Source organism: Duganella zoogloeoides (assembly GCF_034479515.1).
In the GTDB taxonomy this organism is placed as follows: Bacteria; Pseudomonadota; Gammaproteobacteria; order Burkholderiales; family Burkholderiaceae_D; genus Rugamonas; species Rugamonas zoogloeoides.
Window position 1 is genome coordinate 2,119,623 of sequence record NZ_CP140152.1, and the last position, 57,671, is coordinate 2,177,293.

Annotated in this window: 50 protein-coding genes, 1 tRNA gene and 1 pseudogene (2 of these 52 cut by a window edge); 30 read left to right on the plus strand and 22 right to left on the minus strand. The window is 64.5% G+C overall.

All coding sequences use genetic code 11. The annotated features are described in order from the left end of the window. On the plus strand, window positions 1–1,882 hold the 3' portion of the coding sequence (locus SR858_RS09405; protein ID WP_019922504.1) for an NAD(P)-binding protein. The gene continues 1,232 nt to the left of window position 1, outside the view; the window shows 1,882 of its 3,114 coding nt (coding positions 1,233–3,114); its start codon lies off the left edge, out of view; its stop codon occupies window positions 1,880–1,882. A 142-nt stretch (window positions 1,883–2,024) separates the two neighbouring features. Here the strand turns inward: SR858_RS09405 and SR858_RS09410 are convergent, their stop codons facing one another. Next, on the minus strand, window positions 2,025–2,330 hold the full coding sequence (locus SR858_RS09410) for a hypothetical protein (protein WP_019922505.1): 306 nt from the start codon (window positions 2,328–2,330) through the stop codon (window positions 2,025–2,027). Window positions 2,331–2,556: 226 nt separating this feature from the next. Between SR858_RS09410 and SR858_RS09415 the strand changes: the two genes are divergently transcribed. Further along, window positions 2,557–3,639, plus strand: coding sequence for a flavodoxin family protein (locus tag SR858_RS09415; protein WP_019922506.1), 1,083 nt, complete (start codon window positions 2,557–2,559; stop codon window positions 3,637–3,639). Window positions 3,640–3,731: 92 nt separating this feature from the next. Here SR858_RS09415 and asd read toward each other — a convergent pair whose 3' ends face one another. Further along, window positions 3,732–4,577, minus strand: a complete 846-nt coding sequence (gene asd / locus SR858_RS09420) for an archaetidylserine decarboxylase (protein WP_019922507.1) — start codon at window positions 4,575–4,577, stop codon at window positions 3,732–3,734. A gap of 211 nt (window positions 4,578–4,788) precedes the next feature. On the opposite strand from asd, the gene SR858_RS09425 reads away from it, so the two are divergent. From SR858_RS09425 to SR858_RS09435, 3 genes are all read left to right on the plus strand, one after another. Beyond that, window positions 4,789–7,044 carry a TonB-dependent receptor plug domain-containing protein gene (locus SR858_RS09425; protein WP_026637406.1) on the plus strand — a complete coding sequence of 752 codons (2,256 nt, stop codon included), beginning with the start codon at window positions 4,789–4,791 and terminating at the stop codon, window positions 7,042–7,044. 308 nt (window positions 7,045–7,352) lie between these two features. Continuing rightward, entirely contained in the window at window positions 7,353–7,643 is a 291-nt protein-coding gene (locus SR858_RS09430; protein WP_019922509.1) for an H-NS histone family protein, read from the plus strand. A 308-nt stretch (window positions 7,644–7,951) separates the two neighbouring features. After that, complete coding sequence (locus SR858_RS09435) at window positions 7,952–8,569, plus strand: LON peptidase substrate-binding domain-containing protein (protein WP_026637407.1); 618 nt, start codon at window positions 7,952–7,954, stop codon at window positions 8,567–8,569. 12 nt (window positions 8,570–8,581) lie between these two features. Here the strand turns inward: SR858_RS09435 and SR858_RS09440 are convergent, their stop codons facing one another. The 5 genes from SR858_RS09440 to SR858_RS09460 form a co-directional block, all read right to left on the minus strand. Then, window positions 8,582–9,556, minus strand: a complete 975-nt coding sequence (locus SR858_RS09440) for a DMT family transporter (RefSeq protein ID WP_019922511.1) — start codon at window positions 9,554–9,556, stop codon at window positions 8,582–8,584. Between the two features lies 1 nt (window position 9,557). Continuing rightward, complete coding sequence (locus tag SR858_RS09445; RefSeq protein WP_019922512.1) at window positions 9,558–9,839, minus strand: DUF1294 domain-containing protein; 282 nt, start codon at window positions 9,837–9,839, stop codon at window positions 9,558–9,560. A 26-nt stretch (window positions 9,840–9,865) separates the two neighbouring features. Then, window positions 9,866–10,933 (minus strand): tryptophan--tRNA ligase, encoded by a 1,068-nt coding sequence (gene trpS / locus SR858_RS09450; RefSeq protein WP_019922513.1) that lies wholly within the window; start codon window positions 10,931–10,933, stop codon window positions 9,866–9,868. Between the two features lie 198 nt (window positions 10,934–11,131). Further along, window positions 11,132–12,379, minus strand: coding sequence for a tetracycline resistance MFS efflux pump (locus SR858_RS09455; protein ID WP_019922514.1), 1,248 nt, complete (start codon window positions 12,377–12,379; stop codon window positions 11,132–11,134). Then, a complete protein-coding gene (locus tag SR858_RS09460) occupies window positions 12,370–13,011 on the minus strand; it encodes an HD domain-containing protein (protein ID WP_019922515.1) in 642 nt (213 codons plus the stop codon). The genes SR858_RS09455 and SR858_RS09460 overlap by 10 nt, the downstream gene beginning before the upstream one ends. A 141-nt stretch (window positions 13,012–13,152) precedes the next feature. Here SR858_RS09460 and SR858_RS09465 point away from each other — a divergent pair, with 141 nt between their 5' ends. Next, window positions 13,153–13,647 carry a chemotaxis protein CheW gene (locus SR858_RS09465; protein ID WP_019922516.1) on the plus strand — a complete coding sequence of 165 codons (495 nt, stop codon included), beginning with the start codon at window positions 13,153–13,155 and terminating at the stop codon, window positions 13,645–13,647. A gap of 57 nt (window positions 13,648–13,704) precedes the next feature. Then, window positions 13,705–15,312, plus strand: coding sequence for a methyl-accepting chemotaxis protein (locus SR858_RS09470; protein WP_019922517.1), 1,608 nt, complete (start codon window positions 13,705–13,707; stop codon window positions 15,310–15,312). Window positions 15,313–15,467: 155 nt separating this feature from the next. Here the strand turns inward: SR858_RS09470 and SR858_RS09475 are convergent, their stop codons facing one another. Together SR858_RS09475 and SR858_RS09480 are read right to left on the minus strand one after the other, a co-directional pair. After that, complete coding sequence (locus tag SR858_RS09475; RefSeq protein WP_154819889.1) at window positions 15,468–16,163, minus strand: ribonuclease HI family protein; 696 nt, start codon at window positions 16,161–16,163, stop codon at window positions 15,468–15,470. Between the two features lie 8 nt (window positions 16,164–16,171). After that, window positions 16,172–16,735 carry a YXWGXW repeat-containing protein gene (locus SR858_RS09480; protein ID WP_019922519.1) on the minus strand — a complete coding sequence of 188 codons (564 nt, stop codon included), beginning with the start codon at window positions 16,733–16,735 and terminating at the stop codon, window positions 16,172–16,174. 172 nt (window positions 16,736–16,907) lie between these two features. On the opposite strand from SR858_RS09480, the gene SR858_RS09485 reads away from it, so the two are divergent. From SR858_RS09485 to SR858_RS09525, 9 genes are all read left to right on the plus strand, one after another. Beyond that, the gene (locus SR858_RS09485; RefSeq protein ID WP_019922520.1) at window positions 16,908–20,246 is read left to right on the plus strand and encodes a penicillin-binding transpeptidase domain-containing protein; all 3,339 of its coding nucleotides are present in this window, start codon (window positions 16,908–16,910) and stop codon (window positions 20,244–20,246) included. Between the two features lie 104 nt (window positions 20,247–20,350). Continuing rightward, window positions 20,351–21,691 carry a hypothetical protein gene (locus SR858_RS09490; protein WP_026637408.1) on the plus strand — a complete coding sequence of 447 codons (1,341 nt, stop codon included), beginning with the start codon at window positions 20,351–20,353 and terminating at the stop codon, window positions 21,689–21,691. Beyond that, window positions 21,688–22,341, plus strand: coding sequence for a hypothetical protein (locus SR858_RS09495; protein ID WP_019922522.1), 654 nt, complete (start codon window positions 21,688–21,690; stop codon window positions 22,339–22,341). Before SR858_RS09490 ends, SR858_RS09495 begins: the two co-directional genes overlap by 4 nt. Before the next feature lie 3 nt (window positions 22,342–22,344). Then, window positions 22,345–23,598, plus strand: a complete 1,254-nt coding sequence (locus SR858_RS09500) for a hypothetical protein (protein WP_019922523.1) — start codon at window positions 22,345–22,347, stop codon at window positions 23,596–23,598. Next, entirely contained in the window at window positions 23,595–24,599 is a 1,005-nt protein-coding gene (locus SR858_RS09505) for a hypothetical protein (RefSeq protein ID WP_019922524.1), read from the plus strand. The genes SR858_RS09500 and SR858_RS09505 overlap by 4 nt, the downstream gene beginning before the upstream one ends. Window positions 24,600–24,709: 110 nt before the next feature. Further along, complete coding sequence (locus tag SR858_RS09510; RefSeq protein ID WP_019922525.1) at window positions 24,710–26,998, plus strand: SPFH domain-containing protein; 2,289 nt, start codon at window positions 24,710–24,712, stop codon at window positions 26,996–26,998. 16 nt (window positions 26,999–27,014) lie between these two features. Then, the gene (locus SR858_RS09515; RefSeq protein ID WP_019922526.1) at window positions 27,015–29,399 is read left to right on the plus strand and encodes an SUMF1/EgtB/PvdO family nonheme iron enzyme; all 2,385 of its coding nucleotides are present in this window, start codon (window positions 27,015–27,017) and stop codon (window positions 29,397–29,399) included. A gap of 73 nt (window positions 29,400–29,472) precedes the next feature. Next, window positions 29,473–29,820, plus strand: a complete 348-nt coding sequence (locus SR858_RS09520; RefSeq protein ID WP_019922527.1) for a zinc ribbon domain-containing protein YjdM — start codon at window positions 29,473–29,475, stop codon at window positions 29,818–29,820. 103 nt (window positions 29,821–29,923) lie between these two features. Next, entirely contained in the window at window positions 29,924–30,820 is an 897-nt protein-coding gene (locus tag SR858_RS09525; RefSeq protein ID WP_019922528.1) for a pirin family protein, read from the plus strand. 95 nt (window positions 30,821–30,915) lie between these two features. Here the strand turns inward: SR858_RS09525 and SR858_RS09530 are convergent, their stop codons facing one another. The 8 genes from SR858_RS09530 to SR858_RS09565 form a co-directional block, all read right to left on the minus strand. Further along, window positions 30,916–32,427, minus strand: a complete 1,512-nt coding sequence (locus SR858_RS09530; protein WP_019922529.1) for an FHA domain-containing protein — start codon at window positions 32,425–32,427, stop codon at window positions 30,916–30,918. A gap of 196 nt (window positions 32,428–32,623) precedes the next feature. Then, window positions 32,624–33,625 (minus strand): hypothetical protein, encoded by a 1,002-nt coding sequence (locus SR858_RS09535; protein WP_019922530.1) that lies wholly within the window; start codon window positions 33,623–33,625, stop codon window positions 32,624–32,626. Between the two features lie 152 nt (window positions 33,626–33,777). Further along, window positions 33,778–34,395 carry an SH3 domain-containing protein gene (locus tag SR858_RS09540; RefSeq protein WP_026637409.1) on the minus strand — a complete coding sequence of 206 codons (618 nt, stop codon included), beginning with the start codon at window positions 34,393–34,395 and terminating at the stop codon, window positions 33,778–33,780. An 11-nt stretch (window positions 34,396–34,406) separates the two neighbouring features. Further along, the gene (locus SR858_RS09545) at window positions 34,407–36,119 is read right to left on the minus strand and encodes a hypothetical protein (RefSeq protein ID WP_026637410.1); all 1,713 of its coding nucleotides are present in this window, start codon (window positions 36,117–36,119) and stop codon (window positions 34,407–34,409) included. 2 nt (window positions 36,120–36,121) lie between these two features. Beyond that, the gene (locus SR858_RS09550) at window positions 36,122–38,416 is read right to left on the minus strand and encodes an FtsW/RodA/SpoVE family cell cycle protein (protein WP_019922531.1); all 2,295 of its coding nucleotides are present in this window, start codon (window positions 38,414–38,416) and stop codon (window positions 36,122–36,124) included. Between the two features lie 185 nt (window positions 38,417–38,601). Next, window positions 38,602–39,567, minus strand: a complete 966-nt coding sequence (locus SR858_RS09555; RefSeq protein ID WP_040377825.1) for a serine/threonine-protein kinase — start codon at window positions 39,565–39,567, stop codon at window positions 38,602–38,604. Window positions 39,568–39,658: 91 nt separating this feature from the next. Continuing rightward, window positions 39,659–40,117: a glycine zipper domain-containing protein gene (locus SR858_RS09560; RefSeq protein ID WP_019922533.1), complete on the minus strand. Its 459-nt coding sequence runs from the start codon at window positions 40,115–40,117 to the stop codon at window positions 39,659–39,661. A gap of 151 nt (window positions 40,118–40,268) precedes the next feature. Beyond that, a complete protein-coding gene (locus tag SR858_RS09565; protein ID WP_019922534.1) occupies window positions 40,269–40,799 on the minus strand; it encodes a GNAT family N-acetyltransferase in 531 nt (176 codons plus the stop codon). A 134-nt stretch (window positions 40,800–40,933) separates the two neighbouring features. On the opposite strand from SR858_RS09565, the gene SR858_RS09570 reads away from it, so the two are divergent. Further along, window positions 40,934–42,376, plus strand: a complete 1,443-nt coding sequence (locus tag SR858_RS09570; RefSeq protein ID WP_019922535.1) for a M20/M25/M40 family metallo-hydrolase — start codon at window positions 40,934–40,936, stop codon at window positions 42,374–42,376. Here SR858_RS09570 and SR858_RS09575 read toward each other — a convergent pair whose 3' ends face one another. Beyond that, complete coding sequence (locus tag SR858_RS09575) at window positions 42,377–43,228, minus strand: MBL fold metallo-hydrolase (RefSeq protein WP_026637411.1); 852 nt, start codon at window positions 43,226–43,228, stop codon at window positions 42,377–42,379. 129 nt (window positions 43,229–43,357) lie between these two features. On the opposite strand from SR858_RS09575, the gene SR858_RS09580 reads away from it, so the two are divergent. From SR858_RS09580 to SR858_RS09595, 4 genes are all read left to right on the plus strand, one after another. After that, on the plus strand, window positions 43,358–43,609 hold the full coding sequence (locus SR858_RS09580; protein ID WP_019922537.1) for a hypothetical protein: 252 nt from the start codon (window positions 43,358–43,360) through the stop codon (window positions 43,607–43,609). A gap of 52 nt (window positions 43,610–43,661) precedes the next feature. After that, window positions 43,662–44,093 carry a hypothetical protein gene (locus SR858_RS09585; RefSeq protein WP_019922538.1) on the plus strand — a complete coding sequence of 144 codons (432 nt, stop codon included), beginning with the start codon at window positions 43,662–43,664 and terminating at the stop codon, window positions 44,091–44,093. Between the two features lie 122 nt (window positions 44,094–44,215). Continuing rightward, the gene (locus SR858_RS09590; RefSeq protein ID WP_051120331.1) at window positions 44,216–45,622 is read left to right on the plus strand and encodes a TolC family protein; all 1,407 of its coding nucleotides are present in this window, start codon (window positions 44,216–44,218) and stop codon (window positions 45,620–45,622) included. Beyond that, a complete protein-coding gene (locus SR858_RS09595; RefSeq protein ID WP_019922540.1) occupies window positions 45,619–47,001 on the plus strand; it encodes a multicopper oxidase family protein in 1,383 nt (460 codons plus the stop codon). Before SR858_RS09590 ends, SR858_RS09595 begins: the two co-directional genes overlap by 4 nt. Window positions 47,002–47,079: 78 nt before the next feature. On the opposite strand, the gene SR858_RS09600 is transcribed toward SR858_RS09595, so the two are convergent. Then, window positions 47,080–47,364 (minus strand): hypothetical protein, encoded by a 285-nt coding sequence (locus SR858_RS09600; RefSeq protein ID WP_019922541.1) that lies wholly within the window; start codon window positions 47,362–47,364, stop codon window positions 47,080–47,082. Further along, window positions 47,365–48,117 carry a LexA family transcriptional regulator gene (locus SR858_RS09605; protein ID WP_019922542.1) on the minus strand — a complete coding sequence of 251 codons (753 nt, stop codon included), beginning with the start codon at window positions 48,115–48,117 and terminating at the stop codon, window positions 47,365–47,367. Between the two features lie 121 nt (window positions 48,118–48,238). On the opposite strand from SR858_RS09605, the gene SR858_RS09610 reads away from it, so the two are divergent. From SR858_RS09610 to SR858_RS09640, 8 genes and pseudogenes are all read left to right on the plus strand, one after another. After that, window positions 48,239–48,670, plus strand: a complete 432-nt coding sequence (locus SR858_RS09610; RefSeq protein WP_019922543.1) for a hypothetical protein — start codon at window positions 48,239–48,241, stop codon at window positions 48,668–48,670. 57 nt (window positions 48,671–48,727) lie between these two features. Next, window positions 48,728–48,812, plus strand: a tRNA-Leu gene (locus tag SR858_RS09615). A 164-nt stretch (window positions 48,813–48,976) separates the two neighbouring features. Continuing rightward, window positions 48,977–49,990, plus strand: a complete 1,014-nt coding sequence (locus tag SR858_RS09620; RefSeq protein WP_019922544.1) for a tyrosine-type recombinase/integrase — start codon at window positions 48,977–48,979, stop codon at window positions 49,988–49,990. 266 nt (window positions 49,991–50,256) lie between these two features. Continuing rightward, window positions 50,257–50,427, plus strand: coding sequence for a hypothetical protein (locus SR858_RS09625; RefSeq protein WP_322534536.1), 171 nt, complete (start codon window positions 50,257–50,259; stop codon window positions 50,425–50,427). 727 nt (window positions 50,428–51,154) lie between these two features. After that, window positions 51,155–51,394, plus strand: a complete 240-nt coding sequence (tnpB, locus tag SR858_RS27740; protein ID WP_407654694.1) for an IS66 family insertion sequence element accessory protein TnpB — start codon at window positions 51,155–51,157, stop codon at window positions 51,392–51,394. A 391-nt stretch (window positions 51,395–51,785) separates the two neighbouring features. After that, window positions 51,786–52,430, plus strand: coding sequence for a hypothetical protein (locus SR858_RS09630; RefSeq protein WP_154819892.1), 645 nt, complete (start codon window positions 51,786–51,788; stop codon window positions 52,428–52,430). Between the two features lie 50 nt (window positions 52,431–52,480). Continuing rightward, window positions 52,481–52,764: pseudogene (locus SR858_RS09635) on the plus strand (integrase core domain-containing protein); the annotation flags it as partial. Window positions 52,765–53,078: 314 nt separating this feature from the next. Beyond that, window positions 53,079–54,275, plus strand: coding sequence for an IS256 family transposase (locus SR858_RS09640; RefSeq protein WP_154820175.1), 1,197 nt, complete (start codon window positions 53,079–53,081; stop codon window positions 54,273–54,275). A gap of 408 nt (window positions 54,276–54,683) precedes the next feature. Here the strand turns inward: SR858_RS09640 and SR858_RS09645 are convergent, their stop codons facing one another. Continuing rightward, window positions 54,684–55,658 carry a GGDEF domain-containing protein gene (locus tag SR858_RS09645; RefSeq protein ID WP_026637053.1) on the minus strand — a complete coding sequence of 325 codons (975 nt, stop codon included), beginning with the start codon at window positions 55,656–55,658 and terminating at the stop codon, window positions 54,684–54,686. 536 nt (window positions 55,659–56,194) lie between these two features. Then, window positions 56,195–56,380: a hypothetical protein gene (locus tag SR858_RS09650; protein ID WP_019920564.1), complete on the minus strand. Its 186-nt coding sequence runs from the start codon at window positions 56,378–56,380 to the stop codon at window positions 56,195–56,197. Between the two features lie 946 nt (window positions 56,381–57,326). On the opposite strand from SR858_RS09650, the gene SR858_RS09655 reads away from it, so the two are divergent. Continuing rightward, window positions 57,327–57,671: the 5' portion of a VOC family protein gene (locus tag SR858_RS09655; RefSeq protein ID WP_019920565.1), read on the plus strand. Its footprint extends 81 nt past the window's final position; the window shows 345 of its 426 coding nt (coding positions 1–345); its start codon is at window positions 57,327–57,329; the stop codon falls past the right edge of the window.

Sequence of the window (57,671 nt, forward strand, 5' to 3'; positions counted from 1 at the left end):
GCTGTCGGAAGACGTGCGTGGCCACTGGCGCAACTGGTCGATCGTGTTCCCGACCCTGCCGGGCGTGCCGGGCGAGGGCGACCAGGAAATCACCTTATGGCAGCTGGCGGTGGCCATGGTCGGCTGGATCGAAAAATGGATCAAGAGCCTCGACCGCCTGACCGAGGCGCTGGACCTGGAAGACCATCCACACCACACCGGCATCGTGCCCGACTGGCTGTACCACCTGGCCGAGGGCGTGGCCAATACCGTGGGCGAGCTGGCCGACGACTTCAAATTGCTGGGCAGCGCCTTGTCGGGCATGGTGGCCAACCTGTCGCCCGATACCCGCCGCCATAGCGCGCTGGAGCACCACGCGCTGGCCGGTGTGATGGCCGGCGTGCGCTCGCGCCTGCACAGCCGCTACGGCAAGCTGCTGGCGCGCGCGGACAGCGCCAACGCCAGTGACGCCGGCGCCGACATCATGGACGATGTGCGGCGCCTGTTCATCTGCATCGACCTCGGCACTACTGTCATGAAGGGCGTGTTCGACGACGGCGTGCTCAAGCACGGCTTCGATGTCATCAACGACATCGATTTCCGCGCCTGGCTGCGCAAGCACGGCGGCAACGAGGAGCTGTCGGTGAATTCGGCGCCGGTGCGCGGCTTCTACGACCTGGTATTCGCCTACGAGGGCGGCGACTTCGGCAAGCCGAATATCGAGGCTGGCACGCTGCTGCGGGCCATGGCGCGCATTGGCCTCTGCTACAAGGGTGGCATCATGTTCAAGATGCAGGCCGGCATGGGCGACGTGGTGTTTACGCCGCTGTACGAGGCGCTGGTGGCGCGCGGCGTCAAGTTCAAGTTCTTCCACAAGGTCGAAGAACTGGTGCCGGACGGGTCACAGATCGGCAGCATCCGCATGACCGAACAGGTAGCCATGGCCGCCGGCCGGGAGTACTACCCGCTGGTGGACGTCAAGGGCCTGGCGTGCTGGCCAAGCCAGCCTTTGTACGAGCAGCTCGATCCCGACCAGGCCGAGCTGCTGCAAGTCAAGGAAATCAACCTCGAATCGCACTGGACCGACTGGCCGCAGCAGTACCAGGAGCGCTTCGGCAAGCCGCTGCCCACGCACACGCTCAAGCGCGGCATCGATTTCGACCAGGTGGTGTTCGGCATTTCGATCGGCTCGCTGCCGGTGCTGTGCCCGCAGTTGCTGGCGCAAAGCCCGGCGCTGCTGGCTACGTCCGAGCAGGTGAAAACGGTGGCGACGCAAGCGTACCAGGTGTGGCTGGACAAGGATCTGACCCAGATGGGCTGGAGCTATCAGCCCAAGGGCCAGCAACCGGTGCTCAGCGGCTTTACCGAGCCGTACGACACCTGGGCGCCGATGGACCAATTGCTGGTGCGCGAAGACTGGCCGGCCGGACTCGAGCCGCGCAACGTCTCGTACTTCTGCAGCGCGCTGACCGTGAGCGACTACCCGCCGGCCACCGACACCGGTTTCCCGGCGCGCATGGCGCTGCAAGCGAAGGAGGGCGCGATCAACCAGCTCAGTCACGAGATCGCCGCACTGTGGTCCGCTGCCGGCCCTGCTGGCGCGTTCCCGTGGCAATGGCTGGTCGATGGCTCGGACGCCACCGGCGTGCAGCGCTTCGACGCCCAGTATTGGCGCGCCAATGTCGATCCGTCGGAGCGTTACGTGATGTCGGTGGTGGGGAGCACGAAATATCGGCTGCGCACCGATCAGTCGGGATTCAGCAACCTGTTTTTGACGGGGGACTGGATCAAGACCGGCCTTAATGCCGGTTGCGTGGAGGCGGCGGTGATGGCGGGGATGCAGACGTCGCGTGCGATCAGTGGATATCCCATTGATATCGACGGCGAAACCGACTTCATGTGATGGAGCGTCAAACGAAGCCTCCAGCGCTTCGTTGCAGCAATTCGTTGCTGGGCCTCGCTCAGAAGGTTCGTTTGGCGCTCCGAAACTTGTGCTCAGTGCATAAAAAGGGCGCTGGATGCGCCCGTGTTCTGCAGTGGTGTGCTTAGCGGCTCTTGCCGGTATTGCTGTCGCCCCTCGCGCCGGCGGCGTTGTAGCGGTGGGTGGTTTGGGCAGCTGCGGAAGCGGCTTGCTTGCTGTCGTAGTAGCTGCGGCCCAGGTTACCCTGGCGCACGCTCTGCTCGGAACGGGCGGGCTGGCGGCCGTGTTGTGCGTTGGTGGTGGGGTTGTCGTTGCCGGGATGGCCCACGGCGTGATTACCGCTGTCGGACATGCCCTGTTCCATCGGATCGTAATCGTCGTGCGGCATGTTGGCGCCGGGTTTGAAACCGCGTTTGTTCGCTTGGTTCATGATGATTCTCCTGGAAAGGTGCTCAATGAGTGCTGAACTGGCAACGTAAATTTAACATTGTTATTGCCCGAACTCACATTCTATGCCTTCCCCCTTGCCTCGCGCGTAGGCGCACATGCCGTCCAAATGTAGGAAGCGTCTTGATGAGCTGGCTCGAAATCTGGGTACGCAAGCGTACAGAGACAGAGAGCGCCACGTGCCACGCTGGCGTATCAAGGAGACTATCATGACCAAACCCATTCCCGACGTCCGCACCGGCCAGGCGCCCGCCAAGCTGGGCCGCAACGAGTTTCACCTGCAATTCATGCGTTCCTACGCAGATCCGCGCTTTGACGATGTCCATGACGCGCTGGCCCAGGTCGAGGAAGTCGCCTGGCGCAACTATGACGACAGCCGCAAGGCGCCGGTCACGCAAAAGGCCGGCCCCGGCTTCGCAGATCCTGACTACGATATGTCGGTGGAGTGGAAGGCAACGCGCGACCGCCTGATCGAGGCGGAGCGCGTGCAAAAGGATGGCGCCACGCGGTCACGCGTATTGCTGATCAATGCCTCGGCCCGCAACGACGGTACCTGTCCCGGCGAAATCTCCAAGACCCACCGCATGGTGGAATGGGCGCAGCAGACGCTGGCCCAGTCCGATATCGACAGCGATGTGCTCGACCTGAGCCTGCTCACCTCCAGCTACGACTTGCACATCCATCCGTGCAAGGGCTGCGTTTCGACCGCGATGCCGCTGTGCCACTGGCCGTGCACGTGCTACCCGAACCACGCCGAGCGCCAGACCAGCGACTGGATGGCGGAAATCTACGAAAAATGGGTGGCCGCGCACGGCGTGATCATTCTCACGCCCACCTACTGGTACCAGGCGCCGGCCGTGCTCAAGTCGATGATCGACCGGCTGGTCTGCGCCGATGGCGGCAACCCCGATCCCACCACCACGCATGGCAAGAAAGCGGCGGAGGCGAAGGCGATCGAACTGGCGGGGTGGGATTATCCCAAGCACCTGGCGGGCCGGGCGTTCGGGCTGGTGGTCCATGGCGACGTGGCCGGCATCGAAACCCTGCGCCGCAACCTGTCGGACTGGCTGACCTGGATGGGGCTGATCGATGCGGGCAAGCAGTCCACGCTGGACCGCTACATCGGCTACTACGAATCGTATGCCGAGAGCCACGAGGTGCTGGACCGCGACCAGGCGTTCCAACAGGAGGTGCGCAACGTGGCGGCCTCGGTGGCGCAGGCGGTCAAATTGTTGCGTGCCGGGCAGTTGCAGCAGCCGGACGCCGAAGTGCCGCCGGCGCGGCCCAAGTAGCTCCGGATACTGCTTCAGGCCACCGCGTCAAGCCTCAGCATCAGGCCACCGCGTCAGGCCGCCGCGTCAAGCCGCCGCTTCAGGCAAGTACGTCAGGCCAGCGCGGCCATCGCCTCGCCCAGGCGCACCGGGCCGGCCGGTTGCCAGGCGGGGTTGAAGCACAGCGTGTCTTTCGGGAACAGCATCACCACGGTGGAGCCGAGCAGGAAGCGGCCCAGCTCAGCGCCCTTTTTGAGCACGATGTCCTGGTCGTCGTAGGTCCATTCGGTGACCTTGGGCAGGCGCGGCGGGTTGACCAGGCCGTGCCACACGGTGGCCATGCTGCCGACAATGGTGGCGCCCACCAGCGTCATCACGAACGGGCCGTGGGCCGTATCGAACACGCACACCACGCGCTCGTTGCGGGCGAACAGGCCGGGGATGCCGCGCGCGGTAGTGGGATTGACCGAGAACAGCTCGCCTGGCACATAGATCATGCGCGTAAGCTTGCCGTCCACCGGCATGTGGATGCGGTGGTAGTCGCGCGGGCTCAGGTACAGGTTGGCGAAGCTGCCATGTTGAAACTTGGCCGCCAGCGCAGCGTCGCCGCCGACCAGCGCGGTGGTCGAAAACTTGTGGCCCTTGGCCTGGAAAATCTGGTCGTCCTCGATGGCGCCGAACTGGCTGATGCGGCCATCGACCGGGCAGATGAACGCGGCATCGGCCAGCGGCCGGGCGTCCGGGCGCAAGGCGCGCGTAAAGAATTCGTTGAAGCTCGGGTAGCTGGCGATGTCCGGATTGAGTGCCTCGCCCATGTTGACGTCGTAACGGCCCACGAACCAGCGGATCAGGCGCGTGGTCATGGCGCCGCCCTTGGCGCCGGCAACACGGCCGGCGAAGTTGGTCAGCGCTCCCTTGGGAAGCAGGTATTGGGGCAAAACGGCAAGGCGGTCGGACACGATGGCATTCCAATAACGAAGAGACGATCGCGCATTATAAACGGATCGCCTCTGTTGTAGCGAAGTCACGCGCAGGTGAGATTTTTACCAAACTCCGTTATGAAATTTCGCCAAACCGGCGCGTGGACGCAACAGTAGTGCCCTAATTCATCAATGTTTAACATGGGCAATGCATAATGACGCATCCCATCGTCTATCTCCTGGTCATCCCATGTCCAAGTCCGTCCTGCGTCCTACCCGGATCGCTGCTGCCGTTTGCGCCATTTTCCTTGTCAACCATGCCGCCTGCGCCGAGGACGCGCCAGCGCCTGCGCCGGCGTTGGGCAAGGCCAACTCCACCAGCGCGCAAGCACCGGTCATGCAGACCGTGATGGTCAAGGGCAGCGCCGCCACCTACGATGCGCGGCGCGACGATACCGCCAGCAAGGTGATAGTGAACAGCGAGGAAATTCAGAAATACGGCGACACCTCGGTCAACGACGTGCTCAAGCGCCTGCCCGGGATTACCGTCGGCGGCGCGGCCGGGCGGGGCGGCGGCGAGATCCGCATGCGCGGCCTCGGTTCCGGCTACACGCAAATCCTGATCAATGGCGAAAAAGCGCCGGCCGGCTTTTCCACCGACAACCTGGCGCCGGACGTTATCGAACGCATCGAAGTGCTGCGCGCGGCCAGCGCCGAGTTTTCCACCCAGTCGATTGCCGGCACCATCAATATCGTGCTGAAAAAGACCGTCAAGCTCGACCAGCATGTGGTGAAAATCAGCGGCGCCAAGGGCAACACGTTCAGCTCGCCCAGCGCCAGCATCCAGTGGTCGGACCGCGACGGCCCGCTGTCGTACTCGATGGGCGCCAACGCCTGGCGCTACCAGTACGACCGCACCACGCCCAGCTACGAGACCGGCACCGACGCGGCTGGCGTGCCCGATGTCGCGCGCGCATCCACCTGGTCCGACCGTGGCCGGTCCGACGGCTTTAACCTGTCGCCGCGCCTGAACTGGGCGCTCGGTGACGGCGATACGCTGACCTGGCAAACTTTTATCAACTACAACACCTTCACCAGCAACAGCCAGAGTTTGACCAGCGTGGAGCTGGCCGCCGACCCCGGCCCCGACTACGACCGCATCGACGGCAGCTTTGGCAGCCACAACGGCTTTGCCCGTACCGACCTCAACTGGGTTAAACAGTTGGGCGATGGCGCCAAGCTCGATGCCAAGTTCGGCATCAGTGGCAACCGCAATGCGTCCGACGGTTACAACCTGGGCAGCAAGGGCGGTGCAGCGCCCACGCTGGACCGCAAGGTGGTGTCAAAAACTACCGAGCAGGGTTTCAGCAGCCAGGGCAAGTATTCGCGCCCGCTGGTGCTGGGGGCCACCCAGGACGGCGTGGAAGCCCCCGAGCACGCGCTCTCGCTCGGCTGGGACGTGGGCGTGACCGACCGCGACGACACGCGCCGCCAGCGCGAAGCGCCACTGCCCGGCAGCCATCCCGCCAATTTCGACGAGGATTTCTCCGCCCGCATCACCCGCGTGGCAGTGTATGGCCAGGACGAGTGGAACGTCAGCCCAAGCTGGTCGATGTACGCAGGCGTGCGCTGGGAAGGCTACCAGACCGAGATCGACGGCGCCGGCTTTGCATCCGTCAACGAGCGCTCCAGCGTGCTCAGCCCGCTGTTCCAGACCCTGTACAAGTTGCCCAACAAGAAAGATCAACTGCGCCTGGCGCTGACCCGCACCTACAAGGCGCCGGCCACCTCCAACATGGTGCCGCGTAATTTCATTTCTGCCAACAATAGCCGGCTCGACCCCGACCGCCGCGGCAACCCGCGCCTGAAACCCGAGGTGGCGCTGGGCCTCGATGCGTCGTTCGAACATTACTGGGGCGACGGCGCCATGCTCAGCGCCAGCGCCTCGCTGCGCCAGATCGACGATTACACGCACAATGTGCTGATGCAGGATGGCGAACGCTGGCTGGCGATGCAGGTCAACGACGGCCGCGCGGAAACCCGGGGCATCGAACTGGAGGCCAAGTTCCCGCTGCGCGCCGTGTTCAACGACGTGCCAGCGATCGACGTGCGTGCCAGCGTCAGCCGCAACTGGTCGCGCGTGGACAGCGTGCCGGGACCGGACAACCGGCTCGACCAGCAAGTGCCGCTGAGCGCCACCGTGGGCCTCGACTATAAAAGCGCTGGTGGCGATCTCAGTACCGGCACCAGTTTCAGTTTCCGTAACGGCGGAACGGCGCGCCTGACCGATATCCAGAGCGGATACAACTCGGTGCGCCGCGATCTCGATGTTTATGCATTGTGGAAAATCGATACCCGCAATAATGTGCGGGTAGCGGTCTCGAATTTACTGGCACAGGATTACTCCACCGAATCCCTGTATGCCGATGCCCAGGGAACCTCGACCCGTTCCACCACCAATGCCGGAGAAACCCAGTTCCGCCTGACGGTCGAGCGCCGGTTTTAACGTCTTGGACCGGGCAGTGCAATGCTGCCCGGTATATCCGGGCGTCGGATAATCGATCCGGCCCTTTGGTCCCTGCCTGCCGATTCAAATTCCTTTATCGATTCGCCGTTGCCATGATACTGGTCGAACCCGCGTTCGATAGGCAACGAGATTTGTGGAAAAACTCCGGTTTTATAGCTATATTGGTATTTGTAACGTGCGCCTCTGGAGAAAAGCGCCAAAGTTATGGTAAATTGCGCCTATAAAATTCTCACACATTCTCACTTGTGGTTTTTTAGTGAACAACCCGCCGATAAGAAGGATTTAAGATGACGACCTACCAAGAGTACAAAGCAAAAATCGCCGAGCTGGAAAACCTGGCTGAAAATGCCCGTAAAAACGAAGTCACCAAGGCCAAAGAGCAAATCGCCACCATCATGCGCGATTACGGCCTGACCATTGCCGACCTGGGCACTGTTGCCAAAGTTAAACCGGTCAAAACCCGCGCACCGGTGCCAACCAAATACCGCGACGAAGCCACCGGCCAAACCTGGACCGGCCGTGGCCGCGCGCCTAAATGGCTCGAAGGTAAAGACAAGAACCAATTCCTCATTAAATAATCTGAATCTCCAAGAACCTACTGCGCGTCTCGCTATCGCCTCTCCGTTGCTCAGCTTACATCCGTACGCCTCCGCTACTCGAGACGATAGCAAGCCGCTCGCTACGGTTTTTTGGAGATTCATTATTAGATATTAGTTTTTGCAAGTTTGTTTGCAACCTCCGGTTGCAATAACAGGCACGCGCTCTTGCCACGCATGGTAATTGACGCGTGCCTTGTATTCCCTCCCGGCATTTACAGCCGTTGCTTTTCTGATGAAAGGCGAATGCGCTGAAACCGGTCGCGGCTGTTTCGTGCGATGATGGCGGCATGGCTTCGATTCCTCTTTTCCCCCTCAACACCACTCTGTTCCCCGACGGGCATTTGCCGCTGCAAGTGTTTGAAGTTCGTTATCTGGACATGGTCAAGCGCTGTATCGAACAAGACGAACAATTCGGCGTGGTTTCCCTGCTTGAAGGCAGCGAAACGCGCGTGCCAGATCAGCAAGATACTTTATCGAGCGGCGGCACCATGGCCAGGATTACCGAATGGGTTTCTCCGATGCCTGGGCTGTTGCAGATATCGTGCATCGGTACCACGCGTTTCCAGGTGCGTTCCGCGCACCAGTTGAAACACGGTTTATGGATGGCCGACGTTGATAACGTAGCCGAAGATATGGTGGTGCCGGTTCCCGCCGAACAGCAGGACGTGGCAAATGCACTTGGCTCGCTGATACGCTCGTTGCAAAAAAAACAGATTTCGATTTCCAAAATGCCGCTGTCGCCGCCTTATCGATTAGATGAGGCCGGTTGGGTGGCGAATCGCTGGTGCGAATTACTGCGTCTGCCGCAGGAAGAAAAACAGCGATTGCTGTTGCAGGAAAATCCAGTATTGCGCCTGGAGTTAATCCAGGACGTACTCAGCGAAAACGGTTTATTGGACCAGTAAGTCGAGAAACATTTAATCGCCGGGATGCACGGTGCCGGCGCTGTCCAGCGCATGCAACCGCACCGACCACATCACGCCCGTCACCAATAACAGCATGGCCGCCACTTCCAGCACGCGCGGCCACTGCTGGTGATAGATAAAACCATAGCCAAGCGCGAACAGCGTTTCAAACAATATCAGCTGGCCCGACAGCGTCAGCGGCACGGTGCGGCTGGCGATATTCCATAAATGGTTGCCGATCACGGAGGCGCCCAGCGCCAGCGATGCATTGACGATCCAGAATACGGTCCAGTCGCGCCCGCTCGCCACGGCGCCGGCGCCGGTCACGTCGCCATGGAACGCGGCCAGCGCCGCGGCAGCGATCACCAGCGCGATCAGCCCGCTCGAGACGCCGTACAGCGCCGACCATTCACCGCTGCTGAAATGGGGATTGCGCTTGAGGTAGCGGGCATTGTCCACCGAATACCAGGTCCAGCACAGCAGGGCGCCGACGGCGCACGCCACGCCCGCCAGCTTGACTGCCAGCGTGGCGCCGGCGCCGGCACTGGTGACCGCATCGTGCGAGAAAACATCGATGTTGATGCAGGCAATCCCGGCCGCGACCAGCAGCAGCGGCCACGCCAGCTGGCGCAGCGGCACGGCGCCGTGGTCCTTGCGGCCCATCAGGGTGACGGTAATCGGCAGCACGCCGATGATCAGCGACGTGGCCGACACGCCCGCCATCTGCACAGCGAGCGCCAGCAGCATGTAATAAACGATGTTGCCGGCCAGCGCATGCTTGACCATGGCGGACACATCGGTGCGGTCGAGCCGGCGCAGCAGCGGCGGCAGGCGCCGGTGCAGCAGGCCGGCAGCGATCAGGCCGTAGGCGATATAGCGGCCGCAGGCCATCTCCAGCGGCGTGAACGCAGTCAGGTAGGCGGGCACGATGAACACCATGCCCCACATCGCGCCGGCCAGCAGGCCGCAGAAAACGCCATGCCACATGTCAGTAGCCCCAGCACAGCCAGCCAAGCGCGGCGAGGTTGCAGGCTACCGAGATCCAGAACCGGACCTGGAACGAAGTCTTGGCGGTTTTATGGCGCAGCCGGCGCTGGGCCAGCCAGCCACCGGGCCAGCCGCACAGGAACCCGAGCAGCAGCAGAACGCGTTCGGGAATACGGCGCTCGCCGCGCCGGGCGGCAGCCTTGTCGATGGCATACACGATGTAGCAGACCGTGCTGGCCACCGCATACACCGAGGCCAGCCACATGGCCAGCAACGGCCACATGGTCAACACACCGGGCGTGGGCACGCTCAGAAGTACGACAGGCCGAGCGCGGCCTTCACTTCATCGGCGGTTTTGGCCGCCACTTCGCGCGCGCGGAACGTGCCTTCCTTGAGCATTTGCATGATGTAGCCCTTGTCCTGGGCCAGTTCCTCGCGGCGGGCGCGGATCGGCGCCAGCATTTCCTGCAACACCACTTCCAGGCGCTTCTTGACGATCGAGTCGCCCAGGCCGCCACGCACGTAATGCGCTTTCATTTCCGCCAGCTTGTCCTTTTCAGGATCGAAAGCGTCGAGGTAGATGAAGGCGACGTTGCCTTCCAGGTGGCCGGGGTCTTCCACGCGCAGGTGCAGCGGGTCGGTATAGACCTTTTTGACGGCGGCGGTGATCTCGGCGGCGGTGGCGCCCAGGTTGATGGTGTTGCCGAGCGACTTGCTCATCTTGGCCTTGCCGTCGGTGCCCGGCAGGCGGCCGATTTCCGGCACCAGCGCCTTGCATTCGACCAGCACGTCGCGGTTGGCGAGGCGGTTGAAGCGGCGCACGATTTCATTGGTCTGCTCGATCATCGGGATCTGGTCTTCGCCCACCGGTACGATCGACGCCTTGAAGGCCGAAATGTCGGCCGCCTGCGAAGCAGGGTAAGTAAGGAAGCCAGCCGGGATATCGCGTTCGAAGCCGCGCAGCACGATCTCGGCCTTGACGGTCGGGTTGCGCTCGAGGCGCGCTACAGTCACCAGGTTCAGGTAATAGAAGGTCAGCTCAGCCAGTTCCGGAATTTGCGACTGGATCAGGATCGTCGATTTGGCCGGGTCGATGCCCACTGCCAGGTAGTCGAGCGCCACTTCCACGACGTTGCGGTGGACCTTGTTGACGTCTTCCATATTGTCGGTCAACGCTTGCGAGTCGGCCAGCATGATGAATTGCTTGTAATCGTCCTGGTACGTGACGCGGTTGCGCAGGCTGCCCACGTAGTGGCCCAGGTGCAGCGGGCCGGTCGGACGGTCGCCGGTCAGGATCACGGTCGGACCCTTGGCTGCGGTGGCAGCGTTGGCAGCAGGCGCGGAAGAGATAACTTGGGACTGGTCGGGCTGGTTCATCGGGCAGTATTCCTTGGGTTGCCCAAGTTTGGCTCGACGAATAAAAACGCCACCAGACTCGGGCGGCGTTGATAAAAATATCACATCACTATCGGGAAACAGTGAAATAGTGGCCGCGCTCGCTAGGAGCGGCGCCAATTCAGCAGCAATGTGGTGAAAAAATTCATGGCCGTATGGTTGCAGTTCGGCGCCGGTCTGTCAAGGCCGGTCCGTCGCATGCGGGTGGGTTGTAAAGTAGCGCCGCGCCACCACGATGGCCGCCACCTGCATGGCCGCACACAGGAAGAAGGTGGCGCCGATGCGCCAGTCGCCGGCCGGCAGGCGGCTGACCTGGGCCAGGATGGCGGAACCGAGCAGCGGCATCACGATCACGCCCGCGCTGCTGATCGACTGCAGAGAGCCCATCAACTCGCCCTGTTCGTCCGAGGGGGTGGCGCGCGAGACCAGGCTTTGCAGCGCCGGGCCGGCGGCAAAGGCCAGCACATTGCACACGATGATGGCGTACATCATCCAGCCCTCGGTGGCCAGGCCATAGGCCAGGTAGGCCACCGCGCCGGAGATGATCCCCAGCCGCGACAACTTGACCTCGCCCCAGCGGCGGATCAGCACCCCGAGCAGGCCGGCCTGCACCACGGCGGCCGTCAACCCCACGCAAAACAGCGCAAAGCCGTTCTGGCCCGGCGTCCAGTCGAAGCGGAACGTGGTGTACAGCACCCAGGTGGTATTGAGCATCATCTGGGCGCAGGTGACCAGCGTGAAGGTGATCACCAGGCCACGGATGTCGGTGCGCCGTCCCAGCTTGATCAGGGAGGTGAACGGGTTGAGGCGGGCCTTGTCGAACGGCGGACGCACGCCCGGCGCCAGCGATTCGGGCACCACCAGGTAGCCGTAGATGAAATTGGCGGCCGACAGCGCGGCGGCCACGTAGAAGGGCAGGTGGATATCGACGCCGCCCAGCAGTCCGCCCAGCATCGGGCCGCAGATGAAACCGAGGCCGAACGCCGCGCCCACCTTGCCGAAGCTCTTGGCACGGTTGTCAGGCGTGGAGATGTCGGACGCATAGGCCGCCGCCACCGACATGCTGGCCGACGACATGCCGCCGATCACGCGGCCGATGAACAGGCAGGCCAGGTTGGGCGCCCAGGCGGTGGCGAGAAAATTGGCGCACATGCCGCCCATCGAATACAGCATCACCGGGCGCCGTCCCACGCGGTCGCTCAAGGCGCCCAGCATGGGCATGAACAGGAACTGCATCAGGCCGAAGGTGGCGCTCATCACGCCGTACCACAGCGACTGCTCGTCGCGCGAGGACGTGAACTGGCCAACCAGCACCGGCAGCACCGGCACGATCAGGCCCACGCCCAGCATGTCGATGAACACGCAGATCAGGATGAAATTGAGATTGGCCGCCCGTGGCGTGGCTACCGGCGCAGACACTACGCCCACTCTTCGGCAAAACGGTCGCGAAACGCCAGCAGCTCCGCCAGCCGTTCTTCGCCCAGCTGGCGGCCGGTGGCGGTCTGCATCTTGCCGGGCAGGGTGGCCAGCTTGGTCTCGATATGGTCGAGTGCATAGGTGCGGTCGTCGCGTTCGCGGTGGCGTGCCAGCGGATCATGGCTGTGCGCCAGGTGCGATCCCATGCGCCCGGCGATGTAGAACAGCCGCGCCAGGCCGACGGCGCCCAGCGCGTCGAGGCGGTCGGCGTCCTGCACGATCTTCGCCTCGATGGTGCCGGCGGGCAGGGCGGCGGAAAAGCTGTGGCACTCGATGGCGTGCGCTACGGCGGCCAGCCGCTCGGCCGGAAAATCGCGCGCAGCCAGTTCGCGCGTGGCCAGTGCGGCGGCCTGGCGCGAGGCCAGGTGGCGCTCGGGATGGTTCTTGGGCAGGTTGACCAGGTCGTGCAGGTAGCAGGCGGCCAGCACCACCAGTGCATCCGCTTCTTCATGCCGGGCCAGCAGCAGGGTGGCGTTGCGCCACACCCGGTGCAGGTGGTTGATATCGTGCGCGCCGTCGTCGTCCTGCCCGGCGGTGGCCAGGGCGATCAGGCGTGGCTGCCAGTAGTCGAGCAAGCTGTCCATGAGACTCCACAATCAAACCGCCATCATACCTTGCCCAAGCACTATTTTCGTGCGGTGGGGAGGTTTATGAGTGAATAGTTGATGCTTGGAAACTTGACTTGAGGTAACATTAGGGCATATTTTTAGTGAAGGATTACCGCAATGAACAGCAACGTCACCGAAATGCACGCCAATTCCCCAGCCGGCGAGTTTCTTGCATTTACCCTGGGCCAGGAAGAATACGGCATCGATATCCAGAAAGTCAGCGAGATCCGCAGCTACGAAACCCCGACCCGCATCGCCAATGCGCCGGAGTTCGTCAAGGGCGTGGTCAACCTGCGCGGCATCATCGTGCCGATCGTCGACATGCGCATCAAGTTCAACCTGGGCACGCCGAGCTACGACCAGTTCACGGTTGTCATCATCCTCAATATCGGCCACCGCGTGGTGGGCATGGTCGTTGACCGCGTGTCGGACGTGACCACCCTGACCCACGAGCAGATCAAGCCGGCCCCGGAAATCGGCTCGGCCATCAACACCGACCACATCGTGGGCCTGGGCACCATCGAAGACCGCATGCTGATCCTGGTCGATATCGACAAGCTGATGTCCAGCGAAGACATGGGCTTGATTGAGAAAACAGCGATGGCTGCCTAATTATTGAATGCCGATGCTGGCATCCGTTGCAGATTGTTTTTGAACCAAAGGGCAAGAATGAATATGTTGGCGAATATCAGTATCGGCAAGCGCCTGGCGCTGGGGTTTACGGTCATCCTGGCGTTTGCCATGGTGATCACCGGCATCGGCGTGTGGCGTTTGCAGGGCGTGGCGTCGGCCACGGCCGACATGATGCAGGTGCCGCTGGCCAAGGAGCGCATGATCGGCGATTGGTCCAGTAATATTGATAGCGCTATCAAGCGTACCACGGCAATTGCGCGCAGCACCGACGCCAGCCTGGCGACGTATTTTGCCGATGAGGCGAAGTCGTCGTCGGCGCGCTCGTCCGAATACCAGAAAAAGATCGAAGAACTGATCACCGAACCGGACGAGAAGGAACTGTTCGCCCGTATCGGCGCGCAGCGCAAGATCTACCTGTCTTCGCGCGATGAACTGAGCAAGTTCAAGGCGGACGGCGACCTGGAACAGGCGCAGCGTGTGTTCGATACCGTGTTCGTCCCCGGCACCGCCAAGTACCAGGCCCTGATCGCCGATCTGCTCAAGATGCAGCGCGCCCGGATCGACGCCACTGCCGCCCATATCGATGGCGTGGCCGACAGCAGCCGCAACCTGCTGCTGGTGCTGGCGGCGTTGATGCTGGCCTTCGGCGTGCTGTGCGCCTGGCTGCTCACCTCCGGCATCACCGGGCCGCTGCGTGCGGCCGTGGTGGCGGCCCGCCGCGTGGCCAGCGGCGATCTCACCGGCCACATCGATGATCGAGGCACCGACGAAACGTCACAATTGCTGGGCGCACTGAAGGAGATGAACGCCAGCCTGCTGGGCATCGTCGCCGAGGTGCGCAGCGGTACCGACCATATCACCACGTCGTCCACCGAAATTGCCGAGGGTAACCAGGACCTGTCGCGCCGCACCGAGCAGCAGGCTGGCGCGCTGGAGGAAACCGCGTCGTCGATGGAGGAGTTGACGTCCGTCGTCAAACACAATGCCGACAACGCGCGCCAGGCCAACCAGCTGGCGGCATCGGCGTCGCAGGTGGCGGTGAAGGGCGGGCAGGTGGTGTCGCAGGTGGTGGACACCATGGATTCGATCAATGAATCGTCGCGCCGGATAGTCGATATCATTGCCGTCATCGACGGCATCGCCTTCCAGACCAATATCCTGGCCCTGAACGCTGCCGTGGAAGCGGCGCGCGCCGGCGAGCAGGGACGCGGCTTCGCGGTGGTGGCGTCGGAAGTGCGCAACCTGGCGCAGCGCTCGGCGTCGGCCGCGAAAGAAATCAAGCAACTGATCGGCGACTCGGTGGACAAGGTCAACCAGGGCAGCAAGCTGGTGGCCGACGCGGGCGCCACGATGGACGACATCGTCAGCAGCGTGGCGCGCGTGAGCGACATCATCACCGAAATTACCGCCGCCACCACCGAGCAAAGCGCCGGCATCAACGAAGTCAACCAGGCCATCGGTTCGATGGACGCCGTGACCCAGCAGAACGCCGCGCTGGTCGAGCAGGCCGCCGCTGCGGCGGAATCGATGCAGCAGCAGGCGGCCGTGCTGGCGCAGGCGGTGGCGGTGTTCAAGGTGGAAGGAGTGGCGTACCAGTCGCGCCCGGGCGCCAGGCCGCGCAAGGCGGCGTTGCAGATCACTTAGAGTCATCCCGGCAGTGAATGAGGTGCTGCTTGCGCGCCTCGACAGCGGGGCCGGCGTAGCCGGTCATCGCATGGCCTGCCATGCTTCCTGGTCGCGCCTTGCCGCCGTCACCGAGGCATTGCAATCGGCTGCCTCATCCTTGTTGCGACAGACCCTCAGTCTTCTTCCTCGGCCGGCGATTGTTCGATAGCCTGTTGCGACAGGCGGTCGGCGTCGCCGTTGCGATGGCGCGGCACCCAGTGCAGGCGGCTGGTGCTTACTTTTTCCATCAGCGCCAGCACGCGGGCGCGGTGTTCTTCGAGGCCGATTGCGCCGGTCGCTTCGCCTCCCGCATTGACATCGTTGACCACCACCTGGCTGTCGCCGTACAGCAGCAGGTCGTGCGCGCCCGCGTCCACGGCCGCTTCCAGCAGCGCGGTCAGGGCCAGGTATTCGGCCTCGCCGCTGTTGCCGTGGCCGGCGCGGCGGCTGATTTCGATGCGTTCACCACCAGGCCCGCACAGCAGGGCGCCGATGCCGATGCGGCCCGGGTTGGGGTGGGCCGAGCCGTCGAACCAGCCGCGCCAGCGGTCCTGTGGCGGCGTCCGTTGCGCCTTGCGCTGCGCGAGCTGGTCGGCCTGCTGCGCGCGGTGCGCGGCGCGGCGTTCCTCGTCAAGCTGTCTCGCTTGCGTACGCACTGCCAGCAGCGCCGCCAGATCGGCCAGCCCGCCCTGGCTTGCCGCCAGCGTCAGTATTTGGTGCAGCGCCTGTGCTTCGGGGAGGCGCGCGCGCGTGGCCAAACGGCGCGCGGCCACGCGCTCGCCGTGGAAGGCGGCCGTGGCCAGCGTTTCAAACTCGTCAGGTTGCTGCATCGATGTCATTAATTACGGCGAGGATTGTCGGGACGGTTGTCGTGGCGGTTGGGAACGCCGTCACCATCGCGGTCGCGGTCATGGCGGTTCGGCACACCGTCGTGATCGCGGTCGCCCCGGCCCCGGTTGTCTCCGCGATGATCGCCGCGATGGTCGTTGCGGTAGTCGCGGCGGTCGTCACGGTAGTGGCCCCGGTTGTCGTGGTGGTCGTAGCGGTTGGGGATGCCGTCATGATCGCGGTCGCCGTGGGGGCCACGGTTCCAGCGGGCCTGCTCGCGGTACCAGCGGCCCTGGCGCTGCACCCAGTGCGGCTGCGAATAGACGTAACCGGGACGCACGGCCACCCAGTCGCCGCCGATCCATACGTGGCGGTTGCTGCGCCAGTCCCAGTAGCCGGGCGACCAGATGTAGCCGCTGCGCGGTGGCGGCACGCGCTCGTAGCGCAACGGTGGCGGCGCCTGGCCGATCACCACGCTCACGCCCACCTGGGCGGAGGCGATCGTGGGAGTAAAGGCCGCTGCGCTCAAGGCCAGCAGGGCGGCGGCGAAAACGGTGTGCGAGCGTGTGGTCATGATGTGTCTCCGGTTTGCAGATGAATCCAATATAGCAAGCGCGATATTGAGCACCGCTGATTGATGCAACTTTTTACATATGACACAAAGTCAGGGCGGAATTGTAAGCGACACGCCACTTTCCGTCTCCCCCTGCTAAACCGCGCTGTCACCCATTGAACCCGAGAGCCGGATGCCGCGATTATTCAGCCACTTTTTGCAGGCGTGGGCCGAGCGCCGCCGCGCGCGCCGCCGCCAGGCCAACCTGCGCACCGGCGACCGGCTGCGTGCGCGGCCGGAACTTGCGCTAGTGGCTAACCGCGCTGCCGCCGTGGCGCTGCCATCAAGCCGCTCCGCCTGGCTGTGGACCACGTTGGCCGTGTTGCTGGCGCTTGTTGGCGGCGCGCTGATCGTGGGCCATGCGCGCCACCTGGGCGCTGCCGCACCGGCGCGCTCGACGCAGCCGGTCGATACCCTGCGCACCGTCTTGCCCGGTGCCGCCTTCACCGTGCCGGAACGCGCTGGCGCCACCACCAGCCTGCATGCCGACGGCGCGTTGCTGGTATTGGCCGGCATGGAGGCTGCGCCGGTGGTGCGGGTGGATTTGTGCAGCCAGTTACGCAGTCCCGCTCATCCTGGCGATGCGCGCCTGCTGCCGCTGCGCCTGGGCGAACGGTTTGCCGACGTCGAGCGCCAGGTGGCTGATAATCTCGCGTCGGGTACGCCGGCCGCGCTGCGCAATGTGCTGCTGGTGTCCGACAGCGGCGCGGGCCTCGACGCCATGCCGCAAGTGCGTATCGAAGGCAATGCCCGTGCCGATTTCGCCGATCCGCTGGCCGAGCCTCTGAGCCTTTCGTGGCGCAGCCGCCAGGGCCAGGCGCGCTGGATCGGCGACGCCAGCCTGGGCCAGGTGGAGCAGGGCGCATCTGGTCAGGTCGCGCTACGCCGGCAGGGCTGGTTGCTGTGGGGCGCCGCCTCGGCGCTGCGGCTGGAGCGGCGCGCCAATATGCTGTGCCCGCGCGCAGGAGAACTGCTGGTGCAATTGTACCGGCGCGCCGCGCCTGCGGCCGTCGATGCGGCCACCGCCCTGGTGGTGGCATTTCCCGCACGCGGCGCTGCGGTGCGCACGCGTCTTGCACCCGGCAGTTACCGGGTGCCCGCCGGCGCCGCGCCAGTGCTGGAAGACCAGGCCCTGTTTGGCGCCCTGCAAGCGGCCGGCCTGCTGCGGCTGACCGCCGCCGGCGTGATCGACCTGGCGCCACGCGACTTGCCGCAATGGCTGGCCGCCAGCCCGGCCGACCGCGTGGCGCAGCTGGACGACTGGCGCCATATCGCGCCCGGCGCGGTAACCGACAAGCTGTTCAAGCGCCTGTACCAACAGGCCGACGGCGCATACGTGCGGCAGCAGGTCGATATCTTCAACGGTGAACGGCGCTTGCTGGCATGGCGCCTGCGTGGCGATGCCTCAGCGGCGCTGGAGTGGCGCGCCAGCGTGGATGGCGGCGGGCGGGGTGGCAGCAGCGGTGACAGCGGCCCGGTGATGGTGGCGACCACCACGCGCATGCCGGTGGCAGCGGCGCGCCTGTTCGCTACCTTGCCGCAAGGTTGGCAGCCGTGGACGCGGGTGGCACGCTGGCCGGCAGCGGGCGAGGGTAGTGCTGGCGGCAACGGCAACGGCAACGGCAACGGCAACGGCAACAGCAGGCCGGCGCCGCTGGTTCGGCTGGCCGTGAACTTGCCGCAAGCGGCAACTGGCGGCGAGGTGCTGCGCCTGCTGGTGGCGGGCACGGTGGTCGGCAGCAGCGGCGCCGCCATGCGCGCTGTTCCCGCCTGCACCGGACGCGCCTGCACTGGTCCCGGCGATGTACAGGAGGTGTCGCTGACCTTGCAGACTGGCGTGCGCGAGGTGGCGATCAATGTGCGCCCGCTGGCCTTCAGCGCACCGGACGACGAGCAGTATCGTCACCTGCGCGTGGCCGGTGGCAAGCTGGCATGGCAGCCGCTGGCCGGCGGCGCGTCGGCTCCGGTCGCCGCGCCGTCGCCGGTGCGCTTGTCCGACCGCCACGGCGTGCCGCTGTGGAAAGATGGTGCGCCCACCGAAGCTGCCAGCGCCGCCGGCCTGGCGCCGTTGCTCGGGCTTGGCCCGGAACACGCCAGCAGCGTGGCCGGCATGCTGGCCCGGTTGCCGACGGCCGGGGCGCCAGTGACGGCCACGCTGACGCTCGACCTGCCGTTGCAGGCGCTGAGCCAGCGCATCCTCGAATGCGTGGGCATGCGCCAGGGCCGCTGGACCGGCGCCGGCTGCGCGGACGGGCCGGTGGTACAGCGTATATCGCAAGCGCGCCGTGCCGGCCTGGTCATCCTCGACACCGAAACCGGCGACGTGCTGGCAGCGGCCAGCGGCGGCGGCGGCGAGGTCAATGCGGCCAACTGGACCGAAGCGCGCGACCACGACCGCACCAATCCCGCCCGCAGCGCGCTGCGTCTGCCGGCCTTGCAGCACGACGGCGGCGCGCACCAGAGCCCCGGTTCCACCTTCAAGGTGATCAGCGCGCTGGGGCTGGAAATGGCAGCGCAAAAGGATCGCCAGCTCGATGCGCTGCTGGCCGGCTTGCCACTGCCAACCATCAACGCGCTGGCGCGCCAGCGCGGCTTCGGCTTTCAGACCGGCTCCCCCACGTATCCGCAGGAGCCCCGGCAAGCGCGCATCACCAACTACCGCGAGCAGGGCCTGGACCGGCGCGCGCAGGATGGCCGGCTGGGACTGGCGCAGGCGCTGACTTACAGCCTCAATACCTGGTTCGCCTGGGCCGGCGAGTTGAGCGACCGCAGCCTGTTCGGCCGGTCCGACGGCGGCGCGCCCGGCGTGCAGGCGCTCGACGCCGATGCGCTCGACACCGTACGGCCCATCGTCGCGGCGGCGCACCGGCTCGGCTTCGAGCAGCCGGTGCGGCTCGACGGCGGCCTGCTGCCATCGGACTTCGACTGGCGTACCTGGGATGCGCTGCAAGCCACGCCGGCCCATATCGACACCATCCACAGCCGCCACGAACTGCGCCAGATGGCGATCGGCCTGCGCATGCAGGTCACGCCGCTGCACATGGCGCTGGCTTCGGCGGCGGTGGGGCAGGGCCGGCTGGTCGTGCCCCGGCTGCTGCTCGATCTCGACGGCCGTCAAAGTGAAATTCCCGCGATGGCGCCTACCGGCGTACGGCTGGACCGCATCCGCGCCGGCATGAAGGGTGTGGTCGATGCGGGCACCGGCGCCGGGGCATTCGGCGGCCCCGCGCTGGCCGCCGTGCGCCCCGGCCTGTATGGCAAGACCGGCACGGCGCCCACCGGCGACGACACTGCCACCGTGTGGTTTACGGGCTGGCTGGAACCGGGCACCTTGCCTGGCCAGGCCCACCGGCTGGCATTTGCGGCTTTTGTGAGCCACTCGGATAGCACCGGCGGCGGCCATGCGGCGCCGGTAGTGGCGGCCGTGCTGGCTACCCTGGCAGGGCAGAACGCCGAACAGAGGGGAAAATAGCCTTGTAAACGCGATAATGGCGCGACCTGGCTGTGGCATGATGATCGGGCGCGCGGGTGTCAACCCCGCTGCGCATTTCGATTGATTATTCACGACAGGACTGTATGCGTTTGCCAGGAACCCGGTACCAGGAGCACGGCTGGGAACAAGTGCGCAAGCTGCTTGGGCTGTGTTCCCTGCAGGCGTTCCGCCGGCTCGATGTTGCGCTGGTGCTCGATCCGGCGCAGCACGGCGTTTTGCTCGATGCTTACACCGGGGCGCTGGCTGCGGCCCTGCGCGCGCACGCCCGCTCCGCGCGCGGCGAGATGGAGGGAAACAGCTACGGCGAGACCGTAGCCGAACTGGCCCTGGCACTGGCTTTCGAATTGCAGGCGTATCCGGCGTTCTGGGACGCGTTTGTCGCCACGCTGGTCGCCGAGCATGGCCGCAGCGGCGCCTTCTGGCGCGACCCCGCCGCTGACGGCGTGCTGCGCAAGAAGGTCAACGATATGTACGCGGGCCTGCGCGACCGGGTGGACGCCGACAACTACATCGTCGCTACGGGAAGCGACTGCTCGCCCAACAAAATCTATACTTACCGCATGCTGGACAAGGCCTACCGCGATATCGCCCGCCTGTTCGGCAACTGGCACGACCATCGCGCCCAGGTTGGCGCCATCCTGGACCGCGCGCTCGACGCGATGCCGATCGAAGCGCGGCAAATGAAGTCCATCGCCGGTTGCAAGGCCGAATGGATCGTCAACTGGAGCGCGTCGCTGGAGGAATACGGCGGCGCCCCGGGGCCGCTGCACACCCGTTCGAAGCGCTTCGCCAGCCTCAAAAACAGCCCGGACAAGATCGGCGTGATGTTGCTGGAGATCGGCGACTACGAGGAGCTGTCGTCCAACCTGGACCGCGCTGAAGGCTGGCAGGGCGAAGCCGGCGAGGCCGCCGCGTGGCTGGAGGACTACTGGCGCGTGATGGGCGACTCGGCCGCGCATGAAGCCGGGGGCGGGATGTTCGACGAGGACCGCCTTGTGCCTGCACCTCCCCAATCAGACGACGAAGAAGTGGACGACGCCGGGGATCAGCACGACGATCCTCCTCAAGCCATGCTGCCCGATCCGGTACAGCAGGCCGCCGAACAGCAACTGGCCACCGGCCTTTCCCTGCCCCCCCGCTACATGGAACTGGCGCGCGGCGCGCAGGCGGAGGGCAGCCGATTGCTGCGGATATTGAGCGAGGAATCGCTGCCGATCCGGCTGGCCGTGTACCAAAAGCTGCTGGGCGCCGCCGACGACACGTACCCGGACGCCTGGTGCGATCCGGCGACGGGCGAACTGCCCACGCTGTCGCAACTGGCGGCGCTGGACGGCATTTCCATGCCCACCCTGCGCAAGCGCCGCGACCGGGCCATCAACAAGCTGCGCGCAGCCAGTGTATTGAACGCCACGCCGGCGCAATGAAGGAGAACGAGTTGACCTCACATGATGAACAGGAAGCGCTGGCGCTGCGCCTGCAGGAGCGCGCGCTGCTAACGCCGGCAAGCAGCTCGGCGCGCGACCGCCTGGTGCTGGCCGACGACACGCTGCTGGCAGCGCTGGCCGGCACCCGCCTGCTCACGCCGAACGAGCGCACGGCGCTGGCCGCGTCGCCGCTCACGCTGCGGCGGTTTCGCCAGTTGTCGCTGCAAGGCCGAGTGAAGGACCGGCCTGCCAGTGCCATCGCGACCGGCAATTCGACAGCCCCTGTCGCCGCCAACGATGCCAACTGGTGCGGCAGCACCGGCATGCTGCGCGCGGCATCCACTGCGGCTGATGCACTGGCCTCGCTGGTCACCGACGACAATTGCTGGACCCTGCATTTCGTGGCGCAGGATGGCGGCTGGCAGGTGATCCTGGCGCTGTCGGCGCAGGCGCCGTTCGCCGCGCGCCTGCTTGGCGAACAACCGCTGCTGCGCGTGATCGACGGCAGCGGCGCCACCGTGCTGCATGGCCGGCTCGACGCCGACGGCGAGTGCGAATGCGCCTGGCCGTTCGCCACCGCCCCGGCGCCGCATTTCCAGCTGCACGGCGCCAACTTCACGGTGCTGCCGGCGCCACCGGCGGCGTTGTAGCTTATGGGCTGGTTCTCGCTGCGCGGCAAGCCGTCCGCCAATACTGCAGCCATCGCCGATCTGGGTGCCGGCCTGGTGGCGCTGCGGCTGGATGCCGGCGACGTGGCGCCACCGGGCACAGTGCTGGTGGTGTTCGGCTCCTCCGGCCAGGCGCGCCGGCTGGCGCCCGGCAAGGTGGCGTCTTCGCCCGGCGATACCGTGTTCTGCTTTCACCCCGGCCCCTACACGGTGGACCTGGCGCCGTTTGCCGCCGCACCCGAGTGGGGGCTGCGCGTACGCCTGCTGGTCGATGCGCCCAATCCACACGCGGAGCAGCAGCGCTTCGACCTGTTCCTGTATGCCGAGCACCATGAGCAGGGCGGGCGGCTGTCGCTGGCCGATCTGGGCGCGGCGCTGCAAACCGCCTTGCAGGGTGAATTGGCGCACGGCGCGCTCGACCTGCCGCCGTGCACCACGCTGGAGGAATGGCACGCGTTCCGCGCCGGCTTCAATCAACTGCTGTACACACGCTACGGTTTGACCGTGGATGACTGCGTACCGGTGGATTTGGGCGGGCAAGTTGATTTCGCAGACGTGCTGCGGGCGCGGGCCTTGGCAGCCAGCGTGGCGGCCGACGACGCCATGCAAGCCGCCTTGGCACAGTCCGGATCACAGCCGATCTCGAGGCCGACCAAGCAGCCGACCGTGAAGTCAACAACGCCCGCTGCATTGTCGGCCACCGCAGATGCTGCATCGCAGACCGCAACGCAGCCTGCATTCCATTCGATACCCCCAGCGACCGAGCCCGAACCCCGGCTCCAGCCCGAGCCGCCGACGCAGCCGCCGCCGAAGCAGCCGGAGACCCATGCCCGCCAGGACGCCGCCAGCCTGCGCCGCCTGTTCGTGGAACTGCCGGTACTGAGCCGCCACCTGCGCTTGCTGGTGCTGCCCCAGGGACCGGCAATCTTCCAGGCGCACCAGTCGCTTCTGCTGCGCCTCGACATGGCAACCCTGAACGTGGACACCATGCCGTCGCTGGCCTGGGCCGCGCCCGACCAGCCGCTGGGCGCTGCCGACCAGGACCGTCGGACCGCGGCCACCGCAATCGCCGTGGCCGCGTTGGACGAAGCCTGGTCGCTGCTGGCGCGACTGCACCTGGCCAGCAGCGAGGAATGGACCGCGCTGCTCGATGAAGCGGACCGCATCTGTGCCAACCTCGAAACCGGCCTGGCGCTGCGCCGCGCCCCATACGTCCCCCGCCAGGAGCCCGCACTGTGACCACGCTCTCGATGACCCCCACACCGTTGAATGCGGCCTGCACCTGCCTGCTGGCAGACGGCCGCCTGCTGACGATCACCGCCAGCCGCCGCCTTCGCGCCAACCGCGCCGACGTCAAATGCACGGTGCCCGGCGCACCGGCCATTGCCGCACAAATGCAGCAAGTGGTGCGGCTGGCGCGCCATACCGAGGCGCGGCTCGACAGCCGCGACCAGGTGGTGCTGAGCATGGATGTCGCACCCGATTCAGGGCAGCGCGAATGGGAGCTGGCCGCCGTGCTGGCCGACCGCATGGTGCGCGGTCTGCGCCCGATCCCGGTCAGCGCACCGCCGATGGCGCAGGGCTGGTCCGACCGCTGGCACCTGGGCCAGGCAAGCGAGGCGACCTTGGACGGGGTGGCCATCGGCCACCTGGGTGCGCTGGACGGCCATGCCGATCTGGCGTCGGCCGTCTCCAGCGTGCGCGCCTGGTTTCCGCTGCACAGCGGTGGCATCAACGATGCGCTGGCGTGGGTGGAGGTAAGCGTGTTCGCCATCGAGGCCGGCACCCTTGACGACGCCGGCGAGGAAGAGACGATTACCGCGCCCGAGCTGGACCTGGCCGCACAGCAGGATGTGCGCCAGGCGCTGGCCGGCGCCCGCCATTTCGACGGCCACGGCCTGGGACGCTGGCGCACGGTGGTGCGCTTCGGCCAGCCGCGTTTCCAGGGCGGCTCTTACCAGCTGGCGCTGGTGATGGCCGACCGGCTGGCGCGCGGGCGCGAATTCGTGCCGCGCGGGCGCCTGATCGCTACCGGCACCTCGCGGGCGTGGCATGCTGGCATGGTGGAATCGGTGGAGGGCCGTGAGCCGAAGCTGGCCCTGATCTCGACCATGGCGGCCCCGGGCGATCGGGTGCTGTTGCCGGCCGACTGGGAAGCATCGCTGCCGCCCGGGTTTGCTGCCCGTTTGCGGGAAAGGGGCGCATCCGTGGCCTGCATCGACCGCATCGGCATGATTTGAAACGAACCGCGTTGAATCGAAGTGCGCTGAATGAATCGCGCCGCCCTGCTAAAATCGTCCACTGACAGCCGGCAGGCGGCGCGCGAGATGAATCGAAGAAGGAGTCTGACATGTTCCAAATGTTTGGTTTTGGCGGCGTCAAATGCCCGCGCTGCGCGCACAAGAGCGACGACCAGTCGGGCTACTGCAAGCATTGCGGCCTCACCCTCGGCGCGCCCCGCAGCGAACCGGTCCTGCGCGATAACCGCTGGGTGCCTGGCGACGACGAGCTGGCCGTGTATTTTGGCGTGAGCGCCTTGACCGGCATCTTCACCAAGACCCTGCGCGTGCCCGCCACCACCCGCGGCTACATACTGCAAGCGGACAAGGCCACCGAGGTGCCGCAAGGCGAATACGAAATCGAAGGCTTTTTCACCCGGTTGAACCACCTGCTGCGCAATCAGAACGCTGAAATCCTGATCACCCGCAGCGCCGCGCTGCCGGTCGAGTTTTCGTTCGACGACCTGCACACGGCCGAGCACCTGAAGGTGTCGGCGCGCTTCACGGTCGCCATCAAGATCGAAAACGTGGCGGCGTTTGCCCGCCATTTCATGACCGTGCCCGGCGTGGTCAGCACCGTGCACCTGCAGGAGCTGCTGGCGCCATCGGTGCGCCAGCTGGCGGCGGAATTCGTCGGCAGCCGCTCGATGCGCGACATGGCCGGCAACGCCGACCTGCGCGCGCAGCTGGACGAACGCCTGCAGAGCGCCCTGAAACAGCGCCTGGCCTCGTACGGCCTGGCGGTGGAGCGGGTGGAAACGGCCGCCCTGCGCCACGATAAATTCGACCACAACCGCGCCCGCATCGGCACGTTATGGCTGGTGGCGGACGAGCGCCATGTGCAACTGGAACACGTCAAGCAGCTCGACCAGATCTACGACGAGGAAGAATGGCAGGCGATCTGGCGCGAAGAACAAAAGATGCGCTCCGACTTCCGCCGCGCCGAACTGCGCCAGGACGCCAACGTTCACAAGGCCGAACTCACGCTCAAGGAGAGCGAACGGGTACAGGCGCTGCGCGCGCGCGAAGTGGAGCTCTACAGCCAGGTGATGGAAGCCAAAACCCGCAAGGTGGCCATCGACAAGGGCGCCGGCACCGTGCTGGCCGACCTCGAACACGAACTGGCGCACAAAAAGGCGGGTCGCGCCGGCGAACAGGCAGACTGGGAGCACGTGCGCCACCTGGCCCAGATCAAGATGCGCACCGAACTCGAAGTGCTGCAGCAAAGCGCTGCCGAGCAGCGCCAGTTGGCGCAGCAGCGCCTTGGCCACCAATTGCGCCAGCAGGCCATCGAGAACCAGATCGCCCAGGCCCTGCAAATCGAGGACGAATCGCACCGCAGGAACGAACTGGCGGCGCTGCGCCAGCGCGAAAAGGATGAAAAGGCGCGCGAACTGCAACTGGAGTCCGAGGCCCACAGCGCCCGCATCCAGGGCATGACGGTGGCGGTAGCCGCGCGCCGCCGCGAGGCGGAGAGGGTGCAGGAGTGGGAAGATCAGCTGGCGCTGGCCCGCCAGCGCGAACTGCTGCGCGGCGATGCGGTCAAGGATGCCGCCAACGCGGTGGAAGTTGCCGAGATCAGCCAGAAGATCGAGGATCTGCGCCGCACCGGCGAGCAGGCCGACGCCATCGCCCAGTACGAAAAGCTGCTGCGCACCATCGAGGCGGACGGCATCCATGCGCGCCAGAACCAGTCGCTGGGCAAGCAGGCCGCGCTCGACCAGCTGGCCCTCGACGAGCAGCGCCAGATCTTGCGCCAGCGCGAGCGCGAGGCCGAGTGGCAGCACGAACTGAAAAAACTGGAACACGAGCGCGAGGAAAAATTCGCGCGCTGGAAGGGCGATTACGACGTCCTGCTGTCGCAGCAAAGCCACGAGATCAGCCGCATCGAGGCCATCGGGCGCCTGAGCGATATCGGCATGGTGGCTACTGCCAACGAATCGAACGCGCAGGCGGTCGCCCAGATCATGCGCATGCAGATCCAGGGCGGCATGACGCCGGAACAGATCCAGTCGCTGGCGCAGGTGGTGGCGGCCGAGCAGGGCGTTTCGCCGGTGGAAGCGGCGCGCCTGGCCTACGAACGCGTGGTCGAGGAACGCGCCCACCGCGACACGGAACTGGACAAGGACCGGCGCCACCAACTCGACCTGCTCAATGTGCAGAACGCGGCCAGCGCCAGTGCGCTGACCACCCAGAGCCAGCTGGGCATCGGCGTGGCCGGCGGCATCACGGGCAATGCCCATGGCGCCTGGGCCGAAGCGGGCCTGCCGCCGGCACGGCGCTGCCCGAACGGCCACGCCCAGCGCGCCGGCCATCCGGAAGACCGGTTCTGCCCGCAATGCGGCGCTGGGCTGGCGTAGGGTTGGTTACACTCTGATGATGCAAACAGCAAGAGACAAGATCCGCGAACTGCGGGCCCTGCACGAAGACGGTTTATTGAGCCTGCAGGAGTTCGACCGTCGCAAGAACGCCATCCTGGATGCGGAGTACGCGCCCCCGGGAGGCGCCGCCGCGCCGGCCACACCCACTCACGCGCCGCGCCAGGGTACGGAGCTCGGCCTGATGACAGGCCAGGAAATCGGCCCGCAGCACCGCCGCTACCGGCTCGAACGGCTGATCGGCATGGGCGGCATGGGGCAGGTGTGGCAGGCCACCGACCTGGCCACCCACGCGGAGCTGGGCCACAGCGAAACCGTGGCCCTCAAAATCCTGCCGCCGCAACTTACGCAAAGCGCCACCCACGCCAAGCTGCTGATCGAGGAAGCCACCCAGGCGCGCCGGCTGGCGCACGAAAATATCGTGCGCGTGTACGAGTGGGCGCAAGACCCGGCCACGTCCAGCTACTTCATCATCATGGAATACCTGGAAGGCCAGGACCTCGATGCCTACCTGGCGCAGCAAGGTTCGCTCGATCTGGACGCCGTGTGCCGGCTGCTGTCGCCGGTCGGCGATGCGCTGGCCTACGCCTGGGACAAGCACAAGCTGGTACACCGCGACCTCAAGCCGGGCAACGTGTTCCTTACCCAGAAGGGAGAGGTCAAGCTGCTCGATTTCGGCATCGCTTCGCGCGCGCGCAACGCCGGCAGCAGCCTCGGACTGCAAACGCCCAACGCCGGCACGGTGGGTTACCGTGCGCCGGAAGCCGGGGTGCACCAGCGGCAGCCGTCGCCCCGGCTCGATGTCTATGCGGTGGCGGTGATGATTTACCAGTTGCTCGAGGGCCGGGTGCCGTTCGACGACCTGCGACCGGCCGACTTCCAGCCGTCGGCGCCGCAAGGTTTGAACGAGCGCCAGTGGCAGGTGCTGCAACAGGGGTTTGCGATCGTGGCCGAGCGTCGTCCGGCGTCCGTCAACGAGTTGCTGGCCGGCCTGCGTGGCGCAGCCGGCCCGTCCGAAGCCGAACAGGCGGCGCAGCGCGAGAAGGAACTCGAAGAGCGACAACGGGAAGAGCAACGGCAGCGCCAGCGCGAACAGCAGGAACAACAGCAGCAACTGCAACGCGAACGCGAACAGGCGGCGCAACGCCAGCAGGACGCCGCCGCGCAGGCAGCAGCCCAGGCCGAGCAGGCCCGCGCGGCCGAACGCGAGCGCGTGGCAAAAGCCGCCGAACTGGCGGCGCGGCGCGAGGCGCAGGCCAAGGCTGCCGCCCTCGAAAAAGTGCGGCTCGACCAGCAGCGCCGCGCGCTGGAAGCGAAGCAGCGCGCCGAGGCGGAAGCGGCGGCGCTGGCCCGCAAGCAGGTGCTGCGCGAACAGCTGGCCGCGCGGCGCGACGCTGACGCCAAACAGGCGCGCGAAGAGCAGGAAGAAAAGCAGCGCAAGGCCGCGCAACTGAAGGCGGAAGCGGCTTATCGCGCCGAGCAGGATCGCCACCGCAAGCAGCAGGCCGAGCGCCACGCGGCCGAACTGGCGGCCCTGATCCCCAGCCCGGCCAGCCCGGTGGCCGACGCCAGCGGCGTGCTGCGCGATCGTTTTATAGACGGCGCCGGCGCCGGTCCCGACCTGGTGCTGATTCCCACCGGCCGCTTCCAGATGGGATCGCACGACGTGGAGCAGGCGGCGGCAGTGAAGGCCGGCGCCGAGAAAAAATGGTTGCAGCGCGAAGGGCCGCAGCACTGGGTGGGCATCGAATATTCGTTCGCGATGGGCCGGTACCCGGTCACGGTGGGCCAGTGGCGCCAGTTCGTGCGCGCCACTGAATGGGAGTCGCAGTCGGACGTCGATTGGCGCGCACCCGGCTTTGCCCAGGACGACGAGCACCCTGTGGTGGGCGTGAGCTGGCACGACGTGCAGCGCTATCTGCGCTGGCTGTCGGAAAAAACCGGCCAGACGTACCGCCTGCCCAGCGAGGCTGAATGGGAATACGCGTGCCGTGCCGGCACCAAAACGGCGTTCAGCTTCGGCGACACCATCGGCACCGACCAGGCCAACTACGATGGCAATTACGTCTACAACGGCGGGCCGCGCGGCGAATTCCGCCAGGGGACCAGCAGGGTGGATGCATTCCAGCCCAATCCCTGGGGCCTGTTCGACATGCACGGCAACGTGTGGGAGTGGACCCAGGACGTGGTGCATGACACCTACGACGGCGCCCCGGCCGACGGCAGCGCGTGGGAAGCCGGTGGCGACCAGGCTCGCCGCATCCTGCGCGGCGGCTCGTGGCTGTACAACCCGCGCTACCTGCGCGCGGCGGTGCGCAACGGCTATTCGGCCCTGCTGGCCAACGACATAGTCGGCTTCCGGGTGGCCCGCAAGCTGGTGTAGTTGGTATAGTTGGAATGGCAGGGGGCGGGGTGTATACTGCCGCCTCTCTTATACCAACATCAGGATCACACCCATGAGCTCTCTGCCACCATGCCCCAAATGTAACTCCGAATACACGTACGAAGACGGCGCGCAGCTGGTGTGCCCGGAGTGCGCGCACGAGTGGAGCGCCACCGCTGGCGCCGCTGCTGCTGAAGATGGTCCGCGCGTGTACCGCGACTCGGTGGGCAATGTACTGGCCGATGGCGACACCGTCACCGTCATCAAGGACCTCAAGCTCAAGGGCGGTGGCGGCACCGTCAAGGTAGGCACCAAGGTCAAGAACATCCGCCTGGTCGATAGCGACCACGATATCGATTGCAAGATCGACGGCTTCGGCGCCATGAGCCTGAAAACGGAATTCGTGCGCAAGGTGGTGTGACTTTGCCCTATTAGCGCCTCGTTCAGGAGAGGCAACCGCGAGCCGAAAGGTGTACATTGTCGGCTCCGACCAATATCGCACACTACCACCAGGGAGACCAGTCATGACCATCGCCAATCTGCTCAAGGGCCACGAGAAGGACCTGGGCGGCGGCTTCGTGGTGCGCCGCTACCTGCCGTCCGCCATCAAGCAGGCGGTGGGGCCGTTCATCTTCTTCGACCATTTCGGTCCGGTAGAGGCGCCGGCCCACGCCGACCACGACGTACGTCCGCATCCGCACATCGGCCTGTCCACCGTCACGTACCTGTTTGAAGGCGCGATGGACCACCGCGACAGCCTCGGCACGTTCCAGCGCATCGAGCCGGGCGCCGTCAACTGGATGACCGCCGGGCGCGGCATCGTCCACTCCGAGCGCACGCCGCAAGACCTGATCGACATCCCGCACCGTACGCACGGCCTGCAACTGTGGGCCGCGCTGCCGGTGGCGCACGAAGAGGACGAACCGGGCTTTTGCCACACGCCCGCCGCCGATATTCCGCAATTGGCCATCGACGGCGCCGTGATCCGGGTACTGGTGGGTAGCGCGTTCGGCCAGACTTCGCCGGTCAGGACCTATAGCCGCACGCTGTACCTCGACATCGTCCTCAAGGCCGGCCACGTGCTGGCGCTGAACGGCTTGCCGGAAGAAGCGGCGATCTACCCGATTAGCGGCGCGGTGGAAATCGACGGCGCTCCGCTCGCACTGCACAACATGGCGCTGCTGGCCACCGCCGAGCAGCAGCGGGTAAAAGCCACGGACGATGGCGAAGCCCACTTCGTGGTGATCGGCGGCGAACCGCTGGACGGCCACCGCTTCATGTCGTGGAACTTCGTTTCGTCAAGCAAGGAGCGCATCGTGCAGGCGGGGGAAGACTGGGAAGCGCAGCGCTTTCCCAAGGTGCCGGGCGAGACGGAATTCATTCCGCTGCCGGTCAAGAAGCCAGCACCAAGTTACCTCTAGAGCGCCGAAAAAACCTCCATAGCTGCGTTGCAGCCACTCGCCGTACTACCGTACTGTCTTCGTGGCTGCGCCTTGCTCTGGAGTTTTTTTTCGCTTTAGGCGGTGTGGGCGTCGTAGGCGCGGTTTGAGCCGTTGCGGTAGCCGTCGCTGACATCGCCGCCGGCGGTGCGGATGATCCAGTGTTCGGGATACGCATCGCTGGCAAATCGGCTGTGGCGCGGCACGCGGCTCAGTTTTTCCAGCGACACCGTGGGCGCCAGCGCGGTTTCCTTGCCGGTCAGCTGGTCAAGGTGCCAGAAACCGCCAGCGCCATGGAACAGCAAGGGCAGCGCCGCTGCATGGGGCGCAGCGACAAAGGTCTTGACCGGGAAGCCGGGATGGGTGTCGGGCGCCAGCACATAGTAGCACTCGGCGCTGGCGCCGTGGTCGATACGGTGCAGGATCACGCCGTGCGGCATGATGGCGGTGACCTGCAATACCGCCACGCCCTTGATGCTGGCGGTCAGCTCGATGCGCATGCCCAGCCGCAGCGCGGTGGGCTTGTGCTTGCCGGGCCATACGCCATCGAGCAGGATGCCGTAGCGCGACACGTCTTCGATTTCAAAACCGGCGCCCGCGCGGCGGATCACTGCGTGGCGGCCGGACAGGCGGCGCGTGAGGCCGTTGGTGTCCTGGCCGTCGGCCGAATAATGCGTGAGCAGCGCATGCGCTTCTGGATCGACCAGCTCGAACCGGCCGAATACGCATTCCTCGACCGCGAACAAACGGATCTGGCGCTGGGCGCCTGCCTCGGGTGCGGCATTGACCAGCGAGGCCGCGCAGCTGGCGTGCGGATGCACCGCGCCGGCCGCCGGCATGTCGATCTCGATCAGGTCCTCGTCCCAGGCGATGGTGGAAAAGCCCAGGTCCACCTTGCCGGCCGGGGCGTTCAGGTCGAGGTGGGCGATGCCGGCATTGCGGGCAGTGACGTCGATATCGAGGCTGTCGCCGCCGCTGGCGCTCACGCGCGCGATTGACGCGTCGTCGGCCATTACGCGCACGTTCTTGTGGGTGCTGAGGAAGATGCGGTGGATTTCGGTGAGCGTGGCGTCCAGGCGCGGCACCAGGATCACGAAGGTGCACACCCATTTGCGCGGCGCCTGACCAGCGTGCTGGCTCAGTACTTCGATGCTGATCTGGTACTGGCCATGCTCCTTGTCGCGCGACGAAAACTCGACGAACACGGGACGCCAGTCGCCGCCGACGGCACGCACGAACTGCTGGCGCGCGGCGCCGTGGGGGATCAATTCGGATTGCAGCTGCAAGGCCAGTTGCGGCGCGCTGGCCTCGGGCATGCCGCGCAGTTCCATTTTCAGGGTTTGGCGGCCACCGGCCGCGCGCGGATCGAAGCCGCTGATGTGCAGTTGCGGGCGTTCGGCCTGGGCGCGTTGCAGCGGTCGGGCGTAGCCGGCTGGCGAAGTGGAAGCGGGAGCGGCAGAAACCCCATGGACGTCACCCAGCGTCGTTACGGGCAAGCCGGAACGCGTTGTGCGCATGGCGCTCAGCAGGGCGTAGCTGGAGGAATCGGCTTGGGCGTGGCCGCCTTCGCAAGCTTGATTTCCTGGCATGACCCAATGAGTGCAGTGCGGGTGCTGGGCATTACTGCATTTTTTCATGACAAATCAACCGATGGGATACCCGCCAGTTTATGCGGTTTCGCCGCGCATTGCCATGCAAAGGTGCATCTGATCCGCATATTTTTGCAGACTGCTGTCCGCTGCGGACGCGCTACAACAGATCACGCGCCCGCACCATGTTCAGTTGTCACGAATGCACGCCGATTGATGCAACCGGCAGTGCCGTTTCGTCAATGTTTTCGCGCGGGCGCACGGCCGGCGCGTGGAAGCGCAGCACGATGGCGGTGACGTTGTCGATGTGCAGATCGCGCGGGGGATGGTCGGCGTACTCGCCAAACAGCGCGTCGAGCGCGGCGCCGGACGTCTGGCTTGAGCGCGCCATCAGCGCTGGCCAGCGCGCCGTCCATTCGAGCGGCCGGCCGCACGACCAGAAACCGTCGGTGGCCAGCAGGTACAGCGCATCCTCGCGCACGTCCAGCTGCCGGCGGTCGCCCAGGTCGCGCAGGTACGGTGGCAGGCGCTGCGCGTCGAGCGCCATTAGCGGGTCCTCCAGCACCTGCGGATTGCCGAAGGCGTTGCCGAGAATGTAGGCCTGAGAGATTTGTGGCCGGTGTTCGCCATGCACCTGCTGCCACCATTCCTGCTCGCCCAGCAAACCATGCATGGCGAAGCAGGTGGCCGGTACGTGGTCCACCGTCAGCGGGCGCGCGGCCAGGGCCGAGATTTCGTACAGGCGCGAGTCGCCGGCGTGGAACAGCAGGGGCGCGCCGCCGGGTGCGATTTCCAGCAGCGTGAGCGTGGTGCCGGGCCGGCGCAGGCTGTCGCCGGGATGGCGAAAGCGCTGTTGCAGCCCGCTGTGCAGGGCGTCAAGGCGCTGGTCGAGCTGCGCCTGGGTGCTGCAGGCCGGCACGCGCAGCAGCCCCTCGGCCACCGCCTCGGCGGCCTGGCGGCCATGACCATGGCCGCCCATGCCGTCCATGACCGCCACCCGCACGTGGCCGAGCGGCCAGCCAGCCACCATCACGCTGTGCGGCGCCTGGTCGCGCAGAAAAGTGGCGCGGCCGGTGGCGTCGATCAGCAGCAGGTTGTCCTGGTTCTCCGGCGCCTGCGACGCGCAGATGCTGGCGCAGCTGCGCGCGGCGATATCGAGGCCGGGGCCGAAGTCCAGCGGGTCGGTGATGCGGGTCATCGTGGCGGGCGCCGGGGCGCGGGATGCGAAAGACCACAGCTTAGCTGAAAATCCCGGCGCGGTCCCGGCGGCGGTACAGGTCCCGGTTCCGGCCCCGCTTCCGGCGTGACCGCCGGAATGTGCGCCGGCGCATCGGGCCACGTCTTCGGCCATCATTCCGGGCGCGCCGCTTCATCGCTGCGGCGCAGCCACAGGCTGCTAGCCCAGCCCGTGCTTTGCTGACCGTTGACGCTGGCCGTGACCTGCCACCAGTCGCCGTGGCGCTGGCCGGTGGCGAGCACGGTGGCGCCGGCCGGCACGGTGAGCAGGCGCGGCGCATCGACGCCGGCGCTGGCGCGCAGGTTGAGGTCGCGGTGCACCTGGAATGGTCTGCCTGGCTCCCTGACGCCAGTTTCGGCGCCGCGCCGGGCGCTGCTCGGGCCAGCCGCCATCCCCGACGTGGGGGCGGTGGACGCCGAACGCTGCCGCACCGTTGAGGCTGCGGCCACCGGCGACACTGGCACCGGCGCCGCCGCTACTGGTAACCCAGCCATTGGCAAAGCCAGCTCGGACAACGGCATCGCAGGCAACGCCATCACGGGCAACGCCACCACAGGCGCCGCCGCCAAAATCAGGCTGCCGAAGCCCCACGCGCCGGCAGCGGACAGGCCCAGTGCGCGCAAATTCGGCCGGCGCCACCAGCTGTGCGGCGTCAGCCACGCGCACAGGCTCCAGGTGAGCGCCAGGCCGGCCGCAAAGGCCCCGGCCGTGTACAGCGTGGCGGTATGCATGGTAGCTCCCCTCAGGCGTCGAAGCGCAGCACGTAGTGGCCGGCCACCAGGTGGTGGCCGTGGGGCAGCAGGTAGAGACTGTCCGGACCGGCGGCGTCGATCATCGCCACGAACGCCATCCGTTCGTCCAGGTGATAAAGCGCCTGGCTGGCCGACAGGCGGCCGATCCGGTAGCCGTGGTCCGTGGCTTCGAAACTGAAGGCGTTGCGCGACAGGCCGATGCGGTCGGCGCTGGCGGCGCCCGGCGCACCGTCGGCGCGGCGGATGAAACGCGGCGAATCGAGCACGCGCAGTGCCGCCAGCATCGCCGCACTGCGACCGAACGTGAAGCGCGCGCCGCTGGCCACCGCCGCGCCCACCGGCTGCGCCAGGCAAAGCAGCGCGTGGTAACGGTCGGCCATGGCCGGCGCGGCGGGCAGCAGGCGCATGGTGCGCGCATCGACCGGGGCGAAGGTGGCAGGCGCGGTGATGCGCTGCCGGCCCTCTTTTGTTGCGGCGTACAGGTGGTCGGCGGCGTCGATGACGAAGCTGATGGCGGTGTCGCTGTGCGCGCCGGCGTTCAGCATCAGCGACCGGTCGAATGGCAGCTCCAGCGCCTCGGCGCCAGTGTCGCGGTAGCGGCTCAGGCGCGGCAGGGCAAGCGCCACCAGTTGCACCCGTTGCTGCGCCAGCGGCGCATAGGTGGCGTCGCTCTCTCCCGGCAGTGTGGCCGGCGCCGTTGGCCGGTGGCTGACCGGGATCGAGGTGGGGTCGAGCGGCAAGCCGTCGGCGCGGCTTTGCCAGACGGCTGGCCGCGCAGTCCTGCCCGGTGCTGCATGTGCCGGCGTGCCAGCTGGCGCCGGCATTGGTGAATGCGCCTGCATGGACATGGGTACCGATGCCGGTACTGGCGCCTGCATTTGTACGGACATGGGCGCTGGCACCGGCAATGGCAGCGGTTCGGCGTCAGGGGCCGGCAGGGAGCTGGGCATAGCTGCGGGCATGGCCGGCCTGGCTGCGGCCAGCTCGCCGTTACGGACGATTTTCAGCAGCAGGCGCGGGCCGCCGCCGTCGATCTCGCGCAGCGATTTGATGGTGTAGTAGCCGCTGCGCGGATCGTAGCGGCAGTCGAAATCGCCGCGCGGACGCATGTCCACCACCGGCACCGAATCGGGACCGTCGTTGATGACCAGAATGGCGCCGTCCGGGCCGAACGGCCAGTCGGCGGCGCCCTGGCCCGCCTGTCCGCCGATCAGGGCCAGCCGCTGGTGCGGGTAGATCGGGCACACCGGGTGCCAGATCGCGCTGTCGCGCGACACGCTGACGTCGTACAGCACTTTTTCGCCAGGCGCGGGCAGGTACACGGCATGGCCGAAGCGCACTTCGATTTCACCCGGTGCCAGCGATTCGGCGCCCACCACGTCGTAGCGCACCTGGTCGCCGCCCAGCAAATCGCCGAAATCCTTCTGGTGCAGCGTGGCGAGCGTCTGCGCCAGGTCGCGGGCGCGGGCGCCGCGCGTGAGGTGGTAGTCGTCGTCGACATCTTCCTGCGGCAGCACCAGCGTCACGTGCGAAAAGCAGCGGGTAGGGGCGCGGCCGCGATGTTCGCGAGGGCTGCGTTCGAGCAGGTCGCGCAGCAGCGGGCGGCGCGAGAACAGCGCCAGGCCCGGCGCCTGCCAGATCGCTTCGGCATTGAAGACGTCGGGGATGCGGCCCAGGACTTCGTGTTGGACGTAGATCGGCATGGTCATTCTCCTTCTAAAATTGGTGCGCCGGCGGCATCGAACGCTAGCAGGGGGCAGAGGAAAAATAGCAAATGGCTGCCGCCGGCCGACAGGAAGCTCATGGGCTGGCCCATGATGGGGAAGATCGCCAGGTTGGTGCCCCACGACAGCAGGAAGTGGCCGAGCACGAAAGCCCCGCCGCCGCACAGCGCAAAGTAGCGAAAACGCGCGGCCCACGCCTGGCGGAAATTGCGGGCGGCGGCGCCGCTGCGCCACGCCGCGCGTGCCGCCAGCGCCATCCCTCCCAGGAACGCCGCCTGCGCGCACCACAGCAGCAGCGCGCCGGCCAGGCCGTGGCGGTTGATCAGGAACGAGGCGGCAAAGTCATCCTGCACCGCCGGGATGCGCATCACGTCGCCCGCATTCTGACCCAGGCCGCGCAAGCCGAACCACCAGTCCGCACCGAGCCAGCCGCCCTCGCTGATGGCGCGCGCGCCCAGCAGCAATTGCTGGCCGGTGTGCGGATGGCCGGCCGGGTCGAGCCATACCAGGAAGCGGTCGGCATAAAAGCCCCAGCGCACCAGGTCCTCGCTGCCGGCCAGTCGTAGCCAGGCGATGACGGTCACCGCCAGCAGCGCAGCCAGCAGCAGCGCGGCTGCCAGCAGGCGCTGGCGCGCCAGCAGGGCATAAGAGAAGGTCATGGCCACGCACCACACCAGCAGCAGGATCAGCGGCGAAAAGTCGTCCACCTGCACCAGCGCCAGTCCGAGCAGCGCCAGGAACAGCAGCGCCGGGGCAATCAGCCGCAGCCAGCGCGCGCCGTGGTCGGCCGGATGCGGCGCGTCGCTGTGCCAGCCGAAGCGCAGCGCCAGGCAGTGCGCAGTGAGCGCGGACAGCGCCAGCTTGGCCAGTTCCACCGGCTGCAAGTCGGACACGCCGCCTTCGTCTCCCCATAGCACCTGCGCGGCCAGGCCGGCCAGCGCCACCAGGGCAAAGCCGGCCAGCAGCCATTCGATGGCCCGCTGGTCGAGGCGCCGGCCGTGCAAGGCAGCGTGGCGGAACCACAGGCGCAGCAGGCCGCCGGCGCCGCAGCCGATCGCCAGCAGCGCCGCGCTTTTCTGGTAATAGCGCAGCCACGTGGTTTGCGGGGCGCCCAGCCCCATTTCCAGCTGCACCAGCAGGCCGGCCGCCAGCAGCACCACGGCAGCTGCCGTGAGCAGGGTGAGACGGCCGGGGAGTACCAGCCACAAGCCCAGCGCCCAGGCGCCCAGCAGCAGCGGCAGTGCTGCGCCGGGAGACAAGCCGGCGCGCTGGGCCAGCAGCGTTCCCGCACCGGCCACCAGCAGCAGCGCCGATGCCGCCACGGCGCCGCCGGTGCGCGACACCACGGTGGTGCCAGCGATGCCGGCGAGGGCCGCCGCGACCACCAGCCACGCCTTGGCGCCGAGATCACCGCGCCATAGCTGGCGCGGTTGCCAGTCCCATGTCACGGCGACGGGCAGTTTTAAATCCGGGGCGGCTTGCAGGCCGACCTGGCGGCCCGGTACCAGCGTCAGGGTGCGCGCACCGCCCGTACCTGCATCGACCTGAAAGCGCGTGTGGCCGGCGATCAGCGCGGTGGCGCCGGTCAGTGGCACTTCCTGCCGGCGCAGGTCCAGGCCACCGACCAGCACGGCCGCGCGTTCGCCATCGGTGCTGCCCGGCGTCAGCTGCAAGCGGCCATGGCTGCGCGCCAGCAGTGCCGCGCCGGGCGCCACCCGCTCCACGCCGAGCCGGTTGCCGCAATACAGGTTGCCGCCAAAGGCGAGCGGCCGGGCGATGGTCAGCACGCCAGGTGCCAGGCGGTTCCATAACGCCAGCGCGCGCGTGGAGAAACGCGCATCCGGACAATCGGGAAGGGCGCGACCGTCGCGGTACAGGGTGGCGCCGTCGTAGCGCCATTGATTGCCGTTGCGGGTGAATTCCACACTGCCGGTGTCGGCGGCGGACACCTGGAAGCGCGCGCCATCGACCTGGAACCCGGCGCCGGGCGCCAGCGTGCTGCTGCCCAGGCGCTGCTCTTCGCCGCCGCGCAGCACCACGACCTGGCGTGCTGCGGAGAGGTTGCGCAGCATCCAGCCGTCGCGCGGATCCAGGCGCAACGCCAGGTGCTGGCGGTCGGCGTGCGGCGCGGCCAGTTCCGTTTGGCCCAGCACCACCGTTTCGCCGGCAAGGGGCGTGACGTGGATCGCCGCTGGCATCCAGGCCGCCGGCGCGCGCAGCAGGGCCAGCACCTGCAACGCGCACAGGCCGGCCAGCAGAGCCAGGGTGAGCGCCATGCCAAAGTGCCGGACAGTCAGGTGGCGCAGCCGGGCGCCGATGGTTGTAGTCAGTGGTGGCGAAGGCAGACGTGCTCGCGACGGGTGAGACAGACGGGCCTGCAACAGCATGGAGGTCAGCGCCGACCGCCAGGTCGCGCGCCGTGGCAGCCCAGCCGAGGGAGCAGACCGCAATGTCCGCCCCATCACGCCGCCACCGCCGTCAATCCGCACGCCTGCGCGACAGCATCCAGCATGCGGCTGATCTGCAAGGCATGGCGGGGGCGCTGGGCCGGATCGCCATGCAGCAGCGCGCGCAGCAGCGCCACGGCCGGGTCGCGCGCGGCAAGTGGCAGCAGCGATGCGAAACGTGCTTCTTCGTCGGCGTGCAGCGTGGCGGGGATGGCGCCGCCATGGGTGCGCCGCAGCACGTCGGCACCGGCCGTGTGGTGGGCGCGGTAAGCGTGGCCGCAATCGCTGCAAAAGCGCAGCGCCTGGCCGCCCGTGATCAGAAAATAGAACATGGCGCCCAGCGAAAAATAGTCGCTGCGGGCGCTGCTGGTGTAAGCGCCATCAATGGGGAAAAACTGTTCCGGCGCTTGCCAGTTGGCGGTGCCGGCGTACGAATGCTGGCGCGCTTCGCCCAGCAGGCGGTTGGTGCCGAAGTCGGCCAGCTTTACCGTGTTGCGCTGGCGGTCCACCAGCACGTTGGCCGGTTTGAGGTCGAGGTAGCGCCAGCCGTACTGGTGGACCTTGGCCAGCGCCTGGTTGATCTGCGCCAGCCATTCCAGCGCGCGCGTGATCGTTAGCTGATCGGCGGCGTCGCGCAGCGCCGTCATGTGCTTGCCCAGGTCGGTGGACATCAGTTCGAGCGCCAGCACCGGCAAGCCCTGGTGCCAGCCACTGTCGAGCAGGCGCACAATGTGGCGGCCATCCCAGGGCGCCAGCGACTGCAGGAAGGCGATTTCGTTGGCGGCGCTGCCGGTCCAGCGGTCGCGCTGCGCGGGCTGGGCGCGGTCCATCTGCTGCTGGTTGATCAATTTGACCGCCACGTCGCCGGCGCCACGCGGGCCGCTGGCGCGCCATACGTGGCCGTAGGCCGAGCCGCCGATCTGCTCACGCAGCCGGTAATGGCCCCGTTCCATCGCGATGATTGCGTCTGCTGTCGTCATGATCCCCCCGTTGGTGTCGATTAGCGGGGGGCGACGAAAAAAAGCCCCCGGCGATGGCGGCGGGGGCGTGGAGACTCAAAGCTGATGCGGCTTAACGGCGATATCCGTCGTAGCGATCGTGGCGATCATGACGGTAATCGCGGCCACCACGGTCATAGTAATAATCGCGGCGCACTTCGCGGTATTCGCGATAGACCGGGCGTGGCGGTTCTACATAGACCACGCGTGGTGGCGGCGAGTAGTACCGTGGTGGCGGCGCGTAATAGGTGCGCGGCGGTTCGTAGTACACCGGTGCCGGCTGCGAGTAAACGCGGGTTTCGACGTAGCGGTCGTCGCGACGATAGCGGTCGCGGGAACTCAGGCCGTTGCCGACCGCCGCGCCCACCAGGCCGCCGACGATGGCGCCGTCACGGCCGCCGGCGCTGTTGCCTATCGCGGCGCCGACCACAGCACCGGCCACCGTGTTGAACTCACGGTCGCCTGCGTAAGCCGCCGACGATACTGCGGCTGCGGCCAGTAACGCGGTGCCCATCAATTTTTTGATCAACATGGTAATCCCCTTGCTGCGGCGCGGATCGGAATGATACGTCTGCCGGTAATGTCACTATAAAGCGTCAAGAAAATCACGCAATCAGTTAAACACCTGCTTACAATCAAGACGGGTTGTAACAATTAGCTTACAAGCGGGCTTACAAACGCGCTTACAAGCGACGTTCTGCCCACTCGGGGCGCAGCAGGCTGAAAATGCCCACGTCCTGGAAGCGGCCATTGATGAAAAAGCTCTGGCGCAGCAGCCCTTCGGCGGTGAAGCCGCATTTCTGCGCCACCCGCACCGAGGCCTTGTTCTCGGGCGCCGTCAGCAGTTCGAGCCGTTGGTACTGGTGGACATTGAACAGGTAATCGACCAGCAACTGGCACGCTTCCGTCATGTAGCCGCGCCCGGCCAGCTTCGGCTCGAACAGGCGGTAGCCGATTTCACGCGTGGTGGGTGTGCGGCTCTTGAAGTGGGTGATCACGCCGATCACGTGGTGCAGGCTGTCCTCGATCACGAACAACTCGCTGTCGTCGGTGACAAAGCCGTGCTGCAAGAATTCGCGGCGCAGGGTTTCGGGCGACTTGAAATGGGTGGAAAAATGGTCGCCGCGCGATGGCAGGTCGTTGACCAGGGCGATGAAGGTATTGAGGTCGGTGCCGATCACGTGGCGCACGATGCAAATCTGACCCTTGAGCATAACGGTTTTCCTTCTTGCTGTGGACGATCATCTTATTCCAGCGCCCTTGACAAATCAATGTGGATGACAAGCGCGACACGATCGGTTATCGTTGAATATTAACTTGCAATCCATTCACTTTTTACAGGGCCCGCATGAAATCCGTCTCCGCATCGAAACTGACCATCCTCGCCAGCAGCCTGTTGATTGCTTCGGCCTTCGCTTCCGCCACCGCATGGGCGGCGTCGGCCAACGATCCCGCCACCCTGGCGCAAATCCGTGACAGCGCGATGAAGGAGGACTGGGCCTACGAGCGCCTGGCCGACATGACCGATTTGATCGGCCCGCGCCTGTCCGGTTCCGCCGGCGCCGCTGCCGCCGTGGAGCAGGTGGCCGACGCCATGCGCAAGATCGGCGCCAAGGTCTCGCTGCAGCCGGTCAAGGTGCCGCACTGGGTGCGCGGCGAGGAAAAGGCGCAGCTGGTCGATTACGCCGGCCGGCCGTCGGGCATCACGCAAAAGGTCGTGCTGTCGGCATTGGGCGGTTCGGGCGCCACGCCGGCTGCCGGCCTGACCGCGCCGGTGATCGTGGTGCGCGATTTCGACGAACTCAATGCGCGCAAGGCGGAAGTGAAGGGCAGCATCGTGCTGTTCGACGTGGCGTTCGACGACGAAATGGCCAAGGGCGGCCAGGCCGGCAAGGCCTATGGACGCGGCTCCAACTACCGTGGCAACGGCCCGCGCGTGGCGCAGGAACTGGGCGCGGTGGGTGCGCTGGTGCGCTCGGTGGGCGGCGCCGACTTCCGCCTCACCCACACCGGCAACACCGGCCTGGTGGACGGCAAGCGCATTCCGGCCGCCGCCGTGACGGCGGAAGATGCGATGCTGATTTCGCGCCTGCTCAAGCGCGGCGCGGTCAAGATGCACCTGACGCTCACGCCGCAAAACCTGCCCGACGCCGACAGCTACAACGTCATCGCCGACTTCCCCGGCACCGAAAAGCCGGAAGAAGTGGTGATCGTCTCCGGTCACCTCGATTCGTGGGACCTGGCCACCGGCGCGCACGACGACGGCGCCGGCGTGGCAGCGGCTATGGCCGTAATCGATACGCTGAAAAAACTCAAGCTGCAACCGCGCCGCACCATCCGCGTGATCGCCTGGATGAACGAGGAAAACGGCACCCGTGGCGGCAAGGGTTACTTTGAAGTGAACAAGGAGAAGGTGGAGCAGCATTTCGCCGCCATCGAATCGGACAACGGCGCCGGCCGCCCGTTCGGCTTCATGGGCAGCGTGCGGCCGTCGATGGTGAAGTATTTCGCGCCGCTGCAAAAATCGCTGGACCAGATTGGCGCCGGCGTATTTGATCGCCGCGACGTGGCCGGCGGCGCCGACATCATGCCGCTCGAGCGTGCCGGCGTGCCGTCGTTCCAGCCGCTGGTGGACTTCACCAACTACTTCAACTACCATCACACGGCGGCCGACACGCTCGACAAGGTCAATCCGCTGGACCTGAAACGCCAGGTGGCGGTGATGACGTCGCTGACCTGGTACCTCGCCAACATGGACGAGAACATCGGCCGCACGGTGGTGCCGCAATAATCAGAAGCAATTGAGCGGTATCTTCAGGTACCGCACGCCGTTCTCCTCGGCGTCGGGCAACTGCCCGGCGCTGATATTGACCTGGATCGCCGGCAGGATCAGCACCGGCATGTCCAGCGTCGCATCGCGCCTGGTGCGCATTTCCACGAACTGTTCTTCCGTCACACCGTCGTGGATGTGGATATTGTGCGCGCGCTGTTCGGCCACCGTGGTTTCCCATGCTGCGTTACGCCCGGCAGGCGGGTAGTCGTGGCACATGAAAAGCCGCGTTGCCGGCGGCAGTGCCAGCAGGCGTCGCACCGACCGGTACAGCGTGGCAGCGCAGCCGCCGGGAAAGTCGCAGCGCGCCGAACCCACGTCCGGCATGAACATGGTGTCACCCACGAATACCGCGTCGCCGATCCGGTACGCCAGGTCGGCCGGCGTATGGCCGGGCACGTGCAGCGCGTGCACTTCCAGCGCGCCGATGGTCAATACCTCGTCCGGTTCGATCAGGTGGTCGAACTCGCGGCGCACGCCCGGCGCTTGCGGGAACACCCGCGCGAACGCCCGCTGCACTTCGGCGATGTGGCTGCCGATGGCGATGCGGCCGCCCAGTTCCTGCTTCAGGTAGGGCGCCGCCGACAGGTGATCGGCATGGGCATGGGTTTCCAGCAGCCAGACCGGGTTGAGGTGCTGCATGCGCACGAACGCGATCACGGCATCGGCCGAGGTGGTGGACGTGCGGCCCGACCTGGGATCGTAGTCGAGCACCGAATCGATGATGGCGCAGTCGGTGCCATCGCCTGCGTGGACGACATAGGTGACGGTGCCGGTGGCCGCGTCGAAGAACGCTTTGATCTGTGGATTCATGGCGGGCATTATAATAAAATTTCATATCAAGGAAAGGCCTGGAAGGTTTTTTGATGTTTCCCAGGCCATCCGTGCGCAAGGCGGCGCGGCCTTCATGATAGTCTGCATAGCCATCAATAGGAGCCAAGCATGGACACAAACATGGACAAGATTCACTACAAGGGCTGGGAAATCGTTCCCACCGTCCTGCCGACTAGCGACAATAAATTTACGGCCAGCTGCGACATCGAGCGCGCCAACGCCGACGGCGTTGAAGTATTCGAGGGCGCCACCATGCAGTTCGTACGCGATACCGAAGACGACGCCATCACCGCCGCCTGCGAAGAAGCCATCCGCCAGATCGACAACATCATCGCCAATCCGCTGGTGCGCCTGGCCTGACGACAGCGGCGCGGCCATGCGGGAAGCACGCCTCCTGTGATAACATGGCCGTATGACCGTCTTCTTCCGTTCCCTCATCGTGTACTGCATGCTGCTGGCGCTCCCTTACCAGGGTTACGCTGCGGCCGCGATGATGGCGTGCCTGCCTTCCCCGGCTACGGCTACCGCGGCGGCGGACGCCCACATGGTCATGCCGGCCGGTCCCCATGACCACGCAGCCATGATGGCAGCGATGGAACAGGCACACTCCGAACACGCCGCGCAATCTTCCGCGCAATCTTCCGATCACGCGTCTTCTCACGCCGGCCACACCCACGGCAGCGCCAAGTGCGGCGGCTCCGCCTGCTGCGTTGCTGGCGCCCCGGTACTGGCCGATCTGCTGTCCGTGCCGGTGCTGCCGGCCGTCTCGAGCGCGGTCGCGTTCTATGCCGGCTACCTCCCTGCGGTCGATCTGGCCCACCCCGAACGTCCCCCTCAGGCTTAAGCCGCTTTCCCGCGACAGGTCCGTCCACGGCCTGCGCCATCCCTGATATTGCCGCGACAGATCCTGCCCGGAACCTCTGCGCGCATACCATTCATACTATTTATAAAATCGAGGTGTAAGACATGATTTGTCTGCATAAACCTGGCGGCGCGATTGCCATGGCGGCGGCGTTGCTGCTGTCCGGCTGCGCGTCGCTGTCCGGCGATGGCGGCTTCAAGGCCGCCGCCGCCGTCAGCGAACAGCGCACCGGCGCACCGGCCAGCGTGGCCGGCCGCCTGCCGCAGAATGACGACGATGGCCGCGCGCTGGCCGCCGTGATCGAGCAGAAACTGGCGCAACCGCTGACCGCCAACGACGCCGTGCACATCGCGCTGCTCAACAACCGTGGCCTGCAAGCGACCTACTGGTCGCTTGGCATCGCCGAGGCGGACCTGGTGCAGGCGGGACGCCTGCAAAATCCGGTACTCGATTTCAAGCGCAGCCACGGTGGCGGCGCGCTGGAAATCGAACGCACGTTGACCTTCAACCTGCTCGGCATCATCACCGCGCCAATGGCCGGCCGCATCGAAGGGCGCCGCTACGAGCAAAGCAAGCTGCTGGTCGCGAATGAAGCGGTGCGGGTGGCGCTTGATACGCGCCGCGCCTGGGTGGCTGCGGTGGCAGCAAGCCAAAGCGCCGACTATGCCCAGCAGGTGGAAGCATCGGCCCAGGCGAGCGCGGAACTGGCGCAGCGCATGCGCGACGCCGGCAACTGGAGCGCCATGGACGTGGCGCGCGAACAGGCCTACCACGCCCAGACCAGCGCCGACGTCAACGCGGCCCGCAAAGGCGCCGTGATGGCGCGCGAAAAGCTCACCCGCCTGATGGGACTCGCTGGCGTGCAAGCGGCTTATAAACTGCCGGGCCACTTGCCCGACCTGCCCGCGGTGCCATCCGAACTGGCTGACATCGAACAGGTGGCGGTCAACGAGCGGCTCGACATCCAGGCCGCCAAACTCGATGTGGCGCACACCGCCAGCACCCTGGGTCTGACCAAAACCACGCGCTTCATCAATGTGCTCGACTTGGGGCTGGTGGCCAACAGCGAAGGTGCGACCAACACCCGGGGCTACGAGATTGCGCTGGAAATTCCGCTGTTCGACTGGGGTTCCACTCGGGTGGCCAGGGCCGAAGCGACTTATATGCAGGCCGCGAACATGCTGGCGCAGACGGCCATCAACGCTCGCAGCGAAGCGCGCGAAAGCTATGCCGATTACCGCGCCTCGTACGACCTGGCGCGCCACTACCGCGACCAGGTGCTGCCGGCCCGTAAAAAGCTGGCCGACGAAACCCTGCTGCGCTACAACGGCATGCTGATGAGCGTGTTCGAACTGCTGGCCGACGCCCGCGAACAGGCCAGCGCGGTGCGCGGCTACATCGCCGCCCAGCAGGACTTCTGGACCGCCCAGGCCAACCTGGAGGCCGCACTCGGCGGCCGGCTGCCGGCGCAAACCATCCACCAAGAATCGAAGCAAGGAGACCAACCATGACTACCCGCAGATCGTTCCTGAGCGGCGCCGCCCTGATTGGCGCCGGCATGGTGACCAAGGCCGGCGCGGCCTCGCTGCCCGAAGCGCCGGTGCAATCGTCGTCGACCACCGCGCCGCCGCTGGCTCCTCCCAACGGCCGCCCGTACAACCCGGTGGTCACGCTCAACGGCTGGACCCTGCCGTGGCGCATGAAGGACGGCGTCAAGGAGTTCCACCTGGTGGCCGAGCCGGTGGTGCGCGAAATCGCCCCCGGCATGACCGCCAACCTGTGGGGCTACAACGGCCAGAGTCCGGGCCCGACCATCGAAGTGGTGGAGGGCGACCGCGTGCGGATCTTCGTCACCAATAAGCTGCCCGAGCACACCAGCGTGCACTGGCACGGCCAGCTGCTGCCCAACGGGATGGATGGCGTGACGGGCCTGACGCAACCGGGCATCAAGCCCGGTAAAACCTTCGTCTACGAATTCGTGGCGCGCAATGCCGGCACTTTCATGTACCACCCGCACGCGGACGAGATGGCGCAAATGGCGATGGGGATGATGGGCTTCTGGATCACCCATCCGAAGAACCCGAAACAGCACGCGGTGGATCGCGACTTCGTGTTCCTGATCAGCGCTTACGACATCGAACCGGGCAGCTACACGCCCAAGATCAACACCATGACGGACTTTAATTTGTGGACCTTCAACAGCCGCGCCTTCCCCGGCATCGACCCGATGGTCGTGCGCAAGGATGACCGGGTGCGGGTACGCGTGGGTAATCTCACCATGACCAACCACCCGATCCACCTGCATGGCCACACGTTCGAAGTGACCGGCACCGACGGCGGCTGGGTCAAGCCATCGGCGCGCTGGCCCGAAGTGACGACCGACATCGCCGTGGGCCAGATGCGCGCCATAGAATTCGTGGCCGATGCGCCCGGCGACTGGGCCTTCCACTGCCACAAGTCGCACCACACCATGAACGCCATGGGCCACGACGTGCCGACCATGATCGGCGTCGATCACAAGGGGGTGGCTGCGAAGATCAACAAGCTGGTGCCGGGCTACATGGTCATGGGCGACAAGGGCGGCTCGATGGGCGACATGCGCATGCCGCTGCCGGAAAACACCCTGCCGATGATGAGCGGGGACGGCCCGTTCGGCGGCCTGGAAATGGGCGGCATGTTCACGACGATGAAAGTGCGCGAAGGCCTGGCGCGCAACGATTACAAGGACCCCGGCTGGTACCAGCACCCGAAAGGCACGGTCGCCTACGAGTGGACCGGCGAAACTCCGCCGGCGCCGCGTGCGCCGGGCGTGCCGGAGGTACCTGGGCCCAAGCCGGCGGCCGATGCCTTGAATATCAAGCGCGATGGGGGCGGGCACCAGCATCATTGAAACATGAGTTAAAGATGGCCGGTGCCCGGCCGCCGGTACGCCGGCCGCCGGTGCGCCGGCCGCCGGTACGCCGGCCGCTCAGAACGGCAGGGGGCGGGAGGTGGCGCGCCGGGTGCCGTAGCGGCGCCATGCGATCTGGTCGGTGTCGATGTCGCCGACCAGGTTGGTCGTATCGAAGTGCGCGAAAGTGCGCGAATAGCCGCCCTCGCGCGGCGATACCAGCATGATGGGCAGGGTGGGGAACACCCGCTGGGCATCGGCGATCATGCGTTCGCCGGGCTCGGGATAAGTCAGCTCCACGGGCACCAGGACCACCGCCAATGTCAGCTGGCGGATGGTGATAACGGCAGCGGTCAATTCCACTTACAGGCGGTCCTTGAAGTTGCGCGCATCGAAGCGCACGATGCGGCCGATCACAATGCAGTCGGCGCCCTTGCACGGCTCGGGGCGGAACGCCGGATTTTCCGACGCCAGGAACCATTCGCGGCGCTGGTACACCAGGCGCTTGATCACGGCCTGGCCGTTGTAATTCATGGCAAACACGCCACCGGCCTTGCGCGCCTTGTCCGCCGTGTTAATTACCACGATATCACCCTCATACATCATCGGCTGCATGCTGTCGCCCTTGATCTTGATGGCCAGCAGTGCGCGCGGCGACAGGTCGTTTTCTTCGAGCCACTGGCGCGGCACATGGTGCTGGCCATTTTCTTCGTACAGCGGCACGGTCTCGATGCCGTCGATGCCCGCTTGCAGGTGTAGAGACACCAGCTCGATCGGCACCGATGGCGGCGCCATGTCATCATCGCCGGTTACCGGCTGCGCCTCGGGCATGTCGATGCCTGCCACCGAGCGCGAAGCCTCGGCAATCTGCGCCGCAATAGTGGGGCTGAACGCATCGACCGGCACGGCCAGGCCGCGCGCAAAGGCGGTAGCGGCCTTGATGTTGAGCGGCCGCCGGCCCGCCACGTACTGCCACACCATCCCTTGCGAGCCGATGTCGAACTGCAGGCCGAACTCCGCCTGCGAGATCTTCGGTTCGCGCGCAGCCAGCAGCGCCTTGAGCCGCGCCGCGTCGTCGAGTTGCCAGGGGGCGAGGGAGGTGGTGTCAGGTTTCATGAAAGGAAGTTTAGCACGTTGTTGCACATCTGACGAGCTTTGCTATTGATTTATATAATAGCGGTGCTATTATTCAATGTGTCTTCAGCGACATTTCATCAAACCTCAAGAAAGAGCCATCATGCCCGTTCCCGACATCATCCCGTTCAGCGCCGGCGCGTTGGTTCAGATCATGGCGCTGCCAGTTGCCGCTGGCGCGGCCGCCACCGCGCTCACTTTCCTGTTCATGTGGCCGCGCACGCGCCGCGAAGCGCTGGTTCGGCTGACCTGTTCGATCTGCACTGCCGCCTTGCTGGGGCCATTGCTGCTGGTTGCCTTGCACAGCTGGTGGCCCACGCTGTTCGACTCGGCCAAGGTGCTGGCGGTGCTGTACGGCGCGCCATCCATCCTGGGCGTGGTGGCCGTGGCGTGCCCGGTACTGGTGTTGGCCGGCCTGCCCGCCTGGTGGGGGCTGGGTGCGGTCGTGCTGTGGCTGGAGCGCCGGCGCGGCAAGGACATCGGCGAGCTGGTCCATGATGCAGCGGAGGTGGTGCGCGAGGTACGGCGCGGCTGAGGACTGTTGTCGGTATGGCAGTAGCGCGGCGCTTGTGTCATAATATTGCGCTGCACTGCTCCGATGGTGAAATTGGTAGACACTGGAGACTTAAAATCTCCCGCCGCAAGGCGTGCCGGTTCGATTCCGGCTCGGAGCACCAGCCCTCATTTCAGCGGTACCTCATAAAACGCCATAAGCTCTTGAAAAACAAGGGTTTATGGCGTTTTTTGCTGTGCGCCATGGCCAACTTATGACCCTTAAAAACCACTGTTTTCTGCTACGCTTTACACAAAATTTACACACGTTTTACACAAGGAGGTTGCCATGGCAAGTTATAGCAAATCTGGAAAACGGTGGCGTGTAGCGGTGGCAGTGCAGGGCGTTCGAGATACGAAGACGTTCTCTACCAAGGCGGAGGCGATGGTATGGGCAGTAGAACGCGAGAGCGAAATCCGATCTGGCGCGACCCAACATCCAGCTGCAAGAAAGACGCTCGATGAAGCATTCGAGCGGTATCTGAAAGAGGTCTCTGTGCACAAGCGTGGGCATCGCATGGAACGCCACCGACTCGCCGCCATCGCTGGTCACGTGGTGGCTGGCAAGCGCCTGGGCGACATGCTTCTTGCCGATATCACTTCGGATGTTATCGGACAGTGGCGCGATCTTCGACTTCGGGGAACCGCTGCCGCGCGGTTCGAGGACAAGGTAAAAGGCGCGTCGGTCATTCGGGAGCTTAATCTGCTCTCGCATGTCTTCACGAGCGCGCGGCGCGAGTGGGGGTGGATGGTCAAAAGTCCCACCACCGACGTACGTAGACCGAAGGGTTCTGCCCCGCGCGATCGGCGTATCAGCGCAGATGAAATCGAGCGCATTTGCGTCGCGCTGGGATTTGACGAGGCGCCGGTGGCCTCGAAGAGTGGCGCGGTTGCAGTGGCGTTCCTGTTCGCGATCGAGACCGCGATGCGCGCTGGCGAAATATGTGGGTTGAAGCGCAGCGAAATCAAGGGGAGCGTGGCGCATCTGGCCCGCACGAAGAACGGCACCAAGCGCGATGTTCCTCTATCGATTCGTGCACTGGATCTGCTGGCATTACTTCCACCTGGCCCAGCGCTGTTCGACGTTAGCTCGGCAAGCTTGGACGCCTTGTTCCGCAAGGCGAAGACGCGCTGCCAGATCGAGGATCTGAAGTTTCACGACACCCGGCATGAGGCGATCACTCGGCTCGCAAAAAAACTCACCGTTCTGGAACTGGCGCGCGTTGTTGGACATCGGAATCTGAATGAACTGCAGACCTACTACAACGAAACTGCGGAAGAGTTGTCCAAGAAACTTCAGTAGCCATCGGCCGGGCCACTTACCTGCTTATAATTCCTGCCGATTCGGAACCGATTTTTTTTGGTCTCAGTGGTGAAGTTTGATCTCGCTTACATCGACTGCCAAGTAGAGGCCGCACCATGTCTATGTTTGCTGCAAGCGTGGCTGTGCACGATGTTTGGACGGGTGAGGATCATGAATGACACTGAATTTGTAGAGCGTCTGGCCGAAGCGCTCGCGGATATGTTAGGCCAACAATACCGCTATCCATTGACCTGTGGGACATCGGGATGATCGCGAATTATCTGAAACGCGATCCGCAAGTAGTTCGCGAGAGGATGGCCTGCCTTCCCGGATTCCCTAAAGCTATTCGCCTGCCGACCAAGACCGGCAGGGCGCAGCCGCTCTACAGCGCGAAGGAGGTGATCGAGTGGGTGCATAGCCACAAGGAGAAAAATTGAAGTCTTCCGCGCCGCATCGATATTCCTTCTTCAATCTATCTGCATCCGTTTCTGCAACGGTTTGAGAGCACGGGCGGTGCCGCCGTTTTCCGATTTGGCCAAGTTGGCAAATGAGGTAAATGGTATGTATCGTTTTATGATAGGCATTATCCAGTCCATCGACGGGTGGCAACTTACCCGCAAAGGGGTAGCCAGTCCCGAATCCGTCGTGCAATGACAATTGACTCACCTGAAACTGAGCGAAAAACTTATCTGGCCTGCCTGACCACCAGCATTCATGAGCGAATTTTGCAACGCATTTGCGCCCACAAATTGTGGCTATGGACATAAATTCTGAAGCGATCAGTTTCAGGAATGCGCCAGGGCACTGACTGCAGCACTCCTTGGAATTCAAACGCGCATTGTTGGTGCTGTCGTTCGAACCGACCGGTACCGTTGCTCGCATCCCGCGCGAACGCGGCGCCAACGCCAACTAGGTGCTCAGCTGGCGCCGCCTCTATCAACAAAAGCGCCTCGACCTGCCTGCGTGGATGCGCGGCGATGGTTTGTTACCGGTGGTGCAGGCTCCGACAGCGCCTGCTCCAGGCAAGGCGCCGGGGACGATGCCAACGCCACGATCGCGCTTGAGGTGGATGGGTCCCGGTAAGAATCAAAGGCCTACCTACCGCGGCAGTCTGGCAAAGGTCTTGATGGAGTGCTGCAATGATCAGCTTGCCAGCCGGCACCAGTGTCCGATAGACGCCGGCACCACCGACATGACCTCCAGCTTCAACGGGCGGCAGCCAACGTGTCAACAGTGCTGGAGGAAGGTTCGTTCTCCGCACAAATATTTATGTTCCGTGGACGTCGCGGGGACATCACCAAATTTCGGTGGTGGACCGGCAGCAGTGGTTTGTGCCTGCTGGCCAAGCAGCTTGAACTCGGGCGTTTCATCCGGCGCAGGTTAGCAACGATTCGGTGGCGCTGACGCAGGCGCTATCGGTGCGGCTTGAGGGCATAGAGTGGCGACGGCTGGTACGGACCTGGAAACCCGAACGTCAGCCTTTTAAACGATCCAAGTATGGCGTGAACTTAGCGCATGCACGGCCCAAACGGCTTGCCCGACGATATTGCCATTTCGGATACGCCCCAAAATATTTGCCGTATCTTGTCTGAGTGACGTCGTTGCCGATGACAGCAACGCTTTGCATGAAGTTCTGTTTAGCGCCTCCGCGGAGCGGCGCGCGGGTGCCACGGGCATCATCACCCGCTGCCGCGAAATCGGCAGCCCTTCGAGCGACCTGTGGTACTGTACGAACATACAGTTAATTTGAGGTGTTGAAGTGAAAGTATGGGCATGGCGGCGGCGGGATAGTGGCGTGATGTTGCCAGCCGCCGAGCAAATTGGCGATCCTCTGCATTCGCTGGAGTTAGTGGTGGTCGAGGTGACCGATCAGGGCCGGCGGCGGCCCACAAAGGTTGCTCGCCTGGTTCCACCGGGCAGCCGAGTTGCGGTCGCGGAGCTCGTTTCGGCAAAACTGGCCTGGTTCAATACGGACAAGTTCGTGCTGAGCGGGGAGGATTGCTTAGCCTGGGAACGTAAAACGATGCATGCATCGCAGTCGTGGTTGTGCCAGTTCGACGTGCCAAGCAAGGAGGCCGTGTTCAAGGTATGGACGAGTCATCAGGAGGGCGTGGAAATGTCGCGCCATCGCGTTCTAAATAGCGGCCCTAATTTCACCGCGTCGAGCATTGGGGTGAGTAGCATGATGCACGAGCAGCTCGGGCGGCACACCACGCAAGCTTTGGTCAGGCGCGCTACCACCACTCATCTGGCATTGCTGGACTGCGACATTGCCTGGATGTCGGAAGAGCGGTTCTGTCTGACAGGATTCCAGCACTATCCGCAGAGTGAACAGGCACCGGCTCGATTGCTCAGGCAGGGCTGGTTCTGTGAGCCAGACATTCCCGTTCTGCCAGCCGCAGTATCGGAACGGCTCTTGCGCAAGATGTCGTTACGATGAAATGTCCGACGCTGCGTGGGTTAGTGTTGGACTGACCTACTTCGCCTCAGAAGTACAGCGAGCGCCTGGCAGAAGCCGGCATCGAACCGTCTCTGGGCAGCAAGGGCGACAGCTACAATAATGCCTTGGCCGAGACGATCAACGGGCTATACAAGGCTGAACTGATCCATCGCCGCGCGCCCTGGAAAACGCGTGAGGCCGTCGAACTGGCCACGCTGGAATAGGTATTCTGGTTCAACCACCATCGCTGCTTGGGCCGCTCGGCTATATTCCGCCAGCAGAAGCTGAGGCAAACTATTACAAGCGACTGAGCACTCAAGCCACCGCGGCCTGACTCACACTACCCGGCCTCCACGAAAGCCGGGGTGGTTCACTCGAGGCCGGGAGCGGCGGCAGCGACCGGCAAACCTGCACTGCGCTTGCCGGGAGAAAAATCCAAAAAATCGATCAATGGCGAGAATTGGGCCGATGGCTGGAGCCAGTGACCGATGACACTCAGTCTGTGGCAACGATGGTGCCCCACGACGTGGTGTATGAAGACTTCGCCAGAGATGGCGTTTAGGAAGGCCGCGAGAAGGTGGTCATTGTGATTCTTGAGGTAATGTTGGGTTTACGAAGACCTTAACAAAACCACTTTGAGGAACCACAATGACCGACACCACTATCGCATTATCTGAGCTTGCCGAAAAGGGGGCAGATGCAGATTTCATCCGCCAGACGCTGCAGCACGCTCTGCAGCGACTCATGGAAATGGACGTCGAGGCGCTTTGCCAGGCAGCTTACGGCGAGCGCAGCGACGAACGTATCAACAGCCGCAACGGTTATCGGGACCGCGGCTACGAAACCCGGGCCGGCAAAGTCGACTTAAAGATTCCAAAGCTCCGTACAGGCAGCTATTTCCCCGGATTTCTCGAGCCGCGCAGGACGGCCGAGAAGGCTCTCACGGCAGTGATCCAGGAAGCCTATATTCAGGGAATCTCGACCCGCTCGGTCGATGACCTGGTCAAAGCCATGGGCATGACCGGGGTCTCGAAAAGTCAGGTATCACGGCTATGCGAGGAGATCGATGAGCGCGTGCAGACCTTCTTGAATCGACCGATCGAAGGCGATTGGCCTTATCTCTGGATCGACGCCACCTATGTGAAATCACGCCAGGCCGGCCGTGTGGTCTCGGTGGCCGTGATAATCGCTGTAGCAGTCAATACCGATGGCGTGCGCGAAATTCTCGGAGTAGCGACCGGCCCTTCGGAAGCGGAGCCGTTCTGGACCGACTTCCTGCGCGGTCTGACCCGCCGTGGTCTGCGTGGGGTGAAACTGGTGATCTCCGATGCGCATGAAGGCCTCAAAGCGGCAGCGAGCAAAGTGCTCAAAACGAGCTGGCAGCGCTGCCGGGTCCATTTCATCCGTAACGCGCTGGCCCATGCCGGTAAAGGTCAGCGGCAAGCCGTGCTCGCCATGATCAATACCATCTTCGTGCAGGACACTGCGGAGGCGGCCAGCGTGCAATGGCGCAGCGTCGCCGATCAGCTACGGCCAAAGTTCCCCAGGCTCGCTGCCATGATGGACGATGCTGAACATGAAGTGCTGACATTTATGACGTTCCCAAAAGCGCATCGGACGCAGATCCACAGTACCAATCCGCTTGAGCGGCTCAATGCCGAGGTCAAACGAAGGACCAACGTCATCGGCATTTTTCCCAACGATGGCGCCATCATCCGCCTAGTAGGCGCCATGATGCTCGAGCAAAACGACGAGTGGTCATTACAGCGCCGTTACATGCAGCTTGAAGGATTGCAGTCCTTGAGCGACAATCAGCCTGCACGGCTATCCGCTGTGATTAACTGATCGGGAACCCAGCCCCTCGAGAATTACTTCTCATACACCACTTCTGGGGACACCATCGTGGCAACGAATAACGATGGCACAGCAGATGCTACCGCAGGCGGCGCGCTGGCAGCGTACCTCTGGGGGCGCCGCTGGCGTTTCAACCGGCGTGTTCCTCGCTCTGTTATCGCAGATGCGCCGGTCGAAGAAACTCCGCTGCGGCCTGGCGTTCAGTGCACTTAACGAAATCGCTTGCGCAGTCGCGTCCGGGGCAAGCCGGCACCCCAGACTTCCGGGTCGTTGAGCCTGAGGGGGTTGCGTAGCCGCTGCGGCAGACGAGGTCACAGGGCGGGGCCATGACCGCGGAAGAAAGGATTTGATGTCAGATGGCGCAGCTTAGCCTTGCTGGTCGCCGCTGCATTGCAATCATCAAGTACCTGTGCTGTTTGCTTGTCGTTTCTTGTTTTCAAACATAGCATCGTCTGCTACCTGGATCATTTTTTCGATAGGTTCATCCGTGTCGTGCTGGAAGTGGGCAACACCGACGCTGTATTCGATCTGATAAGGCTTATCGAATGTTTTGTTCGCAGCAGCTGTTGCGACCTTGAACCGGTCGAGCACGACGCCGATTCTGTCCTCGTCGGAGTCGAGCAGCATGACGACAAATTCATCGCCACCCAAGCGCGCAATGACGTCACAATCGCGGAATGAATCGATCATTATCTGCGCGAAAGAAACTAACGCGAAGTCGCCTTCGTGATGGCCATACGAGTCGTTGATCATCTTAAACTTGTTTAGATCAAACAACACGATCGATATCGGAAGCTTATTTCTACGACATACTTTCAGGCTGTGATCGACTAAGGTCATGAAGCCCCTGCGATTGGAAATCATCGTCAGTTCATCAAGTGTTGCTAGCTGGATCGATTTAATTTCCTGCTCGATCATCTCGCCCAAGTCTTGAAGGAGCTGCTGGTCCTCTTCATCCATTTCCCGCGGCTTCGAATCGATCAGACATAGCGTGCCGATATTGATGCCCTGTCTCACCTTTAATACGTAACCAGCGTAAAACCGGATATTCGGGGCGTCAGTCACTAGAGGATTGTCAAAAAATCGCTCGTCGTTGAGCACATTGGGCACGATAAACAGTCCTGCCTGGTTGATTGCATGCCCACAGAATGATACCTCCCTAGAAGTCTCTGAGACTTCCAGACCTTGGGCAGACTTGAACCATTGCCGGTCTTCATCGATCAAACTGACCAGTGAGATTGGAACGCCAAATAGTCGCCTGGCGAGCCTGGTAACGCGGTCAAATCGCTCTTCGTGGGAGCTGTCCAGAATTTGAAGTGCTCGCAGCGCATGCAATCGCTCCGCCTCGTTTAGCGGAATATCGGGACGTTTCATAATGTCGCTTCTAATATATCTGGGTCTAATCACCAACCCATGTTTTAGATTCCTGCCATGCGTAACCGTTGAATTTCGCGATCACGCTATTGGGACTATTTGCCATTCTAGTCCAATGCTTTTTTTCCTGTAAGAAAAACGCAAAGTCGTGTGGCGGATTTGTCTCATCGCCAGCGCTATGTAACAAATTCATCTGTCGCCCCATGAATTTTCGATTGCTGCCACGCTCCAGTACTTAGTCCTTAATGGCAGGAATTTCCCTTGCGCAACACAAGTAGCTGTACAGCGGCCGTGCTAGCGAGTGTTTTTAGTGACGTTTCAGTTGCCATGTTGGGCCGGTTGAGGTGGTACCGCCCCACCCAGGACTTTGACGGCCAACTCCCCGCCTTTTTTGTTGACTTAACAGATCCAGGATCTGTCGGTTCATAGTGGCGAAGGCTCATCGCTGTAAGGGTACGCGCTTGTGCCTCCCAGGTGCATCACCGTCTTCAAAAAATATTAAGTTGCGGAGGCATTTCTAAATATTTGTCCTTCCCTCACTGGCTCAATGTGGCGGGAAAGGGGCGGCGCGATACTCGGTTGGCCGGCGCGTTCGCCGCGTCGATGCCGGCGGCCAGCGCCTCGGAGTCCACGTGTTTGGTCAAGCCGATCAGCGTATCACCGATCTTTGTACGCGGGTCCTCGCGTTCATCTTCGGCAAACACGCTGATTCGGGGCTTCATCAGCAATGGAGCTCACTCGACGTGGGGAGTGCTGAAATTTAGCCGCCTCAGGCCAGCGGGTGATATGTTTTTCGAGGTCGTCTTTAGGCCGTCGCGGCCACTAATTGCATCCGCAGCCGAACTTTGTCGTTCCTCGCAGCACAGCGTTTTGCAGATTTGAAATCTAACGACCGCCGATACAGGAAAAAAACGAAAAATTCCCGTCATTCGCATTCCTTAGGGGCGTGTCTGAAGATGAGCGGCAACCAGAGAACCGCAATTATCGTTAAAACAACTAATGCTACCATCCTTGCTAGTCCTACTTATGGCGAAAGATTGTTCACAAGCGTCAGAACCGGCTTGCCATAAACTGGACATAATGCTTCCACTATCCAGTAAGTTGCAGCACGGTAGAAATTTCTGTGCGACAGCCCAGGTCGGCATCGGTTCGCTTTAATTGCAAGAATTGTTAAAAAATAAATCCCAGTAAAAAATTTTAACGAATGGAATATTCCGACCCTCAATTACCTAAACTATGATTCGATTTTTTTTTGCTAGCCCGGAGCGCCTCATAACGGCTCTTCTGGCGAATATAGAACGGCGCCTCTAAGCAACCGAAACCAAGTGCTGCAAGGTCCTATGTATCGTCGCCTTGATGGATAGCCAGCAAAAATTACAAGCCCGACAAAAGAATCGTTGGTGTGGATACGATATACATTGTGTTTTCCTCACACACCCGTTTTTCACTTCTCACCCAGATTTTTTAGCGAATTTATCGTCCGTGCGGCCGACAGGCCGCTTCCGCCGAACTTGGAATGTGTTCGTGAGGATAGCATCTTACTTAGCTGAAAAAGACGCGAAACCTCACCACTTGGAATGGCGATGCTGACAATTCCGCTACTGCCGGAAACTGTCAGTCGCGACCCCTATAATTTTTGGGTCAACTACTCATCAAAGGACCCACGACATGACTATTCAAACCGTTGCCCACCTCAACTTTCGCGGTAACGCCCGAGCGGTGCTCGCTTTCTATCATGCCGTCTTCGGCGGCCAGCAGACCTGCGTGACCTGGGGCCAGGTCTATGGCACGACAGACGCGGTCCAGTCGGAACTGATCGCCTGGGGACAGGTGCAGTCCGACGATGGGTTTCACGTGATGGCCTATGATGTTCCGCCCGAGCGCGCCTGGAGTGCTGGCGACACGCCCTTTTTCGTGGCGGTCACCGGCAACGATGCCACTACGCTCACGCGCTACTGGGAAGGCTTGACTGTGGGCGCCTCCATCGTGCATCCACTGGCGCCAGCCGGCTTT

Excerpts from the sequence above, each read along its gene's own strand:
- SR858_RS09540 (WP_026637409.1), bottom strand. The coding sequence starts at position 34,395 with ATGCATACCGCCACGCTGTACACGGCCGGGGCCTTTGCGGCCGGCCTG.
- SR858_RS09430 (WP_019922509.1), top strand. The coding sequence starts at position 7,353 with ATGACGACCTACCAAGAGTACAAAGCAAAAATCGCCGAGCTGGAAAAC.
- SR858_RS09605 (WP_019922542.1), bottom strand. The coding sequence starts at position 48,117 with ATGAAACCTGACACCACCTCCCTCGCCCCCTGGCAACTCGACGACGCG.
- SR858_RS09410 (WP_019922505.1), bottom strand. The coding sequence starts at position 2,330 with ATGAACCAAGCGAACAAACGCGGTTTCAAACCCGGCGCCAACATGCCG.
- SR858_RS09560 (WP_019922533.1), bottom strand. The coding sequence starts at position 40,117 with ATGTTGATCAAAAAATTGATGGGCACCGCGTTACTGGCCGCAGCCGCA.
- SR858_RS09435 (WP_026637407.1), top strand. The coding sequence starts at position 7,952 with ATGGCTTCGATTCCTCTTTTCCCCCTCAACACCACTCTGTTCCCCGAC.
- SR858_RS09585 (WP_019922538.1), top strand. The coding sequence starts at position 43,662 with ATGACCGTCTTCTTCCGTTCCCTCATCGTGTACTGCATGCTGCTGGCG.
- SR858_RS09500 (WP_019922523.1), top strand. The coding sequence starts at position 22,345 with ATGGGCTGGTTCTCGCTGCGCGGCAAGCCGTCCGCCAATACTGCAGCC.
- SR858_RS09480 (WP_019922519.1), bottom strand. The coding sequence starts at position 16,735 with ATGACCACACGCTCGCACACCGTTTTCGCCGCCGCCCTGCTGGCCTTG.
- SR858_RS09650 (WP_019920564.1), bottom strand. The coding sequence starts at position 56,380 with ATGAAGCCCCGAATCAGCGTGTTTGCCGAAGATGAACGCGAGGACCCG.
- SR858_RS09610 (WP_019922543.1), top strand. The coding sequence starts at position 48,239 with ATGCCCGTTCCCGACATCATCCCGTTCAGCGCCGGCGCGTTGGTTCAG.
- trpS (WP_019922513.1), bottom strand. The coding sequence starts at position 10,933 with ATGAACCAGCCCGACCAGTCCCAAGTTATCTCTTCCGCGCCTGCTGCC.
- SR858_RS09490 (WP_026637408.1), top strand. The coding sequence starts at position 20,351 with ATGCGTTTGCCAGGAACCCGGTACCAGGAGCACGGCTGGGAACAAGTG.
- SR858_RS09645 (WP_026637053.1), bottom strand. The coding sequence starts at position 55,658 with ATGAAACGTCCCGATATTCCGCTAAACGAGGCGGAGCGATTGCATGCG.
- SR858_RS09555 (WP_040377825.1), bottom strand. The coding sequence starts at position 39,567 with ATGACGACAGCAGACGCAATCATCGCGATGGAACGGGGCCATTACCGG.
- SR858_RS09510 (WP_019922525.1), top strand. The coding sequence starts at position 24,710 with ATGTTCCAAATGTTTGGTTTTGGCGGCGTCAAATGCCCGCGCTGCGCG.
- SR858_RS09485 (WP_019922520.1), top strand. The coding sequence starts at position 16,908 with ATGCCGCGATTATTCAGCCACTTTTTGCAGGCGTGGGCCGAGCGCCGC.
- SR858_RS09530 (WP_019922529.1), bottom strand. The coding sequence starts at position 32,427 with ATGCCAGGAAATCAAGCTTGCGAAGGCGGCCACGCCCAAGCCGATTCC.
- SR858_RS09415 (WP_019922506.1), top strand. The coding sequence starts at position 2,557 with ATGACCAAACCCATTCCCGACGTCCGCACCGGCCAGGCGCCCGCCAAG.
- SR858_RS09475 (WP_154819889.1), bottom strand. The coding sequence starts at position 16,163 with ATGCAGCAACCTGACGAGTTTGAAACGCTGGCCACGGCCGCCTTCCAC.
- SR858_RS09545 (WP_026637410.1), bottom strand. The coding sequence starts at position 36,119 with ATGCCGATCTACGTCCAACACGAAGTCCTGGGCCGCATCCCCGACGTC.
- SR858_RS09625 (WP_322534536.1), top strand. The coding sequence starts at position 50,257 with ATGATCGCGAATTATCTGAAACGCGATCCGCAAGTAGTTCGCGAGAGG.
- SR858_RS09445 (WP_019922512.1), bottom strand. The coding sequence starts at position 9,839 with ATGTGGCCGTTGCTGGCCATGTGGCTGGCCTCGGTGTATGCGGTGGCC.
- SR858_RS09570 (WP_019922535.1), top strand. The coding sequence starts at position 40,934 with ATGAAATCCGTCTCCGCATCGAAACTGACCATCCTCGCCAGCAGCCTG.
- SR858_RS09565 (WP_019922534.1), bottom strand. The coding sequence starts at position 40,799 with ATGCTCAAGGGTCAGATTTGCATCGTGCGCCACGTGATCGGCACCGAC.
- SR858_RS09550 (WP_019922531.1), bottom strand. The coding sequence starts at position 38,416 with ATGGCGCTCACCCTGGCTCTGCTGGCCGGCCTGTGCGCGTTGCAGGTG.
- SR858_RS09425 (WP_026637406.1), top strand. The coding sequence starts at position 4,789 with ATGTCCAAGTCCGTCCTGCGTCCTACCCGGATCGCTGCTGCCGTTTGC.
- SR858_RS09595 (WP_019922540.1), top strand. The coding sequence starts at position 45,619 with ATGACTACCCGCAGATCGTTCCTGAGCGGCGCCGCCCTGATTGGCGCC.
- SR858_RS09470 (WP_019922517.1), top strand. The coding sequence starts at position 13,705 with ATGAATATGTTGGCGAATATCAGTATCGGCAAGCGCCTGGCGCTGGGG.
- SR858_RS09525 (WP_019922528.1), top strand. The coding sequence starts at position 29,924 with ATGACCATCGCCAATCTGCTCAAGGGCCACGAGAAGGACCTGGGCGGC.
- SR858_RS09495 (WP_019922522.1), top strand. The coding sequence starts at position 21,688 with ATGAAGGAGAACGAGTTGACCTCACATGATGAACAGGAAGCGCTGGCG.
- SR858_RS09580 (WP_019922537.1), top strand. The coding sequence starts at position 43,358 with ATGGACACAAACATGGACAAGATTCACTACAAGGGCTGGGAAATCGTT.
- SR858_RS09460 (WP_019922515.1), bottom strand. The coding sequence starts at position 13,011 with ATGGACAGCTTGCTCGACTACTGGCAGCCACGCCTGATCGCCCTGGCC.
- SR858_RS09515 (WP_019922526.1), top strand. The coding sequence starts at position 27,015 with ATGATGCAAACAGCAAGAGACAAGATCCGCGAACTGCGGGCCCTGCAC.
- SR858_RS09575 (WP_026637411.1), bottom strand. The coding sequence starts at position 43,228 with ATGAATCCACAGATCAAAGCGTTCTTCGACGCGGCCACCGGCACCGTC.
- SR858_RS09590 (WP_051120331.1), top strand. The coding sequence starts at position 44,216 with ATGATTTGTCTGCATAAACCTGGCGGCGCGATTGCCATGGCGGCGGCG.
- SR858_RS09440 (WP_019922511.1), bottom strand. The coding sequence starts at position 9,556 with ATGTGGCATGGCGTTTTCTGCGGCCTGCTGGCCGGCGCGATGTGGGGC.
- SR858_RS09620 (WP_019922544.1), top strand. The coding sequence starts at position 48,977 with ATGGCAAGTTATAGCAAATCTGGAAAACGGTGGCGTGTAGCGGTGGCA.
- SR858_RS09535 (WP_019922530.1), bottom strand. The coding sequence starts at position 33,625 with ATGACCCGCATCACCGACCCGCTGGACTTCGGCCCCGGCCTCGATATC.
- SR858_RS09465 (WP_019922516.1), top strand. The coding sequence starts at position 13,153 with ATGAACAGCAACGTCACCGAAATGCACGCCAATTCCCCAGCCGGCGAG.
- SR858_RS09520 (WP_019922527.1), top strand. The coding sequence starts at position 29,473 with ATGAGCTCTCTGCCACCATGCCCCAAATGTAACTCCGAATACACGTAC.
- SR858_RS09640 (WP_154820175.1), top strand. The coding sequence starts at position 53,079 with ATGACCGACACCACTATCGCATTATCTGAGCTTGCCGAAAAGGGGGCA.